Raw genomic sequence first — 57,671 nt, 5'->3', positions numbered from 1 at the left:
GTGTATTTCAAATGTGTTGAAGGTGAGTTAATTAAAAATGCAATAAGAAAAGCTATTGAAACAGGAGAAGGACAGACTATAACAGTAAAATCAGAAGGGGTAAATGAGAAAGGTGATTTGGTTTCTAGCTTTGAATATGAATGGAGCTTGAAATTGAAATCTTAAAATTCAATTACAGTGAAATAAATAAAACTATTTTATTACAATGCACCTTAGATTAATTATTGAATTTACGCATAAGAAATGTAGTTTATAGAGATTGAGCTATATCCAGATACAAGAGTTGTTTCAGCAAGTAGGAGTTTTATGATGATGGGTTTAGATATTAAAATGAATATTAATTTTAAGTATGGTTCTTAATAAAGAAAAAGAATTTTAACAGAAGACAGTTCATTTATGGTTTTATTTTAAATAAAGATTTCGTTAAAAGGTGAGTATCTTTTTATTTCCTTATTCAGGTAAAAGAATTCGGTAATATTATTGATGGAGATAATAGTTTTTAAAAAAGAAAGGTATTGGAGAGAATATTTTGTATTCAATCAAATACCTTCCTTAGTCTATAAGTGTTATAATTAAATATCTAGGCTGTTGATTAAGTTTTCTAGCTTATCGCCTTCAGAAGGTCTCGGGGCATTGGGAGTTACAATTTTTCCCTCTGGGTCTAATATTATAAATCTAGGGAGTCCTTCTATTGCATATTTTTGGAAAAATTCTGATTCCATTGCATTATCGGAAAACAACTGATGTCCTGACTGTTCATTCTTTATGATGGTTCTTTTCCATTTTTCAAAATCATTTTGATTATCGGCACTGATACCAATGAATTCAATGTTTTTGTCATGATATAAAACTTCATATCTTTTGAGTAGCGGGATTTCTCTTGCACAATATCCACACCATGTTGCCCATATATCAATAAATAAATATTTTCCATTGTTTAAAAAGTCGTCTAAAGAGCTTGTGCCTCCATCAAAATTTTGATAATCGTAAAATTTAGGAGAAGTTTTTCCTTTAGCTGTAAGCTTTAATATATTGTATTTGTCTGTGATTTTAGAATTGTAATGTTCGTTAGATGAATTTTGTATATAGAAGTTGAAGTATTCTTCAAGCTTATCAGTGTATGTTATAGCTGTTTCTCCTTTTTTAAAAAATAGATCATTTATTATTAGGCTGTCTTTAACGTTTTTCGTGATTGTTTCTAAATAGCCTAGGTACAGAGATTCTTTTCTGTTTGATTTTCTTGTTAAAGATTCTTCTATAATTTTTCTATATGAGAAAAAATCCTTGTAGTCTTCCGTATTATTAAAACCAATAGGAGGGTAGTTGTCATAAAAGGTATTAGAAACGGTAAATTCATCAGAGTCAATCAAAGTTCTGTGGTTGTCTTGGTAATTATTAATATTTCTAATGATTTCATAATCAATACCTCTTAATTCTTTTTTCTGAAAATTTTCAGGAAAATTATTTGAAATACATAATTCAGTAAGACTATTTTTATAACGCTCCATGGTCTGAGTAAATAATTCTTCATCATATTTGAATAATGTATATGCAGATATAATAACTGATGAATGAAGTTTGCTTTTATCAATAAAGTATTTGTTAATTGGAGCATTAGTTCCTTCAAAAGTTGTATTTTTTACATTTTTAAAATTTGTTTGAATTTTAATGTCATCTGTTTTTGTTAGATAAAGTTTAATAGTTTTTGAACTGTTAAATACTATATTGTAATATCCTGTTCTTGGTATTCTTAATGTGTCAATGAAGTTACCGTTTTTTGAGTCAATTTCAATTTCTTTTTCAAAATTGAAACCTGTTAATCTCATTCTTTTTCTTTTAGTGTTTTTAACATTTCCACTAATGATTAGATAGTCTTTTTCTATCGGTTTAGAGCAAGAAATAATAAGAGTTAATAATAATAGTTTTGAAAAAAAATTCATTTTTAAATTAGGTTTAGGGGAGTTTTAAATTAAATATTACTTAAAGTATTTTAACGCTACTAAGAGCGTAAAATTTTCAATATATGATTTTTTTGCCAAAAAAAAAACCGCTAGGTAGCGGTTTTAATATTTTAGATAGATGTTTTTTATATACTTATTCCAATTTCTTCAAACATTTTAGTTAGTTTTGGACCGTCTGAAGGCCTTGGAGCATTGGGGCTAATTATATTTCCTTCAGGATCAACTAAAATAAACCTTGGAAGCCCTTTAATAGCAAACTTTTTAATGAAGTCAGAACCGAAAGATTTATCTGCAAATAATTGAACTCCGCCCATCTCTTTTTGTTCAATTGTCTCCTTCCACTTGCTTTTTGCATTAATATTATCTACACTAATACTTACAAATTCAATATTTTCATCATGGTATTGTAATTCTAATCTTTTTAAGAGAGGGGTTTCTCTTTTGCAGAAACTACACCAAGTAGCCCATACATCAATATATAAATATTTTCCAGAACTTAGAAGATCATCCATAGAAGTTGTTCCTCCTTCTATATTTTCATAATTTTCAAATTTAGGACAAGGCATACCTTTTGCTGTCAATTTTAATGAATTATATATTTCAGTCATCCTATCTTTTTGTGCTTTATTGCTAGAGAAAGCCATATACTTTCTGTAGTATCCTTCTAAGTTATCTGTATAGGTAATTCCTTTTTGTGCCTGATCAAATAAAAGATTGTTTTTTACAATACTATCGGAAACTTCTGTATGTACTGTTTCTAAATAGTTGAGTGCTATGTCTGTATCTTCTGTTGACTTTTCGTCAGCTAACCTTTGGATTTCATCCTTAACAATATTTTGATAAAAGGTAAAATCTTGATAATCTTCTCCTTCGTTAAAATTTATTTTATCTGATACAGAGGGGAAATTACCTGAAGGACTGTATTCTTCATCTCCACTTAAAGCAGGGTAATAGCTAGGGTAATAATATAAGTTTCTTAGGTATTCATACTCTATATTTTTAGTTTCTTTTTTAATAAACGCTTCTGGTAGTTGACTATTTGTTAAAAGTTTTGAGAGAGATTCTTTATAGCCATTGAGTATCGTTAAAAAATCAGTTTCTTCTTTGGTGAGTAATTCTCGTAAGGTTATTACTTCTTCGGCAAATATTTCCTTTTTATCTAAAAAATATTTACCCGTAACGCCATTAACTCCTTCAAAAGTTATTGCATCTGGATTCTTATAATCTAATGTAATTTTTAGATCTTCTGTTTTAGTCAAGAAAATATCGAATCTTCTTTTATTTACTACTATTTTATAGTAACCATCTCTGTTCAGACGTATTGTATCGAGAAATGTTTTCGCTTTTTTATCAAAAAGTATCTTTTTTTCAAAGTCAAAACCCTCTAATTTTATATCTCTTCTTTTAAAATTATCAATCGTGCCAGATAAAACCAGATAATCCTTTATAGGTTCTTCTTTCGTATATGAAAGCATAATACCGCCTACGAGGGCTGAAATTATAATACCTCCTGTGAGGGCTAAAAGTACTATTTTTTTCATTCTTAATTATTTAGGAAATTTAGTGTTTAAAAAATCGAAATTACTTTATTTAGTTTTTTTTTCAAAGAAATTACCAAAAAATTTCAATTTATAGAGTATTAGACATTATGTAAAAAACATCTAAAAATCATTTAAAAGATATTATTGTGTTTTTTGCATAATATACTAAAAATCAATCATAAAAATAAAAAAAAACTAATAATTTTTTATTAGTTTTTTTTACGATCTTCTTAAAAGCAATTATTCCCACAAATTTGGCTTAAATAGTAAAATATTTCCATCTAATTAATATTTTAATTAATATATTGTTATGATTCAAATATTGTGCCATAAAAATATAGGATTAAATAAAATGAATGGTAAGTTGTGGTGGTTATTAAATATTATGTTTTGTCGTAAAGTTAAGAGGGAGCATCAAAAAGAAGCTCCCTTCACTAATCACTTAAAAAACCCTTCTTACAAATTTATAAGTCTAATAGTAACACAAAAAAATAAAAAAGGAGGTAAATAAGCAATACGTATTTCTACTGAAAAAAAATAGGGTTTTTACTTAGTTTTGGGTTTTTTAGACAGGTTTTAATAGTTTTTATAGTTAGAAGATTTGTTTTTGTAATTCTATGATATGGTATCAGTTTCTTCAAAAACTATGAATATGCTAAATTGTAATGAGAGTTAAAATAAATATGATTTGGTAATGATGATCTTTTTTAAAAGTTAATCTCTTACTGTATAAAAGTTTTTATAAAAAACCAATTTTAGATTAAAACAAATTTAAAAAATATAGTAATGAAATTAAAGAGTCAATCTCAGTATTAATCACGAGATTTCGAGAAATTAAATTTGTAAATAATGGAAAGTAAAAAGAAAGAATTTGAAGGAATCGCCACAGTAAATAAAGATTTATTGGGTTTAAAAGTAGTTGAAGGAATAAAAAAAATACCTTGGACTATTGTTGGTTGTAGGGAAGGAGAGTTAGGAGTAGAATATCAGATTGAGTTTGCAGGGCTTACGAAAAAATGGATAAAGGGAAATGACCCTAATTGGTCAATTCATGAGGAAGATTCAGAATCAATAACTCAACAGGAACGGGATATAGCGAAATTAATAGATGACCGTATTATTGATAACATACCTGGATCTCTAGACGACTTTGAAAGTAATTTAATAGAAATGGCAGATATTCATGTTTCAAAATCAGGAGCTTGGACAGGTGGAGCATCAGACTGTGTAGCGGTTGGCGGATTTTCAGAAGAAAAAGTAATGCTCGTTCATGCTGATAGAACTAGCACGTTACTTGCAAAAAGGATAATTAATAAGGCGCCTATTATTTATTTGGCTTCTGAAGTTTTTTTTAAAGGTGGTGAAAAAGCAGTTAAGAATGGAAATGTTATAGAAATAATTAAAATGATTATCGAAGCTAAAAAAGAATTCAATGTTTTTAAGTCTAAGCAACTTGCAATATCTCCTGAAGGAAAAGTTTTTACAAGTTTTGTACCTAAGAGAAAAAAGAGATTCATAAATGGTTAGTTTATGGCCTATTTCTAGAGCTTTTATTTTAAATAATTTTGCTTGTTTTCTTTGTTTAATTAACAAAAAAAGAAAATTATACTTAATACTTAAAAAAGTAAAGCCTGTGACTTTAGTCACAGGCTTTACTTTTTTAATTTCATTTCTTTGTAAGGATAATAGATGTATTTTTCTACTAAAAATAAAATTAAAAAAATGAAATTATCAAGGTTGCTATTAGGGATAAAGTCACCAGAGAAGACTTTAGATTATTATATAAGACAGCTTGGAATGAGGTTGTTAGAGACTAAAACGTTTGAAGGGAAATCAAGATATGTTCTTAGTTTTCCTGATAATGTTAATACCGTTTCCTTAGAACTTCATCACGATATACTAAATAATGAAGAAGATGAGGTTTATGAAGAAACAGGATATGATAATTATTGGAAATATAGCTTGTTTGTAGATAATATTGAAGAGGTTTATAGATCTTTAAATCCTAAATTTGTAAAGGGAGTGCCTTTTCAGTTTAAAGATATTGGTTACTTGATGCATACAAGAGATACAGAGAATTATAGTATTGAGTACATTCAAAAATTTTTTAAAAATAACAGTACACCAACTACGACTATAGAATCTCTGCCACTTAAAGAAATACCAGTATTTGGGCTTATAACATTGAGAACAAAAGATCCTTTAAAATCAATTAAATTTTATGAACATCTTTTTGAGTTAAAACTTTTAGTAAGGATGTACGTAGATCATGGAAACGGAAGAGGGTTTACACTCTATTTTTTAGGGTCTAAGCATCTTCAGCCTCCTAATGAACTAGATCTAGATGCAATTGAAAATAGAGAGTGGATGTACCAGCAAAAAGAATCTTTTATTGAGTTACAGTATTATTGGGGGTCAGAACAAGATTTTAACTTGGAATATACGGATAGATCTGATAAAGCAGTAGGTTTAAAAGGGATTGTTTTTGAAACAAGTGATTTGAATGACGTCATTTTAAAATTAAGACGTTCAAATATTTCGACAACTAAACAAGAAGAGGAAATTTCACAAGAAAAAATTCTTTTTTTACGAAGTCCCGACAATCAAAAGATTATTATAAGAGAGGCTAGAGATTAAAATAGAAAACTAAAAAAAATACTACACTTAATAAATAATTCAAAACAAAAAAGAAAGGAGTTTTACTCCTTTCTTTATTAAAATACGAATAAAAACCCTTCTAAAATTTAATCGCCTTTTTAATTAATTCAAAACTTTTAATTAGTTTCTTAAACAAATACATTAGAGGAAAACAACACATTAACATTTAGAGTGAAAAGTATGAAGTTATGATGTTTTGTTAATATGAATAAACCTCAAAACGCATGCTCAAAGATGCGGTAATAAAATGAGGCTAAAAATAGATAGAGTTACTAAATAAAAATAGGATCAACCATTAAAAAAAAGAGGAAAGTACTATTTTTTTTTAAGTGTTTTCCTGTTAATTATTGGCTTTGTATATATTTAAATGATTATGCTAAAGAGGACAAACAAAGTTTAAGGAATGTAATTTTAATCAAAGCTATTACTAAGGCATTATGTGTATGCGGTTAAAAAATGTGGTGACAAAAATTAAAAGTTGTTTTCATTTTTATATGAGATTCATAGTACATTATAAAATTATTAATTGTATAGCTTTTCTATAAACCAAGTTGTTGGTAATCATTTATTTTAAGGGTTTTAGACCAAAAAAATTAATAGGTAGAAGAAATTTCAGAAGACTAAAACACACTAAAACGTTTTTAGATTCATGTGGTTTGCTATCGTAAGATTTTGTTAATGTTGGATCAATAAAGAAATAATTTATAAAGGGGAATTTCACTCGTAAAATTTAAAAAATGTAAATTCTTAAAATAAGATCTATATTTTCAATGTAACATTTTATTCAATAACTTTAATAAATTTAGTAAGTAGGTTTAATTAGTAAAATTATAATACTTAAAACATAATTAGTAGTTAATTTTTGATTTTGTAGATAGTTTTATTAATCGATTTTAATTATCGTTTTCTTTAATAAACGTGAAATATATTGCTGGAATTTATATTAAAATAATATTTTATTATAAATTGTAGATAACCAAATGAGTAAAATATGAAAATTAAGCTTAACGTAGAAAAATGTATAGAAATTGAAAAAGATGGAATTTTCAAAGAAAAAAAAGTGGAAGCATATTTATTAATAGTAACTTTAATACCGTCAGAAGAAGAAACTCAAGTCTACTTAGAAAATTCTCTTTTCAAGAATGCCATTTTTTTAGAGTACAACAAAGCGCATAAAAATAAGGATGGAGCTCTTGTTATTGATCAAAAAATAGAAGAAAAAAACAAAAAAATTTCAATTAGTGATGTATTTGAAAACAAAAAAATTTCTTTTAAAGCTTACAGTATTTCAAGATTGTTAGAGCTAAGGCAATTAATTTTAGATGCAGGAGGTTGTTTTATGAATACAGTAAGCGCTTTCAAAAGTCTTGAAATGGGCGAAGAGTATAATTTTAATAAGAAGTTAGATGCAGAGAACAAAACAGAAGCTTTTTTTGTTAAGGGAGTTTCATAGCTGTTTTTAGAGTTCTTATATTCTTGGAAACAAATGTAAAAAGCTCCCTAAGGAAGGAGCTTTTTGCGATTTGAAAAAGTATAATATTTAGTGGGATATATTATACAAGAATAGAACAGTTATATTACTTTAAACCCTAAAAAAAAGTGTTTTTATAATTTGAATCTAGCAGTTTACTTTTTTTAGTATTTTGAATATGAATATTCTTTTTTTATTATTTTATATATTGTTTTGGACTTAATAAAAAAATGACAAGAGAGTCATTACCTCCTTTGAATGTTGAATTGTTGTTTGTGTTTAATATTTTAGAATAGGAAAATAAAAATTATTTAAAAATACTTTAAGAGATTTTTTTTATCAGGTAGTAATTTATTTTGTTTTACTCTTTTTAGGGTTATTGATAATAAATGAAATTTTAGTTATTATTTTTCAAATGACTTTCAAAAAAATAAAAAATGGCAGGCTAAATTTTTCAGAATGGGAATTTTCTTTAACCTACCATTAATAACAAAAAGGATATCTTATATTGATACAACCCAACCTAATCTTATTAGGAAAGATATCATATTACAATTTTTCATTCGATGAATGATAGCTATAATACAATTTCAAATTTCTAATTATTATTCTGTTTTAATAGTTTTATTTTTTGAAATATCGTAAAATTGATTTGTATTATGCAATTTATTAATTGTATTGTTTTTGACCTTATAGATAACTTTTTAATGGTTACTCCTGTTTTGTTTTCAGTGTTCTTGCTGATTTCATTTTCTTTATTATTTAATTAAATTCAACAAATATGATTAATAGTTAACTACTCTGCGTATTAATCAAAAAAATAGGATGAATTTGATTAGTACGCAGTCTTTAATTTGAAAATAATTATTACTTCTTTGTGTTTTTTTTACTCAATTTTTTAGTGTTTAAAGAGTAAATCGTTTATAGCTAGAACAGCACATCCATTATAGGCAATAAAGTAAAATTCTTACTGATTAGATTTATTTTATGTTATTTTTCCTTGTAAAAAAATGATAACAATTATTGATCCTTAAAATTAGGTGTATGTGTTAAAAATCAAAATAAATATTAAATAGAGGAGTATTCATTGCACATTTAGTTCTTCTGATCAATAATTAAAATGCTGAAAGAAATAATATTATGAATCTAAAATAAAATATATAGAAAATAAAACGTTTACATTAATTACATAAAAAAAATAAATAACAAATAATGGATAATACAAGTAATAGTCAAATAATAGATGATATAAATAATAAAAAGGCAACTATAAAAGATTTGGTCAATCAATATGAACAAGGCTATATTACTCTGGATGATTATGTAGATATTATAAAGAGCGATAAGCTAATAAATGTTGTACAAACCTATAAAGACATAGTTTTTGGAGCAAGCACATTGGATCAAGCTTTATATGTTAGTGGTATTTTTAGTACGTCAGATAATTTAAAATCTTATGCAGAAATAAAAAAAGATATTCAGACATTAGCTTTTAAGGCCGCAGATAAATTTATTAAAGAAACCATAAAAAATGGAAAAATAAAAATAACGGATCCAGGTTTAATAAAAAAGTATATTGCTCCGTTAGTAGGAATTATGTTGGCAAAATTAGCAAGTGCTTTTACAATTGGAGCTTCACAATCTGTTGCTGATGGAATTAAGGATTTAGTAATGACCCTTACAAATACACATGGTAATTCTCTCCATGAAATTTCACAGCAAATGATTGGAGTACCTGATTTCAACGATGAAATGTTTACAAATGTAGCAGATGGAGTTAATCCTTTAGGCGATTTAGAGAGCAGTGATCTTTCAGATGTTCAAACTAGAGCAGGAATTGAGAATCCTGAGGAGATTTTTAAGAAACTTGGAGAAAATTTGCAAAATTCAACTGCCTGGGCAAATCAAGGTATAAGTGATTTTTTAATAGGAATTGTAGATGATGAGATGGTTAATGAAAATTTAATGGCTACCATGGGGGAGGCTGCCTTTAAAGGTTTAAAAGGAAATGATGCCATTAGTAGGAGAGCTGAAGCGAAGAGTAAAATTATTGGAGCTCTAGTAAGTGTTGTAAGATTTTACAACCAGCCAGCCATGGGACAGGCTAAAAATAAAAAGCATATTTTAGACAGTATTTTGAGTCCATATGATGCTGCAGTAAAAAAAATAGAGGAGTTTGAGGTTCAAATAAGATCTATTGTACAAGAGGAAATATCAAAATCTCCAGATGGTAAGCCACTTCCTGTAATTGAATTAAAGGTTTTAGAAAATGAAAATCCGCGCGCGGCTTTATTAAAGCATTATAAAAAAATACAAGAGCGTGTTAATTTAGTTCATGACCCTGGATATAAAGTAAAAATACAAACAAGAATAACCAATTCAGGTGTAATAAATAAATTAGCGGAGGTAAAACAAAAAATAAAGCAAATACCCGAAATCGATACCGCTATTAGTACATATCAAAAAATGCTGTTAGTTGATATGATAGCGAGTTCTAAAGAAGTTGTTTTTAGTAAATCAAATAGATGGAATGAAGGAAAAAGAATGTCACATAAGGTGTCTTTATTATTACGAGATAATGAATTGATTCCATCATCTGACCGTAAGGAGATCATTAAAGGATTAGGTCAGGGTGATCAAAAAAGGTTTGACGAATTGAAAAAGAATTATAATGATTACTCAGTGTTGGTCAATAAACTCAAATTACATCCACAAAAATATGTCATAGGTAAAGTAGTAAAACATGATATGGATAGAAGTGGGTATTTATGGAAATTAGAACATAAAGGAGGACAACCTAATAAAGAGGTTATAGAAGATTGGGCTGAAAATATAGCAATATCAGAAGTTAAAAAAGAGTTTTTAGCTGTTCCTAAAACATCAGGGAAAGCAGGAGTAGGTAGTACTGTTATTGGCTTAGATAGAGCAGATGAGTTTAGAGAGAATTATGTGCAAAAAAATAAGAAAATAGCTGCTGATATTCTGAATATTCAATATGATACAAGAGGAAAATTAGAGCAAGAAATAGAAGAAGAATTAAATAATGGAACAATTAGCTTGAGCGATCTTGAAGAACAAGTAACTTTATTAACCTACGATCAAATTATGAAAAAATTGCAAAATGAAGTGAAAAAATCTCAAGCGACAGCTAGCCATGCAGTTGATACGGTTAATAGAGTTGTTTTAGACTTGACAATAAAAAGTAATAATTTGGAAGATCAAGTTGAATTATTGAAATCAAAAGTAGGTGCAAATTCAGATAGAAGAAAATCTCTATAAGGAAAAAATAACTTTTAGTCTTTAAACTGAAATAGTTTAATTATAGCCCCTTTATAATCTAAATAAAGGGGCTTTTTATAATCAATAACTACTAATTTAAGTGTGTGAAATTATTGTACTATCGATTGCTTTTGTATGTAATAAATATTTTTTCTGTTTTGAAAATAATTCTAAAAAACAATGATATCTGAATATGTTAGATTAGTGTTTATAAAAAAATAAAAATACTAGCGTCTTATATAACGCATTAAACGGTTATAATAAAAAAGAAAGTGGTACTGAAATCTATTATTAAGAGTGCAGTCCAGAAACAAATTTAATATGAATTTATATTGTTGGTAATTAGTTGTCTAAAATAAAAGCTACGCATTGATCTAAATGAAAATATCAATTTCACGTATTGGTTAAAGCATTGTTTATTAATTGTTTGTATTTTGTCTGCCGATTTATAACTAATGTTGTTGTATTACCTAGATGTTAATCTAAATAGGAGTTGATAACTTGGTACAATGGTCAATAGTCTTCAATAGTTTTTATACATTCAAGTTTGACTTGGTATTTTTCATTTATTATAAACTCGTTTATATAATGGATATTTCTGTTCAATTTTTTTCATAATTTTTTCGATTTTTTGCATAAAGAATTAGTTTGTTAATACTTTTAAACATGTACTGTTTATTTATATTTTGAAGATAATATAAAACGCATTAGTAGTGATAATTTCTATAAGACTATAGTTATAAAAATGATATTTATACTCAGCTTTTTTGAAGCCTTTAGTATGTTCGTCTTTTCTTCACAAAAAATAATCTTTTTATTTTATATTTAGCAAATAAGGCTTAGTTTTTATTATTGGGTAATTCTTTTTCAAAGCTTGGCATACTTTCACTTTTAAATGATTTCATAAGTTTTTATATTAAAAAAATATCATGTGGAATTTATATAACTAATTTTTTAATATCATCTTATTGGCGGAATTTATTTAAAACAAAAGCTGCGTATTAATCTGAATACCGTACTTGTTTTTAAGTATTGGTTAATACGCAGGCCCCTTCTCTTATATCGCTAAAGTATTTAAATTATTCATTCTACGAAATAGGTTCATTACTGAAAAGATATAGGTATTATTCATGAGGTAGGTATATAAATTCTAGGTAGCGTTATTAATATAAATTTATAACCAACAATACGATACTTACTATTTATCAACCTCTTAATTTAAGTGTTTTTTGAATTTAAACTTTATTTAAACAATTGATATATCAAGTGATTTATGAGTATTTTTTGTTGAGGTGTTGTATCATAATATTTTGAAGTATAAATAGAGCTATTTTCATAAATACTTGGACTGTAAAGGTAAGTCAGTTGTAGGTGCAGTGAGGTATTTTTGTGATCAGAAAAATAAACAATATAAAAATGACAAAACAAACATCCCCTATTAAAAGTGAAGACAAACCAACAATCAAGGTAAGTGTTGAACAAATCGTAAAGGATATTAATAACAAAAGTGCTACAATATGGCATTTATCTTACCAACACAATAAAACAGGTCATGTGTCTAAACAACAATTTGAAGATGTACTTACACATCCGAACTTAAATCCACAAATTGTACCTTTCGACCTAAGAGTTAATCTGTATAAATCATTGGTTTTAGATAGCTATGTTAAAGGTATTCAGGAAGATTTAAAAATTGAAGCCAAAGAAGGTTATATAAAGCTTAGTAAAAATATCCAAGAGTTGACTTTTAAAACAGCTCATAAGTTTATAAATGAAATTATTTATCATGAGAAAATTACTTTGACAGATAAAGGAATACTAAAAAAATATTTAGCCCCATTGCTGGGTAAGATGTTGGCTAAATTACTTAATTCTTTTACAATTGGAGCTTCCAATGCTATTGGAGATGGGTTGAAGGATCTTATCATGACAACAACAGAAACACATGGTAGTTCTTTACATGAAATTTCACAACAAATGATTAAAATACCTGATTTATCAGATTTAGTAGTTGATGAAGAAGAAGAAGGAACGGCTAATTTAGTTATTGATGAAGAACTTGAATTACATGACGTTCAAACACGAAAAGAGGTTAAGGATTTTGGAGATATTTTTGTGAAACTCGGAAATAACTTGCAGAATACACCGAAATGGGCTGACCAAGGTATAAGTGATTTTCTTATTGAAATTGTAGATGATAACATGGTTGAAGAGAATATATTGGCTTCTGTAGGAAAGGTTAAATATGATAAAATGACTTCAATAGAATTAGATAAAGAAAAGACCAATGTAAAAAGCGCTCTAATGGGGATGATGGCTTCTGTTATGAGATTTTGGAGTCAACCAGCAATTAAAAAAAACACGAAAGAAAAGACTGTTTTTGATGCAGTTTTGAGTCCTTATGAGGCAGCTTTTGATAAGTTAAACGAGAGTAGGGCGATAATGATGGAAATTATCAGAGAAGAACTGTTAAAGGACGTTAAAGGGAATCCTATTTCAAGTCCAACGCCTAAAATAATAGAGCCTGAGAGTATAATTCAAACAGAAGATCTTTTTAAAAGTTTTATTGAAGAACAATCGGACTCAATAAAAGCGTATGCTAAAAGAGCAAATGAAGCGCATTACATAAAACAGATAAAAGACAGAATTGCGGAATCTAAAATATTGGACGCGGTAGATCAAGTTGCTAAACTACTCGAAGGAGTAAGTCCTGTTAATGAAAAGCCACTTACAAAAATACTTTTAGCAGATATGATAGCCACTTCTAAAGAGCCTATCTTTGAGAGATCAAACCGTTGGAATGAAGGAAAAAAATTTTCAAAACCACTAGCGGCATTATTGAAAAGAGAAGGATTATATCCAGAAAAAGGGCGTGATGAAATTATAAAAGGATTGAGTACGACTCAAGCAAAAAAGTTCAAAGAATTACAGAAGCAATACAATAATAAAAATGTTATAATAAATAAGCTTAAGCTACATCAACAAGATCGTGTTATAGGTAAAGTTATAAAACATGACGAAGATAGAAGTGGATATAAATGGGCCTTATTAAAGGATAAGGATGTAAGCAGATGGGCTGATAATTTAGCTATTTCAGAAGTTTTTGGAACTGATTATTTAGCAGTTCCGAAAGGTACGCTTGCAGGAAGAGGTAGTACTATAATCAGTTTGGATAGAGCAGAACAGATTCGTCATAAATTTATAAAACCTTATATAGATATTGCTGAAAGAATTGAGGGAATAGAGCTCAATAGCTCAAAACTGTTAAACAGGAAACTTGATAGGCTTAATAGTTATGATAATTCGCAAAAGAAACCCATGGCTGCAATTGTAGATGATTTATCAGAAGATATGGACAATGTTAAGGATCATATTTATCATACAGATAAGTTAATCCGAATGATATACAACTTTGAAATGGATAGAGCACAAAAAGAAGCAGAAACACAGAAAAAAGAGAATAGAAAATCTATTTAACAAAAAATCAATAAAAAATGTTTAAATGTCCTTTATTTTATATAGAGGACATTTTTCTTTTATGATAATAAAGAAATAGTTGTTTATTACCACTTTTACACAAGTACTTAATTGTATACTCAAAAGAAAAAGTTGAAAAAAATACAGTTATTAAAATATGATTTCGTTACATATTTAAAACTCTAAATACCATACATAAAACCAAATTGATGAAAAAGTATCCTATTCCAGGTATAAATTTACCTTTTTAACAACTAAAACTTTATATGTATTAAATTATTTCTTTAGTATCTTTTTTTTGATTTTATAATACCCATAAAGAGAATAGCGCACAAATTAAGTTGTAAGCCTATTTTATATGAATTATTGGTATATCTGAAGAAATCTACTACGTTTGGATAGTGTTGAATGTATTAATTTTTTTCAATTCCTAATTGGGGTAAAACTGCGCACTAACGTTTTTAAAAGAAAACAGTATTATGAAAAGTTTGGTTAATACGCAGTAAAACAAAATAGAGTATCAAATATAAAAAATATAAACGAAATAATTAAGCAATGTAAATGAAAAAAAGAGTAAACATTTATTAGGTAGGATGTTGCTATAAGAAGTAATGAACGATTGTTCTCTTATATTAAAAAAAGCTTAATAAATTGTTCAAACAATAATAATGTTAAAGGCTTATCTTCACATCTATCATTACTATAATATTTCTTAAATAACTTCTAGTGCGGACATAATTTAGTGGGATTGAAATTAATAGTAAAAAGCATAACAATTAATAAAGAAGGATAAAAAATAGGTAAGATTAAACAGTTAAAGAAATAAACAATACATTTGGTGTTAAATTATTCGTACGTTAATCTTTAATAACTTAAACGGAACAAATTAAATCAATTATAAATTAAAATCATGGGTACAAAAGTCGCCATTATCTTTGTGATGCGTGTTAATAATAATATCAAAAAGTTTCGACCTATAAATTTAACAAGATTATTTAATTATGGGGTTTAATTTTTTTAAGTTACTTCAATACTTAGTAAAAGAAGTTGTAATGGTAGTCATAGGGATTTTAATTGCTCTTCAAATTAATAATTGGAATGAAGATAGAAAAGTTGATATAGAAGAAATTAATATTTTAAAAAATCTTTTTGAGGATTTGAAAAGTGCCAAAAAGCAGTCGGAAAATTTTGCATTGCAAGAAGAAAAGCTAAAAAGGTCATTGTTTTTAGCTTTGGGAAAAACAGAATATGGATTTCAAACAGATTTTAATAAGTTTATTAACGATTCAATATTTTATGAACTATTATGGAATTTTGAAGCACGTGTACCTGTAATTAATTCTTATTCAGATGTTAAAAATACAGGGAAATTAGGAATTATTAAGAATGGGGGAATTCGTAGAAGTTTTACAGCTCTTGAGTTAAATATAAATAGTTTAAAATTTTTTATTGAAGACCGTTTAACGGTACAACAGCTTCGTGTAGATAAGATAGCTATAAACAATGTTAATTTTGTTAGGTTATTACATTCACAAGATCCTCAATTTAATATAAGCAATGAAATTAAAAATAACTATCAGACAATACTTTCAGATCAAAAAATAAGAAATGTTTTAGCTGCTAAATTAGAGTTAACAAATAAAATTATTAATTACAGATATGACTTGTGTGACGAAATACAAAAACTAATGAATTTATTAAATCTTGAAATAAGATCCAGAAACATATAATAATTACAATGAAACTCAATATAATCAAAGAATATTTTTTTTAAAAAAATATAAAAAATATAAATAAAAGATAAATTGGGTAAAAACTGCGCATCAACACTTTGGGGGGGTATAGTTATAAGTTTGGTTAATACGCAGTAGAACACTAAAAGTTATTTAAATATACAAAAAGTTTTGAAAATCAGTGCTTTATTTTTTAAAAAATATATTTTTTTAGAATTCATGTATTTATTTAATGATATATATGTTTGAAGTGGCACATCAAAGTAAAGAAATAAGTATATTTCTTTTTCTAATAATAAACAGATAATGTTTAAAATTCAAGAGGAGAAATAATTAACGATTATTTCTCCTCTCTAAAACTAATTAAATTAATTTAACAATGAAAACTTTTTAAATATACACCAAGATTTAATTAAAATATTATTTTTTTGATGGATGTATTATTTTTAAAGATGAGTATAATGTATTGATTGTTAATGCGTTGTTTTTTTTTGGGTGATGTTTGTATATTAATAAATAATTATTTTTGATTACTTTTTTTATGAATTCAATTAGTATTCTTCAAGAAAACCTAATTTTTATGATATTATAAAATGATGGTATTAATTATAAATTTTGAGAAAGATATTCGAAAAAAATAATCAAAGAATTTCAGAGGTTGATTTTATTAAAAACTGCGCATTAATTTAATTCTTGATGTAGTTAGAAGTTCGGTTAATACGCAGAGAATTTAAAACAATATAAAACACTAATTATCCTTAAAAATAGGATCGTAGCTTCTAAACAAATATAGTTAAATAGTCTGATAATTAGATTAAAACTTTCTTTTTTTTAATCTTAATTGAAAATTTTATGAGTTGTATTATTGTAGTCTTCTTTTAGCATATAGGATATAAAAGAAGGTTGTAAAAAGGTGAAGTTAATTTAGCGTTGTCTTGTTAAGAAGATCTGAAAAAACTAAATAATATAAAAATATCACAATAGAACAAGCTTATTTAGTATAAATAATACTTGTAAAAGTATTATATTAGAAAGCATGAATGAACTTCTTCAGAAAAAAAATCTTTTATTTTTTTAAAGATTAAGCTTAGCTCATGTATTATGACTCCTACTAAACCAAACAATATTCTAAAAAATGGAAAACTACATTGAAGAAAAAGACAAAAAACTTAACAAATTAAAAATAGAATTACCTTATAATTTAGTAACGAAGAGAGTAAATATAGAAATACAAAAACGTAATTTATTTTTATTATTCTCTTTAACCATAATTATTTTGTTTACTAGTCAAGTTTATAACTTATCATTGCACGGAGCAAAAAAAGATACCTCAAGAATTATATTATCAGAAGCATATGATAAGAGTCATATGATGAATTTGGAATATATACTTAATTCATCAATTTTAGTAAAACTTTATAAAGGCTTATCAGAGCAGTTAAATTTCAATCTAAGAATAGAATCGACTCCTATGATCTCTAAAGAAGATAATAAAAAGCAAGACCTATCTGGATTAGAATCAAATCATAAATTAACTTATATGACAATTTGCTATGTTATATTTTTTTTTATTTATGGAGTTTATAATTTAATAATAGCAAGAAAAAAAAAAACGAATAAGAACAAAGAGCAGTTTATTCATAGTTTAATTATTTTAATGTCATTATTTTATATTTCAATTTTTATTAGTCTTTTAACAAAAGTAACCACAATCAGTGTAATTTTCATAATTATAGGATTTCCTCTATTACTTGTAGCTCTTCACTATACTTACTGCTGGACATTTAAAAAGATGATAGCCAAAAAGGAATTAGAGAAGCCTTCAAAAGAAGAAAAAAATACAATAAAAAAATTAGAGAAAGAACTATTGATTAAACAAAAAGAAGAGGGAGCTAAAGAACGTAAACGAATTTCAAATGAGCTACAGAATGGTATTTTAAGCGAACTATTTTGTAATTGTATGACGCCTAATTTAAGAGGTTTTACTGTAAATCAGAGAAGAGAGCGATATCAAGATTTTCTTAATAAGTTACATCAAGTAGAAAAAGAGATTAGAGAATTGCCAGATAAATTAAGCTTAAACTTAGAAGAAGACGAAATTGATTTTGAAAGAATAATTGATCGTTTATTTATAGAGGAAAATTTCTCAATAACATTCGATTACAAACTTGATATCGATAAAAGTATTAGTTGGAAAAATTATAGAGAAGTTGATTTAGTTAATGTGTATAGAATTATACAAGAAGCTATACAAAATATTATAAAACACGCTTTGGCTAAAAAGGTTCTTATTACGATAAAGAAAAATAATAAAAGTGTAAGGATTGAAATAAAAGATGATGGCGTTGGTTTTGATATATCTAAATTAGAAATTTCAAAAGGAATTGATAGTATTAAATCTAGGGCTAAGCGTTTAAATGGTTTTATTGAAATTATTTCAAAAGTGAAGGAAGGAACAAGTTTGAGTATTGATATTCCATATGTATTTAGTGAAGTACAAGCTATGGTTTAATATTTTTATTTTGAATACAATTAGTTTAGTTCGTAGAAGATAAATGTTTCTTTGTATATTTTAGGTTATTTAAAATAAAAATATACAAGTGTTAAGGCTATGGTTTTAATGATTATTGAGAACAAAGTTATTCAATCGTACATAACAAAAAATAACTGAAAATTTTTTAGGGTTAATATAAATGATTAACTTTACAGAGAATATGATCAAAAAACTTAAAGACAAAAAAAATAAACGAATATTTAGTTTTAACTTCCTCGTTTTCCGAAATCAGTCGGACAAATTTATTCCCCCTGCGTCATAGTTAAGAAATCCAGATAGAGGCATAATTTTTGAACTTTAATTAACAAAAATATAGGCATTTGCTTGTAATTTTTGATTATGCTTTCGCTCTTTGTTCTAAAGAGGGTATTAGATCTACTATAAAATAAATAAACATGAAATTTTATCAAAAAGCACTTTACTTATTGGCAATTGGGGTCACGTCTAATATGCATTCACAAAGCAAAAAACCAGAAAAACCAAAAATTTCCATAGGGGGGGCACTTCGGTTCAATTATAATTTTTCCTCTTGGAAAGCAGGGCAAAAAAAAAGAGGAGGTGATTTTGGTTTCGATATGTTTAGAATTAATACTAAAGCAGATTATAAAGATTTAAAATTAAATGTTGAGTATCGTTTTTATTCTGAAGATTTTGGAGGAGGGATGCTTAAACAAGGTTGGATAGGTTATGATTTTAGTAAAAACACTAATTTACAAATAGGTTTAACACAGGTTCCATTTGGTATAACACAATATAATTCACATAACTGGTTTTTCGGAATCAATTATTATGTAGGATTGGAAGATGATCATGATATGGGAATCAAATACACTCATAAAAATGGTAATTGGGAATATGCTTTGGCTTTTTTTAAAAATTCGGAGGAGTTAAGGTTTGGTAACAATTCTGATATTTCGAATAGTAGGTACTCTTATGATGTAGCTTCCATTGATTTAGACGGGAATGGTTCTTTAGATATTAGAAATAAAGAAATTAATCAATTTAACGTTAAAATAAATTATTTAATAGAAGCATCTAAAGCAAAACATAAACTAGGAGTCTCAGCACAATATGGAGGGCTTTATAATTTAGATACAGAGAAAAATGGGAATCATTTAGCCATGGCTGCACATTACGAATTGAATATAGCTCAATTTGATGCTAAAGCGCAGGTTTCATTCTATGAATATAATACAGAAAATCTTAAAAAAGAGCCAGATAATATTATTGCTATGACTGCTTACGGAGCCCCTTATTTAGTAGCCTCGAAGGCTACTACATATACTTTTGGAGTAGGTTATGTAATACCAATTAAGAGAAAAATGATTTCTAGTATTCAAATTTATAATGATTTTGGATATATTGATAAAGCTGTGAAAAATTTTAATGATTCTATGATGAATGTTTTAGGGGTACTAATTAATTCAGGAAATGTATATACATATATAGATGTTGCCTCTGGAAAAAATCAACCATGGCTAGGACCAGTATGGACAAATGCACTAGCTGACGGGTCAATAAATGCTAAATGGGAAACACGTTTTAATATTAATATTGGATACTATTTTTAAAAAATATAAATTATGAATCAACAAATAAGAAGTGATGAAAAAACATTCTTTGGAATTAAAGCAAATGGACCTGTTTTTATAGTTTCATTACTTATTGTTTTAACTCTGGTGATAACTACGCTAATTGTTGGTAAACCTATGGAAAAATGGTTTTCTGATACTCAAAATTTTGTAGCAAATAACGTAGGGTGGTTCTTTATCTTATTAGTAAATGGGTTGTTAATCTTTTCTCTTTTTTTAGGTTTTGGGAGGTTTGGAAACATTCGAATTGGAGGAGATCAAGCCAAACCAGAATTTAGTAAAATGGGATGGTTTTCCATGTTGTTTAGTGCAGGAATGGGAATAGGCTTATTATTCTGGAGTGTAGCTGAACCAATTTTTCACTTTAAAAGTAATCCTTTTCTTGATGATTCAGGGAATAAGGTAGCAGCAGCCAAACAAGCAATGGGGGTTACTTTTTTGCATTGGGGAGTTCATGCTTGGGCGCTTTATGCAGTTGTAGGTGTTGCATTAGCTTTTTTTACGTTTAACAAAAAATTACCATTAACTATAAGGTCTATTTTTTACCCTTTATTTGGCGAAAAAATTCATGGACCAATAGGAGATATAATCGATATCATATCAGTCATAGCTACTTTATTTGGTTTAGCGACATCACTTGGATTAGGTGTACAACAGATTAATGCAGGTTTGGAATATCTATTTAGTATTGAAAATAGTGTCACAGTACAGGTAATTTTAATCGTAGTAATAACTCTTTTTGCAACATTGTCTCTAATTTTGGGAATCGATAAAGGAATTCGGTTATTAAGTGAATGGAATATGCGTCTTGCAATATTTTTACTACTACTCGTTCTATTTGTTGGGCCAACATTATTTCTATTAAAAACATTTGTTCAGAACATAGGTCATTATATTTATGAGTTTTTTGAGTTAAGTTTTTGGACAAATTCCTACAATGGCGTTGGTAAAGAAAAAAATTGGCAAAATTCATGGACAGTATTTTATTGGGCTTGGTGGATTTCATGGTCTCCATTTGTAGGCATATTTATAGCAAGAATTTCTAAAGGAAGAACTATTAAAGAATTTATTTTAGGAGTTCTTTTAGTACCAACATTATTGACTTTTTTATGGCTTTCTGTATTTGGAGGAAGTGCTATATATCAAGAATTAATTGGAAACTCAACCATAACAGAAGCGGTCAATAACAACGTAGCAACTGCAATATATTATTTGTTAGAGCAATATCCTTATACCAAATTTGCTTCTGTAGTAACGGTTATTCTTGTAGCGAGTTTTTTTGTAACTTCATCGGATTCTGGATCATTTGTAGTTGATATGTTAACTTCAGGAGGAAGACACGATGCTCCAAAGGGGCAAAAAATATTTTGGGCTACGATTGAAGGACTGATAGCTTCGATTTTGTTAATAGGGGGAGGATTAACAGCTTTACAGACAGCTTCAATACTTACAGGTGTTCCTTTTGCCATAATAATTATTGTCATGTGTTTTAGTTTTTATAGGTCTCTTACTGAATATAAAGAAGAACAAGAAAAAAAAAATAAAAATTGAATTTCGTGTTTCTAAAATAGAAATTACTTTTTTTTGTTTTTGATACTTTAAATAAAAATAAAGTTAGTTACATAACTAAGTTATCTTTATTTTAAACGATAGAGATATTGTTAATATCTACTTGTAGTAAATGATTAAAAGCAAAATGAAATATGGAGCAAACAGGAGTAACAGTTTATTTTTATATTCCCCAAAAAGTAACAATTCTTGATGTTAGTGGTGTTTTACAAGTATTTGAAGAAGCGAAAAGACTGGGCTTTGGTTATCATTTTAATTTTGTCGGTAGCCAGTTAGTTGTGGAAAGTTCTTCTGGGTTAACAATCTCTTCATTAAAAGATTTTAGAGAAACTAATCCATCAGAAAATGATATTATTTTTATATCAGGTTCAAACACATTTCAAATGTTTGATAGTTTTGAAGATCAAGCTTTTTTTGAATGGATAAATAAAGCCAATTGTAAAAAAACAACTATTTGTAGTATTTGTAATGGAGCTTATCTTTTAGCAAAGGCGGGACTACTAAATGAAAAGGAGTGCACTACTCATTGGAATTTTATCGAAAAGCTACAAACTTACTTTCCGCTTTTAAAATTGCAAAACGGTATATTATTTAACAAATCAGATAATATTTACACCAGTGCAGGAGTAATTACAGGTATTGATTTAGCATTATTTTTAATTGAAGAAAGGCATGGTAAAATGATTGCAAATAAGATAGCAAAAGATTTGGTAGTTTATAAAAGACGGCATTCTAAAGATGAACAGGATAGTGTATATTTACAGAATAGAAGCCATCAAGATGAAAAAATCCATATTGTTCAAGATTGGATTATCCATAATTTAGAGAAATCATCAACAATTCAATCTTTATCAGAATTAGTGCATATTAGTCCCCGTAACTTAACTCGCACCTTTAAGAAACAAACAGGTGTAACGATAGCTGAATATAGGACAAAGTTGAGAGTTGAAAAAGCGAAAAGTTTGTTAAGTAACTCCGACTATAAAATTGACTATATAGCTAATTTATGTGGTTATAAAACATCCAAGCAGCTTAGAGTTATTGTTGAAAAGTATTACGATTCTTTGCCTTCTAAAATTAAAAAAAGAATGTCCTAAAACGATTATTGATTGTCCTTTTTACTTATGTATAACCAAAATATCTTTGGTGTCAATAATTAAATAACATGACATGAAAAATAAAAAAGTGTTACTATTGCTTGCCCAAGGCTTTGAAGAGTATGAAGCAGCAGTTTTTACAGATGTAATTGGTTGGAGTAGAGTATTAGGAAATGAGCCTGTTGAAATGGTTACAACAGCATTAAAATCTGAAATTAAGTGTACTTGGAACTTAAAGGTTAGGCCAGAATTAGATTTTGATAATGTTGATGTTAAAGATTTTGATGCGATAGCTATACCTGGTGGTTTTGAAGATGCAGGGTTCTATGATGATGCTTATGATGAAAGATTTCTTAATTTGATTAGAGAATTTGATAGAGAAAAAAAAGTTATCGCAAGTATTTGTGTTGGAGCCTTGCCGATTGGTAAATCGGGGGTGTTAAAAGGAAGAAAAGCAACTACATATGATTTAAGTAATGGAGTAAGAAGAAAGCAGCTTGTCAGTTTTGGAGTAATCATTCAGGACAAACAAATTGTAGTTGATAGAAATATTATTACATCTACTGGTCCAGCTACAGGATTGGATGTTGCATTTAAATTATTGGAAATATTGACGTCTAATAAAAACGTTGATAAGATTAAAAAGCTTATGAGATTTACAATTTAATAGTGGTAATTTCGTCATGAAAAATAATGAAAGTTTGCCTAATATAGTTATATAGGTTAAAAAATAACTGAAGAAGCTTATCTAAGCTTCTTTTTTTGAAATAGGTTTGTGTAAAATAGAAAAAGGCTCTTAAGTACAAGTATCTCTGATATAAATTTCATTTCTAAGTAAGAAATAGATTATTCTTTAGAGCTCTCATATGATTTTTTATCAACTACTTTAAGATTTTATTCTATTCTAAATATACTTCTTTTTAAATTTTAGCTAAATCTAAGTTACATTTATGATAAAATAACGACAAATAAGAGAAATGTATAGCAACTTAAATTGCATGCTTTATTTTTTTTAATAAACTGTAGTATTGAATTTTAAAATATTATATGTTTTAAATATATTGAAAATGAAAGATTATTTTGTTTTGCAATACAAAATGCTTAATAGAAAAATAACTGAATTTGGTATGTCAGTTATAATGGCATACTCAATTTTATTGATAGGCTTTTATTATTTATCACAATATATTATTGCTTTAGATAGGGGGGGGAGCTATTTGTATCTTTTTTTAGCAACTATTTATGTATTCGCGCAGGGAGAAGGTAAGCGAAATGATTTTTTAAAACTGATTTTCAATTCATATAATTACTATAGAATCAGAGTTTTAGAAAATTTTATTTTAAGCTTTCCTTTTTTAGTTTTTTTAATTTACAAAGGTTTTTTTATTCATGGCTTAGTTTTAATTGCTATAGCTGTATTTTTAGCTTTTTATAGTTTTGCTATCAATACTAATTTTATAATGCCAACACCTTTTGGAAATAAGCCTTTTGAATTTACAATAGGTTTTAGGAAAACATTCCTCATTTTATTGGGTACTTATTTTTTAACTTATATGTCGGTTTCAGTGGAAAATTTCAATCTTGGAATATTTTCAATTATTTCAGTAGCATGTGTTTGTTTAACCTATTATTTTAATCCCGAAAAAGATTATTTCGTCTGGAGTTTTAATCTAGACCCGAAAGAATTTCTAGTCTACAAAATTAAAACAAGTATTTTATTTTTTGCCTTACTAAGCATGCCTGTTGTTTTGATTATAGTTTTGTTTTTTTTTGAAAATATTTTAATTATAATAGGTTTTTGGTGTCTCTCTTTCGTCTATTTGATAACAGTAGTTTTAGCAAAATACTCGGTTTACCCCAATAAAATGCATTTACCACAATTATTTTTGATATTACTTAGTCTTAAGTTTCCTCCAACGTTACTAGTCATAATACCTTACTTTTACTTTCAATCAATTAAAAAATTAAATTTAATTTTAAATGATACAAATACATAAATTATCTAAAAAATATGGTAATAAAGTAGTTATCGATTCCGTTAATATGAAATTTAAAAAAGGAAAAGTCTATGGAGTTGTTGGAGAAAATGGTGCAGGTAAAACTACGCTTTTTAATTGTATTGCTGGTTTAGAAAGTTATAAAGGAAGTATTTCATCGGATATAAAAAAATTAAAGGATCATGTAGGGTTTTTATTAACAGATCCGTTCTTTTTTTCTAAAATAACAGGGGAAGAATATATTCGATTACTTACCAACGCTAGAAATATTAAAATTGAAAAAATTGAAGATAAGAATATTTTTGACTTACCATTAAATGAATATGCTTCAAATTATTCGACAGGGATGAAAAAGAAATTAGCATTAACTGCAATTCTTTTACAGAAAAATAAAGTATTTATTCTTGACGAACCATTTAATGGTGTTGATATTCAAAGTAATATTATAATAATTGAGTTGATTAATGAGCTAAAGAATTTAAATAAGATAGTAATAATTTCATCTCATATATTTTCAACATTATCAGAAACTTGTGATGAAATTTTTTTACTAAAAAAAGGACAGGTAGTAAAGAAGGTAAACCGAAAAGATTTTGAAGGGTTACAAAAAGAAATGAAAGAATTTACTATTGGATCAAGAATACAAAAAATAGGTTTGGAATGATAATATTGAGTGATAATAATAGCGGTTGTTTTAGGTTTTTGCTATAGAATACATTAGGATGATATTTTTGAGTTTTTAATTTAAGTTTTTGATAAAAAGTAGTTTAATAATAAAACTGCGTATTATTTTCTCACCAGATCTTATTAGAGATAAATAGTTAAGAAAGTTTGGTTAATACGCAGTATCCCTAAATTATTTAATCAAAATTATATAAAAAAAACACAATAAAAAATAGAGGATACTACTTAAAAAACTGTGAGGTTTAACCATTATAAGATCTAGTATTTGACATTACTTATTCTTTGCTATAAGAAGGAAGTGGTACAACTTAAAAAAGTAAAAACCTTAAAAAAATAAAAATATTTTCAAGTAAGGAATAGAAAATACCCACAAGATACTTAATGAATAAAACAGAATCTTAAGTATTATGAAAGCTTGATTATTAAATTAATAACAGATAATTTTTTAGTATTAATTACATTATATTTTTGTTGTCAACATAAAGTAAAAACAGAAACTTATAAAAAATAAGTCAGCTTCTGATAAGTTATTACATATAAAAGCTGATGAAGAAAAAAATGGAATATTTTAGGATGAAAATTGTTGAAAAATTTTTAAGTAATTATTTCTGAAAAACCTCCAAATCAAGTACCTCCTTTATATGTCCATAAAAACGAAGATGAACTTTTTATATATTAAAAGGTAACTATACTTTTAATTTTGGGAGTAAAAAAATAGATGTGAAGCAAGGGGACTTTATCAAATTACCTAAAGGAATTACATATAATTTTACTAACACTGATACGCTGCCTGATATTACCATTAGTACTATTACTCCAGGAGGATTTGAAAATTTTTTTAATGAAATTTCAATAGCATCAAAAAAAATAATTTAAAGAAACAAAAAAGCTACTTTAGTAGCTAAATATGGAGTTTCGTTTGTTAAATAAATACTAAGAAATTTGTGCGATTGCCTTAAAATTTTAAAATTAAATTTTAGATTTTTTACAAATCATAAATTTAAGTAGGATCAGAGCGTGCTAGGTCAATCAAATTGTTTATAAAATTAACTAACTCATTAGGCCTGCGTGGTTAAATAAATACTACCTTTGAAGGTAGAAGGGTTAATTGTTATTTAGTTACCAAAAAATGAAAAACGCATTATTGATTTTATCATGTCTAATCAATCTAGGATGTAAACAGGAAACCAGAAAAAATACTTTTAAAATTGAAATTGATTCTTCCTCAAAACAAGAAGTAGTCCATAAAAAAAGTAGGCAGGTTGAAAAAGTAAAAGAAGAAGAAATAGTTAAAAATGAAAAATTATTTGATCCAAAAAGTTTAGATACACTTTTGTATTTTAAAGATTCTCTATTAGTTAGTTTGAAAAATACAGATTCACTTTATATACCCGATCACTATTTTGAATCAAAGTTCTTGGACTCATTAATTGCTATTAATGATAATGATTATGAAAAAGAATTAGAGATAGAAAAATATCTTTTAAAACTGAATGAAGATTATGCCAAAAGGGATTCTTTAGGGTTGCATTTAAAAATAAAAAATGGAGGATGGAAGTTAATTTCTTCAAACGTTGACGTCTATCAATTAAATATATTCGAATATTACTTTGAGAAATATGGATTTTATGCTATTCGTACACAATGGGGAGAAGGTAATGGTTATAAATTAATAAATGAAAATGACGGGAAAGAGCTGAATTTATTTGGTAGACCTTATTTTTCTAATAAGGGAAATTATCTAATATCTGTAAGCGTGGACATTGAAGCTGGCTATAGTAGAAATGGTTTCCAACTTTTTAAAAATAATAATGGAAATTTAAAGGAAATAGGTTTTTATGAACCCGTAGGTTGGGGACCTAGCGTTGCCAAGTGGGTTAACGATTCAACAGTGATTTTTAAAAATGAGACAGTTGAATTTAAGGACGGTCTCATGAATAATATCTACTTTTATTCGAAACTGAATATTAATAATATCGATTAAACTTATTTTTTAATTTACATATTTATATTTAACTAGTAGTAAGTAAGCTTAAGCTGTTACCTCATTATAAGAGTTTAAACTTAAGTAATATGATTTGAATAACGATTAATAAAAAAGAAAGGAGTTAAAAAACTCCTTTCAGTTTAAAATACGAATAAAAACCCTTCTAAAATTTAATCGCCTTTTTAATTAATTTAGAATAATTGTTAGCTATGTAACTAAAGTCGCTAGGAGACAGCTTCGTAATAACTTTCGAAGATTGAAAAGTATGAAGTTGTGATGTTTAGTTAATACATTAGTACCTCAAAACGACATGGTAAAGATTAATAAATAAAATGAATAGTAAAATAGGGGATTATACTGAAAAGAATATAGATCAACCATTAGTAAGATAATAGAAAAGCCCTTGTTATACTGTGTATGTCAAATAGTATAATTACTTAGTTATACCTTGTATTAGATTCTTATTTTAGTAAAAATTATAATAGCGTATTTTCTGTAGAGCACTAGCATTTGTTTTAAGTTCAGAAAGAATGACTTATTTAAAGAATTTATTATTGCTAGGTTCCAATTTTTATTAGACAAAATTAAAAGTAGTTTTTAAGGGTGCTGAAATTAGTATACTATTTTTATTAAATAGTTGAAAATCAATTTTTCAAAAACTGAATTTATTTAGTTTTTTTAAGTGTCCATTATTGAGTGTTTTGATGTTGAGTTTGTGTAATATGTAATAAGTATACTTTTATTAAATATTACTATTATAAATTTGTTATTAGGTAACTTATTTAAAATACTATGAACTAAAAACTATGTTTGTTATTGGTTATAACTTAATTTGAGTAGGTAGTTGAAAAACAATTTAAAAATCTAATTGAAATATTAGACTAGTTTTATAGAAAATCTAATTAAATCGTAGCATGAAATGTGGAGTTTGCAAAGACTAAAAAACTAGATAGGTATCTGCTAAAAACTATAACTAAAAAAGAAATAATTTAAGAAGGTAAGTTTATATTAGGCAATTAAATAACAGGTTACATAAATTCATTTTGCAAACTTACTGATTCTGCTCGGAAAGAAATTTCTGGGCAGTTTTGATATATGAAATGTTTATAATTTAACTTTAGTAGAACTTTTAATAATACAAAAAAATACTGAGTTTCTGATAATTTTTAAAGCGTATTAAATAAGAAAATAAAGCCTCCAATTTTACTTTAAAACTGGAGGCTTCTTCAAAATTATTTCAAACATACTACTTATTTATTGCATAACTGGCTGCCTTACCAAATTCTGCTAACGTAAGTAAGAAATGTCTAAAAAGTCTTTGAATCCCTTCGATTGTTTTTTTCCCCATAATATTTATTAATTAAATCCCACTACAAATTTATATAAGATTTTATGATGTATTGTGTGTTTTCGATAGTTATTTGTTATTGTTGTATAGATTATAATGTTTGAAAATAAAGAAGAAACTAACTTTTATTATCGAGGTTTACTGAAGTATAGTATGCTTTTGAAGTGTTAAAAAAGTTTTGAAAGTGTTAAATACATACTAAGAAAGTAAGCTAGAAACAAAATATAGACAAAGATAATTAGAATAACAAAAATAAAAATATGTAATGAATAGTATCCTTAAATTTATAGAGAGTATCAAAAGTAATTATAAAGTTACTGATATGCCATTTCTAAATCGACAGCTAAAAAGAGTAAAAGTAGCAAAGCCTTATAAAGGGTTGAAAATCTTACATAATATTCCCTTCACAAAAGAAACAATTGTAAAATTAGGTATATTATACGAGGGAGGGGCAGACCTAACAATAACTTCTCCCAGTTTCATGGAGGTAGATAAAAATTTAATCAATCAGTTTGTTGATGCAGGAGGAACATGGAAACAATTACATGATATTAATAGTGAAGAGATTTTTGATGTCCATTTAGATTGCGCGGCAGAGTTAATCTTTCGCTGTCCTCCTAGAATAGGAGCTGTTGAAATTACAGGTACAGGTTCAAACAAATATGGTTCAAGTAAAAATGAATATCCAATTATATCGGTAGACAAAAGCAAAATTAAGAGCTTAGAAGGTGTTTTAGGAACAGGAGAAGCCTTTGTAAGAGCTTTCGAAAAATTAACCCATGAAGATATATCTGATAAAAGTTTCATGGTTTTTGGATATGGAAAAGTAGGAAAAGGGATAGTTCACTATTTAGAAAAAAAGACAAAAAAAATAGTTGTTATTGATAAGAGCTTAATAAATGTACAAAAGGCTAAATTAGCTGGTTTTGAAGCTTATCTATTTAATGATAAAGTTAAAATTGAGGCATTAGCAAAAACTATGTTTGCCGTGGTGACAGCTACAGGAGTTAAAAATTCAATAAGTGATAATTACGATAAAAAAGCTTTTCAATCAAAATACCTTGCGAATATGGGAGGTGAAGATGAGTTTGGATATAAGTTTGATTCAAAAGAGGTTATGTGTGAAAAAAGACCAATTAATTTCTTTGTTGAAAAACCTACGCTAATGAGGTATTTAGACCCTGTTTTTTATGCTCACAATCAGGGGGTTGATTTACTTATGTATTCAAATCTGAAAGCAGGACTCCACCCTTTTCCTAGTTTTATTTCTGAAGAAGTTGTTATCGATTGGGAATTCTTGTTTAATGAAAGTTTAGATATTTAAGAATGGAAAAATTACAAAAGTTAATTAAAAAATGTACACTAAAAGTTTTGTACGGAGGTAGTTGTCCAATCTTAACTAAGATAGCTTCAAATTATAAAAATAATTTTGGTGTTGGCTCTTATCCTTTCAGGTATAGAGATAAAATGACAGGTACATTAGGTATTATGATTGCTGATGTTTACGATGTTTTAGAGCATAAACCAAATAGTCATTTAGTAAAAGCTGCATATAAACAATTAGCAAAAGAAGTTATGAATCAGTTTAATTATCTTATAAAAAATGAAAAAATAGAATTTGAGCCATATGAGGGAGAGGGAGAGCCTTATGCAAGTAGTTTTGATATGTTACTTGATATTCATAATCATCATATATATTTTTTTAAAACAAAAGCAGGTTTTGGAGGAGAGGTTGAAATAAAAGATAATGTAATGTTAAATAAGACCGGTTTAACAATAAATGGTTATGAGTTGGTTATTAATGATGTTTTTAGGATAGTACATGATATTTTTGGACACGCCATGGACGGATATGGTTTTGGTCCTGTTGGAGAAGATAAGGCTTGGTTTAGCCATTTGAAGATGTTTTCGCCTCTTGCCGCAGCAGCTTTATCAATGGAAACTCGCGGACAAAATTGTTGGGTGAATTTTGGAAAACATTTAAGAGACAAAAATAATCAGTTGTTTACAAAAAGAGATTCAAATTATATTCCTCCGCCTGAGCGACCCTTTGCAGAGCAAAAAATGAATCTTCTTCCAAGTTATATTTCGGGAATTGAGGTTTTCAAAAAAGAAGATAAAGTTTTAGCTAATTATATAAAGGTTTGGGACCCAGTAGAAAGTGTTTTAATTCATAAAGTATGAATGAGTTTTTACAAAAAGCCTATATGGAAACTACCTATCAGATAGTAGGAAAAAAGGATACATATAAATTACGATTGGATACCCTAAATCACGAATTTAATATTTGGTGTAAGAAGTGTAACATTAAATCTTGGGCTTTTATAACTGCTTTTAATCCTTTTTCGAATGAGCTTTCTAAATTTGAAAACGAATTATTAAACTCCCAACTTCAAAAAATAATTCTTAAAGAAGGCTATAATTTTAATTTAGGAAAAGGGGTTCCGGCTAATGATAATTGGAGTGCTGAGGAAAGTTTTTTTATTCATAATATTACGTTAAGTAATGCTAAAAAAATAGGAATTCAATTTAATCAGAACGCAATTGTCTTTGGTGATTCCGACAATCTACAAAAATTGATTTGGCTTGTTTGAAAATAATTAAAGGTTTTATTGTTTTAGATAACGATTTAAAATAGCAAACGTTTTATCTAATATCAAATGAAATAATAATAGCAATTTCATTAAAATATGAAATTGACACATTTTTTTGTTTGTAAATTATTGTAAGGAATTAAAAAAGACTGTCTAATTAGACAGTCTTTACCCCCTTAATATGGTTAGAATTAATATGAAGTTGTTCTAACACGTGTTTATTAGTCGGAAAAAAAGTTGATCATTACATGATAATAATTCATTTGTGTTTTGTTATCATTTTTAAAGTAGTGTTTGAATAAAAAAAACTTAAAAAAATGTATTGAAAAATATTTTGAGAGTTCTTCGGGAGATATTTCAAAATATTTTTTTATGCAAGGATAAATAAAAGATAGTCCATTGAATCTTTCAAATCGATAACGAACAAAATAAGAGAGAGTAGTGAAAAGATTTGATAAATAGCGTTCAGGTAAGAATATTTTTTAAATCAATAAAACTATAACAATATAGCATATTTATTAAAGTTCTTAGAGCTTAAAATCATCATAAGTCAATTACAATCAATTCACAATAGAAAAAAGCCATCAGAGCATCGCAAGGGGTGTATTAGTATTTCGATGATAAATCTGATAGCTTTTAACAACTTTATGTAGCAAATGTATAATCTTATAGTTAAAAAATATATTGTGTAGTATTAGTGACGTATTAATTAAAGTGTTGTTTTTTAGTTTTTTAAAATTGATAAAAGCTACCAGAACATGTTTAGGGAAAGGAATTGTTTTGGGGATTGTTTAGCTCTGATAGCCTTAGACAAAAAGTATTAATTATTTAAAATCAATCATTAATATTCTAAATTGGATTAATCATATAGCAAATGTATATCTTATATTAGTCGAAAAGAGTACATGTCGTATTTTTGATTAGATTATGTGTTTAAAAACAAAAGAATATGTCTAAAAAGAGTAAACTAAACGAAAAGAATAAAATAGTTTTCAATTTGAAAACAACTTTTTAGTTAGTAACCAATGAAAGGTTAAAAGCTTTTAAATCGGATGTGTCTCTGTTAAAAAATTAGATGGCTTGAAAAAAATATTCTAACCCGTTTTTCAAAAGCGGAAAAACACTAAAATCTTGTCGGTTATCCCTTTAAATTAATTGTTTTTAAGAAGTACTTTTATATTGTTGTTTTTTTAAGCACAAAAAATAAAAGAAATTTTAATTTTATTATTATGGGGAAATTATTAATAAAAAAAACGAAGTTATTTTTGGGGCGCTTACTATTAATTCTAGGCGAATTTGGTAAAGGAGCGAGTTATGCTTTAAGACACTAAAAAAGTAAACTAACCAAACTATTATTTTATAAAAAAGTTCTCGAAGTCCAACATTTTGAGAACTTTTTTAATTAATCATTATTTTAACCAACACTTTGAAATTTAATTTTAAAAAAATGTGAAAATTTAAAGTAATTTGATTTTATAAAATACTTTAGTTTTATCGTTTTATGTAAAGTAAGAAGGGCTTTTGAATGTTATAATAGAGGTTTACACGGTCTCTAATTTATCTAGATATTTTTTTAATGTAGAGAATAGTTCATTTCTATAATGGAAAATATCATCAAGAGTCTCTATGCTGTATTTCTTACTGTTATTTTTTCCATTATTGAAAAGTTCTAAATATTTTTTACTATTGTTTAAGTAAAGTCTACATATTGGTTTCCTATTATTGTTATCTAAAAGAATTCCAAAATATGATTGGGTATCTCTATAGGATATTCTTTGGCCATCTATTTTTTCCCTTAATATCGCCTTTATTATTTGAAAACCTTCAATTTCTTCCTCTGTCGTAATTATTTTAGGAAGATCATTATCTATAATTTCTTCTTCTTTGGCTTTCTCTTCATTAATATTTAAAGCTGATTTTAGTTTAGCATTTACCACATCGTTTATTGACGATGATATTGCTTTTTTACCATAATCTTTAAACATTTCAAGTCTACTAGCTGTAATGGGCTTATTATAGAACCTATTTACTAAGAGTTTTATAAGTTCATCTGATTTCATTTTCAAATTCTGTTCTTATTGCCCTTATGTATTTTAATGCTTCTGCGGAATCAACAATACTAGAAATATCAAATGCTGATTTTGAAAACTTCTCTAATTCTTTTGCAGTGGACTCTTTTATGTTTTCTAAGTTTAAAGTTAAAAAAGGTTTTTCATCCATTATATTTTGCGATTCCAAATCAGTAAAGAAGTTATAGGTAATACCATTTGTAAGGATACCAAAACGGGCTTTGGAAACATTAAAATACCTATGAAGTTGTGAGTTGTGCGAGTTTAGATTTTCTTTCCAGTGTTTACATTCAATAATGATTACAGGTGTTTCATTTTTTAAAATAGCATAATCAACTTTTTCTCCTTTTTTAGTTCCAATATCTGTTGTATACTAAGGAAGTACTTCTGTGGGATTAAAAACATCATAGCCTAATATTTGAAGAAAGGGCATGATAAAAGCATTTTTGGTAGCTTCTTCAGTGGTTATACTCACTTTTAATTTTTCAACTCTTTCATAGAGTTATTCTAACTTGTTTTTTAGTTCCATTTTTATTAAAATTTGGTTATAAAAATCATCTTTAAAATAAGAAAAATAGCTCAGAGTTTAAGTCGTGGCAAATAATATATTGTCATTTGTGTTGAGGAGCGTATGTTTTATTAAAACGCGGAAAAACACTACATAGTTGTCGGTTATCCCTTAAAGAAAATGATTTTTATAGAGTAGTTTTATAATGTTGTTTAATCAAGCAAAAAAAGTAAAAAAAATTAAATTTTATTATTATGGGGAAATTATTAATAAAAAAAGTGAAGTTATTTTTGGGACGCTTACTACTAATTTTAGGTGAATTTGGAAAAGGAGCAAGTTATGCTTTAAGAAATTAAACAATGTAACTAACCAAACTAATTATTTTATAAAAAAAGCTCTCAAAAGTCAAGTTTATGAGAGCTTTTTTATATTCAGATATAATTTGCCTATAAAAAAATATCTTCAACTATCTATTTGTGATAGAATTCAATAAATAAATTAAAGAAAAACTAAGCAACACGAAACAAAAAAAGCTTATATATTTTAAATATAATTTCATAAACTTCGTTTCATTTTAAATTTTTAATAAATATTTTATGAATGAATTAGAAGAGAATTTGATGTTGCCAAATGGAGTAGTTTTACATAACAGAATAGCGAAATCTGCTATGAGTGAAAATTTATCCAATAGATATCATGAGCCGACTCCTGTCTTAATAAACTTATATAAAAAATGGGCACAAGGAGGAGCCGGATTACTTATTACAGGAAATATTATGATTACTTCAGATGCTATTGGAGAGCCTAGGAATGTAGTTGTACAGGATAGAAAAAATATGAAAATCCTTACCCAATGGGCGAATTCGGTAAAAGGCACTGAAACACATTTATGGGCTCAGATAAACCATCCAGGTCGCCAAGCTATGAAAGAAATTAATAAAAAATTGAAAGCGCCATCTGCAGTACCGCTAAAAATGAGCGGAAGAAAAAATGTGTCCTCAAAAATACCTGAAGCATTAACAGAAAGTGAAATTTTAACTGTAATTGATGCCTTTGCAAATACATCGTTAATATTAAAAGAAGCAGGATTTTCAGGTGTTCAGATTCATGGAGCACACGGATATTTAATTAGTCAATTTTTATCACCCAAAACAAATATAAGAAAAGATAAATGGGGGGGGAGTTTAGCAAATAGAACACGATTTGTTGTTGAAGTTTATCGCAAAATAAGAGCTTATGTAGGAGATAAATTTCCAATTGGAATAAAATTAAATTCTTCAGATTTTCAAAAAGGTGGTTTTTCAGAAGAAGAGTCAATGGAAGTTGTGAAAATCCTTTCAAATGAGGGAATTGATTTAATAGAAGTATCAGGAGGAACCTATGAGTCACCAATGATGATGGGAAAACAGAAAACGAGCACAAAAGAGCGAGAAGCGTATTTTATGAAATATATAGAGAAAGTAAGGAAAATAACAGATACCCCTTTAATGCTAACGGGAGGGTTCCGTACTGCTTTAGTAATGCAAGATGCCGTTGGGTCAAATAAGTTAGATGTTATAGGGGTTGCTAGGCCCTTTGCTGTTTTTCCTAATATGGCAAATGATATATTAAAAGGAAAGCGTAACGAGTTTCAAACAAGAATAAAAAGAACAGGGGTAAAAGCAATTGATGGAATGATGAATATAATATGGTATGAGGAGCAACTAAAACGAATAGGGAACGGAAATAAAACGAATCCGGAATTAAATGGATGGTTGGTGTTTTTTAAATATTTATGGTTGATAGTAGATAAAAAGATAATAGAAGTTTTCAAAAAATAATTCTTCATTTATACTGAAATTTTGATGTTGAAACATAAATTTCTAATCACTAAAGAGGTGGTCTAAATCTATTATTGAAATAATAGTAAAATAAATATTTTATATTTGTGTTAAGTAATTATCTTTCAGCTGTTTGTTTTTTTTAAAATTAGATTGTAATTTTTGTTATTCTTTAAAAGAAGATCTAGATAGTGATAATACTATCTATAATTGAAAATCAAAATTATGATAAAATCAGCCTTAAGAACTTTAATACTAGCAACAGCATTACTCACTTTAAATACGTGTAGTAGCGATGACGAAATAGTGCCCAAGTTAGAAAATAATTCAAATTATAAAATTCTTAATTTAGGAGCCTCAAGAGTTGAGGGAGCAAGGCCTCAATATGAAAGTTATCGTTATGAACTTTGGAAAGATTTGAAAGAAAATGGTTGGTTTTTCGATTTTATTGGAACACAATCTGATGAAGCGTCATACCCATTATTTAATTCAGATAGTTTTGATAAAGACCATGAAGGAAGAGGAGGATGGACTTCAGGTCAAATATTGGAGGGATTAAATGATTGGTTAAATCAAACAGGATCTCCAGATATTGTTCTTTTTAGCTCGCCAGGAGGGAATGATGGACTGAATGGATTATCTTTTGAAAAAGCAGTTTTAAATATTAACGCTATTATTGACATTCTTCAAGAAAATAATACAAATGTTATAATTATTATTGAGCAAATGTCACCGGGTAGTTCAGATATAATGACACCAGAACTAACAAGTTTTATTAATAATATGCGGCAAGAGGTTTTAAATATGGCTATTAATCAAACTACACTTACATCAAAAGTAATAGCAGTTGATATGTTTACAGGTTTTGACGATAGCCTCTTGGCTGATGATGTTCATTACAATTTATTAGGAGCAGAATTTATTGCTTCGAGGTACTATAATGTGTTAAAGAATGTTTTAGATTGATAGGTGATGAAAATAATAGCTGAGGTTTTTATTTGAAAATTTTAAAAGATTGTGTTTAATGTAACCTACACAAAGAAAATTAATTATAAATAGGAGGAATAAAAAAGAAGAAGTAACCTTTTTAGAGTACTTCTTCTCTTTTTATTAAATAACTAACTAAACATGAAACTATTTAAAATTACTTTAATTATTATATGAGATTCATAATATTTGATAAGTTGTTGATATCAATCGATGAATAGACGATAAAGTAACGCTAGAATTATCAAAATTAAGGTTATGAGTAGAAAAGTTTATTTGATATTTTAAAAACAGTTAACTTTTTTATTTTTTTATGACTGTTTGTTAGACACTGTTGTCTACTTAAGTTTTATTTAAAAGTATATTTTCCCGACAAGAATAATTTATTTAAGAATTTTCTAAAAGGATTGAAAATTACAGAGGAAAGAAATAACTTTGATTCTAAATAAGACTAAAAGACAAAATTAAATAATTACACTAATAATTTAGTATAGTTATCGCCTATAAGTTAACGTGAAATTTGCAAAAAATATTTTTAAAATACTGATTTTAAATATTCTGTCTTTTTAAAGACGATGATATCTTTTTTTGTTTTAAATTTATTTTTTATCAAAAAAATATTATAATTTAGTAATACTCAAGAGACGTCTTGAGTTCTTTTTCATAGCAATTTTCCCGCTCTATTTTAGAGCGGGTTTCTTTTTACATAATATTGTTTTTTGTAGTTAAAGAAAAGTTTTTGTGAAATGTACTAGCATAAAAATTATAATTTGAAAGAGTTTTATAAGTTTATAATATCAAATTGTTCGCTACATTAATTTTTATCAGAATATTAGTATGAAGCAAAAATGTATTTTCAACTAAGATAAATTAATTTAAAAAATGCTTTATATTATAAAATCTTGTAAATAGAATCCATTGATAAAATTTTCTAGGTAATTTTTTAATAAAATTTCAATTAACATTGTTACATTTAATTTAACGAATCGTCTATATAGAAACTAAAAAAATAAAAACAATAATAAAATGAATAAAAAAATAAGTTTTACGATTGGACTACTAGCTGGTTTTATGTGCTTCTTTATGTTTACGGTTTTGATATTCGTAATTTTTGGTAACTTTTCAATAAAATAAATTATGAATAAAAAATCATTTTGGATAGGATTTATATTGGGTGGATTGCTCTTTGCGCTTACAGTTGTAGTTATTTATTTAAAGTTTGGTGTTCAACCAGATATTGCTTTAAACAAAGTTAAAGTTACAGATTTAAGTGGAACTAAGGTTGAATTATATGAGTATCTTGGAAAACCTCTAGTAGTAAATTATTGGGCTACTTGGTGCATTCCATGTGTTAAAGAATTTCAACACTTTGAAGAGGTAAAGAAAGAGTTAGATGATGATGTAAATTTTGTAATGATTTCAGATGAGTCTTCTACAAAAATCAATAATTTTTCAAAATCGACTTCTTATAGTTTTAACTATTTGAGAAGCACTGAAAATTTATCTGAATATGGTATTAATGCAAGGCCAATAACTTATTTTTATAATGCTAAAGGAGAATTGATTACTAAATATACGAGTAGTTTAAATCGTGAAACTTTAAAAAAAATAATTGAAGAAATTAAATAAAAAGAGTTTGTTATTATTAACTTAAAATATTTTTTGAGTTAATTTTTTATGTTTAAAACTACAAAGTTTTGACTTCTTCATATTATATTTTTCATTTATTCTGATTACCTATATAAAAAAGAATTTTATAATTGAATAATTTGTTTTTTATCTCATTAATTGAAACCCACTAGAGAAATTAGCTTTAATTTTAAATCGATAAGAGGATTAAAATAAAATTGTTCTAATAACAATATATAATATTAAATAGAGACAAAATAAAAGACTGCCTAGTGCGGCAGTCTTTATCCCCTAAAAAAATTAAAACGAATTATAATTTTCGTTTGATTCAAAAATATATAGATTTTTAGTAAATTAAGAATTTAAATAGAACACATAAGTTATTTAAGAATAAAAAAAACAATTCTAAGTTCAAGAAAAATAAATTAATGAAAAAATAATTAAACTTATTACGAATTTATTTTGTTTGGGCAGAATAGAAAATTTATAGGTTAAAATAGCGCATTCTTAAAAAAAGTCTAATTTAAATTACATATTCAGTATTAGTTTAAATAGTATGAATTTATTGAAATAATGAACTATCTCATAGTAAAGTTAAGTTTGTTATGGAAACAGATTACTTAGTTAAAATAATTATATTATTAAATCCAATATAGTGAATTTGTGAGATTAGATGTTTAATGTGTTGTAATTCATTTTTTGGTGGTGTTGGTGGTCTTGTGGGAAGGTTAAAATGTCTATTTGAAAATGGAATTAAGTGAAAGGTAAGGTGCAAATAAGAGAATTAAAAATATACACTAAGAATCTAGAAGGTCAATTTAAATTTTATTCAAAAATAATTGGACTAAAGGTTATTGATTACTCTGAAAATTATACTACTTTTCAGATTGGAAATTCAAGAATTCAAATGGTTAAGAGTGATATTTCTCATCCTTATCACCTAGCAATAAATATACCTTGTAATAGAGAGCACGAAGCTCTGAAGTGGCTAAAAGAGCGAGTAGAAATTCTTAAAGTAGGACTTAATGAAATTCAAGATTTTAGATCTTGGAATGCTAAGGCTATTTATTTTTATGATTTAGATAATAATATTATTGAATTTATAGCTAGAAAAAATATAAAAAATAAAAGCAAAACAAAATTTAGTGCTGATTCATTGCTAGAAATTTCAGAAATAGGAATACCTGTTAACAGTATTGAAAAAATTTTCAGAAAAATTCATAGAACTACAGGGATGAAAAAATTTGATGGCGACTTTGAAAAGTTTTGTGCTATAGGCGATGAAAACGGATTGTTTATTAGCATTAATAAAAAAGTTAAAAGTTGGTTTCCAACTGGAGATAAAGCTTATTCTGCTACTTTTGAAATAAGATTTATAGAGAAAGGATATAATTATGAGTTAAAATTCATAAATGAGGATGTAACTGTCACAGCATGTGGTGGATATTAAAACCTTATCAGATTATTTTTTTTATTAATAGCTAACGAAAAATAGGTTTTAAAAGAAATAAATTTAATCTTTTTTAAAATGTGTCAGTTTGGAGTTTAGAAATGCCTTAGTAATAATAATACAGTTTATTCTTGTTATGGATTTTATAGCTTCAAAAAAAGCGATACGAAAGGAATCAAATAAGTTTTCTTTAAAAGTAACATGATTGTTATTTTCAAAATAAATTTAAAATTTTTCAGATAAGTGTAATCATAAAATATAAAGTTAATTTTGAATTATAGAATAAAGGAAAAAAGTGCCTATTTATCACTGAGTCTTTATTTAGAATAGTTTTTTTCTTTTACATAAAGATCGTTGACATTATTCTTTCTAATGTAAAATTTATAAATTCTTACAATAGATATGTAAGGCAAATTTTCAAATTATATTTTGTTTGTTTAAGTATGTTTATTTATGATCAGTAGTAAGAAAAGAAATAATTATTAAATAATCTCATATGGGTTAGTTGAAAAAAAATCTAGCTAAGCAAATTTTAATGTTAATTTTTGGTAACATTCCTATTTATAAAGGAATAATTAGATGGGTTATTATTTTTATTGAATATAAGGGACTCAAAAAATTATAGTGGAAATAAACTAGTATTTTAATATCTGTTTTGTCTTTTATAGGGTTTTTGAGGTTTTACAATAGGGGGATTCCTTATTTTAAATGTACTTATAGTTTGCTAACTTTAAGTAAACAAAGACCACAACTTTTAAGTTTAGTTTCGTAAGCTTAAAATAGTGTTTCATAAAAAATAATTAACTAAACTCAAAAATTAATGAAAACCTTTCCTAAAATTTTATTGATTACAATACTAAGCTGTCTACTGTGTTTAATCGCTTGCGAAAATGACAACTCTTTTGAACAGAGTGATAATTCAGGTAGTTCGGTAGTTATTGAAAAACTATCAAGAGTAGCAACAAGTGATGACATAAATTTATGGTTGAATACCATAACGAGCAATGAAACTATAGTTTTTGAAGAAGAAAAAAAAACAACTCCGTTAGCTCCTGTCCACACCGTAGATTACGTAGATATTTCGAGATACACAGGTCGCTGGTATGGTATAGCTAACTTTCCACGACCTTTTAATAAGGGGTGTTCTTGTACTGTAGCGAATTACGGTATTATTGATGTAGGGTTAAGTGTTGTAAATAAATGCATTCGAAATGATGGGAATGATACAGGGGGTGCTGCCGGTAAAGCTATTGTGGTTGACACACTTTCTAACGCTAAATTAAAAGTTAATTTCCCACCTAGTCCAATATACGGAGATTATTGGATAATTGATTTAGTGAATAATGGTTTTCATAAACCATATAGTTTTTCAGTGGTTAGTGATCCTACTCGTAATTCCTTATTTATATTAAGTAGAACGCCAAGAATAACCACAGTTAGGCAAAAAAATGAACTTCTTAAAATTTTTAGAAACTTAATTCTGCAAGGGTATGATTTAAAGAAACTCAAAATTATTCCCCAAGAAAACTGTAACTATTCTTTTTTTAAAGGATAAAAATAATTTCAATTTTTTATTAGAAGAATTAAAAAGGAGAATGAGAAACTCTTTTAAGAGATTCTATTCTCCTAAGTTAAATAACAAATATCAAATAAAAATATTATGATATTTGAAATATAAATTAATAAAACTTTTAGTGTTAAATTATTCGATGATAAGATGTTATGTGGTGATTAATACAGTTTGAATTATAATGTTAAAGCTATAGAAAAATAATAATTATAGATTAAATGTATTATAGAATCTAAAAAAAACAAAAATTGAAATATTTTTATTGAAATAAAATACAATTACTATTTACTTATTTGTTAAGAGATTTTATAAAGGTCAAAGATGGTTAAATTTTAGATGATGTTTAGAAGTCTCAATAACAATCCGTTTTTATTTTGTTTTTCTTTTTAAGAGTTTCAATAGATATTCTAAAGTGTTTTAGAGATATAAATTCAATAACCTTTAAAACCTCATTCATCATTGTAATAGATCCACAAATATATATTAAGCCTTCATTTTTTATTACTGAACAAACTAGTTTTTCTTGATTTTTCAAAGTACTTTGAATATATCTACGATCTTTGCCTTCTCTTGAATAGGCATGATGAAATGTAGATAGTTGTCCGCTTTGAATATGTTTATCTACAAATTTTTTGTATAGCTCAAATGAGTTTTTCGTTCTTCCCCCCCAAAATAAATGAGTATTTATCTTTGAAGTATTTTCATTTATCATACCAATGAAAGGGGCAATACCAGTACCATTGGATATAAGTAAAATTTCATTAGTTTTTTTGGGAAAATGAAAGTTTGAGTTTTTTTTGATTATTGCTTTTATCGATTCATTATTTCGAAGACTGTTTAGGTAGTTGGAACATACACCGAAATAGTGTTTTTTAACAGCTAAAAGAATAATATTATCTATCCGTGCAATCGAATAGAGTCTTTCAACAATATCGTTTTCAGGGTAGATACAAAGTAAATCTCCTGATTTAAACTTTATATTTTTATGAGGTTTGAATTTTATTAAAAAAGTCTGATCTTCATTAGTATATGTTTTGGAAATAACTTTAAAATAGTTCTGACTTTTAGGATTTTTTTTGTTTATCTCAACCTTTAGTTTTTGATCAGTTACCTCACTCAGTTTAAAAACCCAATTTTTAAAAGAATGTATTGACTGATTATGAATTTTAGTTATTGGTAAAAGAGGTCTAAAAGTAGCCTTAGTCCTCATTAAATTATCAATTTTTACTGCAAATTCACAATATTTTGGATAAGCCATCGATCCAAATCCAACTACAGCGTACTTTAGACGTTTATTAGTTGGAATCTTCTCAAAAAGAGATTCAAATTTTTTAGCATTCGAAGGTGCTTCACCATCTCCGTAAGTAGCTGTAAGTATTAATAAATTTTGACAACTCTTAAAGGCGTCGTAATTATTTAAATTTGTAGTATAAACTTTTTTGTTATTTTTTTCAAGCGCTACTTTTAAAATATTAGCATAGTAATTTGTACTATTTGTCTCAGATCCTACCAAAATTACATATTCAGCTTCGTCTTTCCCATATTTATTTTTTAATAGTTTGGTAAAGGTATTTCTATTTTTAAAAAAAATGAAGAATCCTGAGTATATTAAAAAAATGATACCGCCAGTTGAGATTAATAAAATTATAGACCAAAAAAAGCTTCCATTTCCAGTGTGTAAAATATAACTCCAGTTTACCATGCTTTCAGTTCTGCTGATAAAATAAGTACTTAGAATTTCACCAGAATATTGATGGATATAAAGCTCTTCATTCTTTTTCGTTAGTTTGAAGTAATCTTCTGCGTCCTTTGAGAAGGGAAACTCTAAACTTTTTACTGATGAAAGTAAGGTCTCATTAAATATATTGAAGTTGATGATATTTATTTTACTATAATCTTTTTCCACAAAAGAAGTAGCGTGTTTTGTTTTTTTTTTAGATAAAATATTGAACTTGTCTAGCGATAAGTAAATTCCTGTAGCACATATTATCAAGATTGGGATGAGTACCATTCTACCTATAACTATGTGGTAATATTGTTCAAATTGTTCTTTAACTATCTTGGAGAAGAATTGTTTAATTCCCCCTTGTCTTTTAATAATTAAGATAGTTCCTGTAATGGTAATAAGCAGTAAAAAAGCAGAGAATAATGTTACAATCAATCTTCCAGTTGATTTTAAAAAAAGCGACCTGTGTAGCGTTGTTGCAAATTTATAAATAGATTTTCGTCTGATGAAACTATCTATTTTTTTTCCAGTTTTTGGATCTATATAGAAAGTCTCTTTAGTTCCTTCATTCGTAACTAAAGAAGTTTTTATTCTGTTGTTTTCATCAATTTCAATAGCAATTATTTCTGAATAATTTTCTTGAAGCTTCTCAATAGTTTTAGCTAGTGTGTAATCATTTAAATTTGAGATGCTTGAAGGGGAATTTTGTATTTCAATTGGCTCATATGCCAAAATACCTCCTGTTACAGAAGCGATAATTATAAAAATACAAGAAAATATAGCCAATATTAAATGACTATATCTCCAAATAGACGTTGTCATATTGTGGATAGTATTATTGAGGCATCATGCGTATGTATCTTATAAAACCCTTTCCTTCTAACTTATTTTTTAAGTTTTCAGAGGTTAATTCAATTAGAACATCATCTGTGTAATATTCTTGATCTTCAACAGCAGATTCAAAACGTAATTTGTATCCATTGTCTATTTTATTATTATCTATTTGTATTACACTAATAGCCCGTTGTCCTCCGCTTATAGTTGCTCCAGTTATCGCATCAATATTAGTTCTAGTTTTACCATGAAAATTCCACCACTCAGTTATATCAGAATACCATTCATCATCATCTCCTTGGACATATAAGGTTTCCAAGTATTTATTTTGATTATCTAATAGAGAGATAACAACATAAGCACCTTCTCCAGTATAATTTTTCATTTGAATCATACACTTGTAGGATGTTTTATCAATAATCTTATTAAAACTGGAAAGAAATAAGGTGCTAAATAAAGCAATAATTAAAGTTTTTTTTACAACCATTATTATATTATTTTAAAAAGTTAATATCAATATTCTTTGAGCTTAATAGCTCATTTTCTTTTGCTAAGTCAAAAACACTTTCGCCAAAGTTAGTAAAGATTGATTTTTTTGCACCAATTTTGATTAAATATTCAATAATTTTAGTGTCTTTAGCAGACATTGCTGCTACATGAAGAGCAGTTAACCCTTCTTTATTTATAGTATTAGGATCTAATCCTAATTCATTTAGTTCTTTTAGTAATTCAATATTATTCTTTTTAACTGCTAAATGGAAAAGACTATTATTTCCATTTTGTAAAGTAGTTAATTTTAGTCCTTTCTTTAATAATAGATCTTTTTTTGATTTAAAGTTGTTTATACGATTTTGATCAAAACCTTCAATCAAATAATAAGCAAGTGTATTGTTTTTTTTATCAATAACATTTATATCTGCACCTTTGTCAAGTAATAACTTAACAACTTCAGGAGAATTATTCTTTACAGCAGCCGATAATGCTGAATTTCCATTATTATTCTTGTGATTTATTAAATTTCCACAATCAGTTAAAAAAGAGATTATCGTTGCAGAATTTTTATTTGCAGCTATAATAAGAGCAGAATTTCCTTCTTTATTAATGTGATTAGGATTAACCTCTTTTCTTATAAAATATTTAAAAGTATTTAGGTCTTTATTTTTAAAAGCTAAATTATGTAAAGGAGTGTTTCCATCCTTATTAACAATATTAATTTTTAAACCAATATTTTCTAAATATTTAAAATATTCAAGAGAGTTGTATCCTTTTCGTGAACCTTTAGTAGCCAAAAAAAGAGCATTTTCCTTTTTCTTATTTAGTCCTTTTACTTTAAACTTTTTAGCTACTAATTTTTTTAAAAGATTGATGTTACCTTTCTTTGCTACATAATTAAAAATGCCATTATTGTATTTATCCTCACTTTGTAATTTTAACCCTTTGGATACGAAATAATTAATGACTTCAAAGTCATTAAGGTAGCCTGAAACTAACAATAGCGCATTGGCACCATTTTTATCAATATCATTTGCAATGTCAATGCCATTTTCTATGCATAAATCATAAATTTCTGTATTCGTTATGCCTGTTGCAGCAGCAAAGTTAGCTACAGTAAAACCATGTGAATCCTTTAAATCCATTCTTGCATTATTGATTATTAAATGTTTCATTAACTCTATATTATTAGCATATGCAGCCCAAAATACATACGTTCTCTTATCATGTGTAATTTTATTAACATCATTTCCTTTAAAAGAGAGTAAATGTTTAATTATTTTATTGTCTACTTTTTCAAGTATGGCATAGACAACAGGATCAAAGCCATATTTATTTAATTCAGAGGGGCTATTTCCTTCGGCAACTTTTTGATCAATTGTTTCCAATGTAGGGCTGGCTTTCCAAAATTTACGATCTAAAAATTCATTCTGGTCTTGTTTTTGACCAAAAATAGTTCCTAATGTAAAAACTAAAATTAGAGTAAGTTTTTTTATCATCATTTTATTAGTTGTTAATAATAGAATTTTAAAAATACGGTTTCTAAAGTCATTATAATTTAGGGGAATCATAAATTGACTTAAAGAAAATATAAATTATTGAGAGAGGGGATTAGCCTAAAATTAGGGAATTAGGGGGAAGTGTTTTATTTCATAAATTTTGTTTTGGTTATCATTTGACAAAAGGATTCAAAGGAAAAAATGATTGTTTCCTAAAATTATTAATTACATAGTTAAAGAAATTAGCTAGATATTACACTACAAGGTACTTTAAACTTATAAAGTACCTTATTAAACAGATTTCAAATCTTTAATTTTTTATAAATGATTCAATTATTTCTCCTATTTCTTCTTCTTGAGATACTTTATCAGAAAAAAGATGCTTATAAAGAGGTTTATTTTTAACTTTTTTCTTTAATGATAATGTTTTTCTTCTAGCATAAACTTTTGCCCATTTAGATCTTACAGTTTTCCATTTTGAAGTATTTGAAAGCCACCACTCTTTTGCCGCCTTACATTTGCTATCGGGTACACGAACGTATGTATTATACCCTTTTTCATGAGCTAAAATATAATCTTGCTTATCAGCTTCTCTAATTACTTTTTTATTGTCTTGATCATGAACCCATCCGTAGTCAGTAATTTCATGTCGATTTCCTCTAACAGTAACATTGTAATCACTTCTTTTAGTATATTCTCGTCTAGGCAATGGAGCATCTGTAGTACTTTCCCAATAACTTTTACCGTTTAAATGAATCCACCTTCCAGTACCTTCGTATCTCGGACTATCATCAACTTGATATACCTTTTGACTCCACTCTTTTTTAACATCATTTTTAGACTTATTTTCATAAATCCAGGTATTATCTCCATTGTATGTGTAAAAGTTTTGATTCTGATAAACCCAATCTTGACGCCAGTGTTTTATAATATGAGGAGAGGAAGGATTGCCGACTTGCAGTAAATGCTGAATAGAGATTAAATTTTTATTTTCTTTAACCAGTTGGGCCCATTCTAGTGCTTTTTCAGTTTTTGTTTTTGAAGGTTTGTAAAGAGAATCTTTACTATAGTTAAATGTTTCAGCAAAATTGAAAGTAACCTCAAAACATCCACACATTTTTTTGATGGCTTCCTGATCTTCGCTTTTTTGCGATTGAACTCCTGTGGAATAGAATATAAAAGCAAAAATAATCAATACACTTTTATTCATTGTAACTTATTAATTTAAAAAATTTTTACAAAAATATAAAATTAATTTAGATTGATTTAAAATAACTGATATATTTGCATCAAAATTATTAAGAATGTTTCTAAATAAACTTTACTTATTCTTTTTGTTATTTTGTGGAGCTATTTTTTCTCAAGTTGATTTAGAAAAAAAACAGGACACTACAAATATTAATAGTAATAATCAACTTGATGAGGTTATTGTAACAGCGACAAGAACGAAAAGACAGTTGTCTTCTTTACCAATGCCTGTTACTCTGATTACCAAAAAACAAATCAAGGAAATAGGATCAGTAAGATTACGTGATATATTATTGGAACAAACAGGAGTAACCCTTGTTCGTGAAAATGCAGGCAATTCAGAAGGCATTCAATTACAAGGCATAGCAGCAGACTATACACTTATTATGATTGACGGTGTTCCTGTAGTAGGAAGAACAGCTGGGAATATTGATTTAAATAGGATAACGGTCAATAATATCAAACAAATAGAGATTGTAAAAGGTCCTTCTTCTTCTTTATATGGTTCGGAGGCTATGGGTGGTGTAATTAATATTATCACAGAAAGACCCAAAAATGATACTTTTAAAGGACAATACCATGTATTAACAAGAGGAGGTTCAAGGAATGAATTGGATATCAATTCAAACATTTCGTATCGAAAATCGAAATTAGGTATTATTGGAGGAGTGAATTTAAACTCGAGCGGTGGATTCGATTTAACACCACAAACGAGCCCAAAAACAGTTTATCCACATCAAAATTATACCTTGAACGCACAGGTCCTCTACGATATTTCCAACAGTTTAAATTTTGATACCAGTTTTCGTTATTATAACCAAGATCAGTTCATAAGTAGTGGCATTACCAATTCTCAGACTGATTTTAATAGTAATACTAAGTTAATCCATAAGCTATCGGATCGATGGAACATCGATTATACGTTTTACGCCACTCGATTTAAAACAATTAGTGATTTTTATGGAAATACATCCCTATTTGATCGAAGTCTATTTAGGCCGGAAATAAGATCAGATTATAGCTTTTTGAATACAGCAACTTTGATTTTTGGAGGAGGAGTTAATATTGATGCTTTAGACAGGACCTTTATTGATAAGGGTAAAAAATTTAAAGCTTGGTATGGTTTTGTGCAGTTAGATTTTAATCCTACAGAAAAGATAAATATCGTCTATGGTGCCAGGTACGAGGGAAGTGATAGTTATCAGTCTGCATTTACACCAAAAATTTCGGCAAACTATGAATTAAATGATATTATTTCGGTAAGAGGATCTGTTGGGTATGGATTTAAGATTCCAGATTTCAGACAGTTGTTTTTCAACTTCCGAAATGTCAATAACGGTTATATTGTTTTAGGAACACATACTATAAATGACGAAATTACGAATGGATTAGATACTGTGGTACAAGTAGAGAGGAATTTAAAGCCTGAAAGTTCTATTGGTTATAATTTTGGTTTTCAAATTAAGCCTGTAGAAGGATTAAGAATAAATATTAATGCTTTTAGAAACGATATTAATGATCTTATAGATTCTTATGATACTAAACTTTTATCTAGGTCTTTAGAAGACTTAAGCCCTGAGGTGGTTGAAGTTCAAAAAGAGCTTAGGAGAAGGATAGGTATTTCAGAAGATCGCCACATAAGAGTTTTTACTTATAGAAATTTCAAAGAAACGTTCACTCAGGGAATAGAAGTTGATATCAATTATAAAATTAACAAGAATTTACGCTTTTTAGCAGGTTACCAATTTTTAGACACTGGTAATAAAGTAGAGATAGACGAAATAAAAAAGGGAGTTTACTATAAAGATGAGAATGGAATATCTCAAAAACTCGATCCCTCAGCATATTTTGGTTTGGCAAATCGTTCCAGACATATGCTGAATGCAAAAATATTTTATGAAAATTTTCAGCACAAATTTGCTGTCAATCTTCGTGGTATCTACCGTAGTGAATTTGTACCTATGGATTCTAATAATAATGATTTAATAGATACTTATGACAATTTTGTAAAGCCAAATACACAAATCAATTTTGCTGTAAACAAAGAATTATTTGGTTTGGTCAATCTACAATTTGGTATAGATAACCTCTTTAATTATGATGGATTAAATAATAAAGAACTTTTTAATTTTTCTAATCCAAATGGTGGAGGGGTGGTACCTAACGAAAGTTTTTTGCAATTGGGAAGGAGTTATTATGTTAGAACTCAAATAAATATTTAAATAGAAACAAGCACTGAATCATGAAAAAATTTAAAACAATTATTAGTAGTGTAATTATAGCTTTGGTATTAACATCTTGCGGGAGTAGTGATCAAGAAGAAGCATTGAATCAATTGCTCCCACTTGAGACCAAAAAGATAGAAAGTTTACATGCCCCTGGTGAAGGAAGAGGGGAATATACAGGTCCTTTTACTAAGTTTAGTTTTTCTGAAGGAAAGCAGGTAGAAGACGATAATTGGGATATTGCTTTTAGAGCAACTCAGATTATTGTAAATGGAGGTGCAAAAATAGGAATAGCAGATGAGCCAAATAGAACAGGAAATGCTAGTTTAAGTATAGTTTCTAATACATTTTCAGAGGTACTGGAAGCTCCTGTAGATGAGCACTTTAAACAAGATGCCGACGGTGTGTATGCATTACCAACAGGAAATGGTAACGGGTGGTATAATTACAGCTTTACTACTCATATAATTAGCCCAATTGCTGGAAAAATATTAGTTGTAAAGACCCATAATGGGCATTATGCTAAAATTGAAATACTTAGTTATTATAAAATTCCACAGGATATGTCATCTGATTCACAATATTTCACCTTTAATTATATATATAATCCTAATAAAGGAGATAAAGCACTTCAGTAAATACATTTATTGAATTTTGTTAGTTTTTGTTACGTAAAATAGCCTAATTATTTAATTAGGCTATTTTTTTTAGGTAAGAGTATAAAATTTCATTTTGAACTTTAAGCTAAAATAGTATTCGTTAAAGACTATGATGTTTCTTTATTCAATCTTAACAGGAATAGAAATGTATCATAACGAAAGACCAATATAGTTCAATTGTTTTCAAAGTTAGCTCATAGGAGAAAGATGATTAATACAATCATTATTTAATTTCTAACAAGTATACCTTGATTTAAGGTATCAGTTATTTATTTTTTTAGATCAAGATTTATGATTTTTTATTTGGTATCTTTATTCCTCTACTTATTTACAATCAGAACAGTTCAATATCTTTAAATAAAACAGATATTTTTCATATTTTCGCTATGTAAGTGAATCTAATTGAAAACTATTTGTAAAATAGGCAAAAGCTATTTGTTTTTGCTAGAAAAGAATGAATTTAAATATATTTTTAAATAAACTATTCATCACTGAAGAAAACCTTATTGATGAAATTAAAGAACATTCAACTTTAACAACCCATAAAGTTGGTGATTTTATTATAAAAAAGAACCAGTACATAAAGGTTTTAAAGATTGTATTGCATGGACGAGTGAGAGTATATCAGACAAATGAAGATAGAGAAATATTGATCTATTATTTGGGGAATATGGAAACTTGTACCCTTTCACTATCAGCATGTTTTGAGGATTGTAAAAGTACAGTAAATGCTGTTACTGAAGAGGATTGTACTATATTGAACATCCCTGTTCGATTTGTCAGAGATTGGACTTACAAATATAAGTCATGGAATAAATTTACAATAAATATCTTTAGAAAGAGTTATGGTCATTTGATAAATCAATATGCAAGATTGGCATTTCAACCACTAAAGGAAAGACTATTTGACTACCTTGTTTTTAAAGCAGAAAACTCAACAGTAAATAAATCACATCAAGAATTAGCCAGAGAACTAGGAACTAAAAGAGAAGTAATTTCTAGGCTGTTAAAAACGCTTGAAAAGGATGGTCGATTACTACTAGGCCAAAAAGAAATAAAAATTTTAAAATAAATTTGTCGGTGTAACAAAAGTCACAGGTATATACTTTTGAAGTATCGTTTCTTTGTATCAAATTATAAAAATCAGTCGGAAATGAAACATATTAACAAAGTATTATTAGCTGGACTCATTTTAGTGTCCTCAATAGCATGTACACAAGAGAAAAAAACAACAGAAAAAAAAATTGTTAAACAATCTTACCAGGAGCATTCTCCAATTAAGCATCATGAAGTAGCTCTGGAAGTTTTACAAGCAAGTAAGGATTGGATAAAAGAATTTAATAGAGGAAATGATGAAGCAGCTGTTAGAGGCTATGAAAAGAATGCTGTGATGAGTGTTATTCCTATTGGTATAAAGAGAGGAACAAAAGAAATTTCAGAGTTTTGGACTCCATTTATAAAGTCAGGGGCAACAAATTTAATTTATACGAATGTAAGTGTTGAAGTATCCAATGAGACTACCGCTTTTTTATCAGCAAATTGGAGTATGAACGTAGGACGAGGAGTTATATTCCAAGAAAAATGGGAAAAGAAGGAAGGAAAATGGTTACTTACCTATGATAATTTTCAAATATTAGAGCAATTTAAGGAGCCCAAAGAGAATAAAACAAACCCAATAGGGAGCCATATTGTGCTTGAAGAGGTTATTACGACTTCGATGAATTGGATTAAAGGATTTAATTTAGGGAAAGTAGAAATTTGTGCAAATGGTTATTCTGAAGATGCTACAATGAATGCAACCCCTTTTGCATTTCTTCATAATAAAAAAGATATTAAAGGATTTTGGTCAAAACTCATATCAGATGGAGCAAAGAATTTAACCTATCATAAGCCTGCATTTAAAGATATTACAGGTAACTCTGCTATATTAACTTCTCAATGGAGTATGAATATAGGTGAAGGTAAAATTTATCAAGAAAAGTGGGAAAAGAAAGATGGTAAATGGGTTCTTACATATGATGAGTTTGAGGCGCTTAAAAAGTATTAAGCTGAAGTATATAAAATTAAAAAAATAAAAAGTAAAAAATAAAAAATATTGTCATACTAAACGATTCTAGTTTTGTTTTAAAAATAATGTAAACAACGACTTATAATAAATTCTTTACAAATAAATAGATCACTTTAGTTTTAAATAAATTATAAGTCTTGTTTTATCAAAATAATAATAGAATCGTTTATGATATATTTTTCATAACCCTCAATAGGAAAAGTTTTTATTTATAAGAACTCTTCCTATTGGGATTTTAAAAGAACAAGAATTAATTCTTGTTTTTTTTGTTGTCTGAAGATTAAAAACTATTTCATTTTTTGAAATAGTTTAAGGGAGGTAACATCATTATTTTTATTGATAAGATTACTTTACGAAAATAAAGCTATGAACTATTTTAAGTACTTGTAACAAAAGACACAACTTTTATATTAAACTTCAATTTATCTTTGTTGTATAGCTATATTTATTAACATTTATATTGGTAAAAACAAAAAATATAGCTTTTCATTTTACAGTTTTTCAGGTTATAAATGATTAAAAAAATGTAGTTAAATTTTAAATAATAATTAATATTAAAAAAACAAAATGGATAATAAAGAAGTTTATGTATTAGTTCACTCAGCTTGGTTAGGGGGGTGGCAATGGGATAATATAGCCGAATCTCTTCGTTTAAAAGGCCATGAGGTAATAGCTCCTGATTTGCCAGGACATGGAATTGATGATACTCTACCAAAAGATATAACAATGGATGATTATGTAGATAAATTGATAGGTATCTTAGATAAGCAAAAATGCTCAGTAATTTTAGTAGGACACAGTTTTAATGGTATTACAATAAGTAGGGTAGCAGAATTAAGACCTTCTAAAATTAAGAGTCTTGTTTATTTAACGGCTTTCCTTCTTCCTAATGGAGGTTCGTTTTATGAGGCTGTTAAAGAAGTAGGGAATTCAATAGCTGTAGATAATTTTGAGGTATCAAACGATAGGACGTATGCTGTAGTTAAAGAGGAAGAGTTACAAAATGCATTTGCTCATGATATTTCTGCAGAAATTTTTGAAGGTGCTAAACCTCATATTGTTAGAGAACCATTGGCTCCTCTTATGTATGAACTAGAAATTACAGATAAAAATTTCGAAAAAATACCAAAGTATTACATTGAGACAACAGAAGATAAAGCGATTCCAATAGATATTCAAAGAAGTATGTATAAAGGAAAAGTTCTAAAAGTCTACTCTATTAAAAGTAGTCATACACCAAATTTTTCTAGTCCACAAAAGGTAGTAGAGGCTTTATTGGATGTAGCAGAAGAGCAGAAAAAAATAAACTTAATTCAAAGCCATCTGAAAGTTTACAATAACATTAAATTTCATAGACTGTTTTCAAATGAAGATCAGCTATTGGCTCATTTTGAATCAATGGAAGGAAATGAGTCTTATGCACATATGCTTCTTTTTGAAAACAGTATGGAAAATAAAATACATACGGTAGTTCAAAAGGTTCCTGATAATCAGTTGGGAGGCCATACGATGTTTGATGGGGCTAGCACATCGACTCCTGATAATACAGAAGAGAATAAGAATATTATAGAAAGATTTTTAAAAGATGTATGGATCGAAGGTAAGGTAAGTATTATCCAAGATTTTTTTGAGGAAGGTAAGGTAATTCAACATAATCCAATGGTTGAAGACAATGTGGAAGGATTATTCGAATTTATGAAGAGTCTTTCTAGTCAAGGAATAAGTTTACATTATGATGAGGTATTAGCTATTTTTGCTAAAGGTGATATGGTTATGACCTATTCAAAAGGATTTATAGGGGAAGAAAAACATTTTTTCGCAGACTTGTTTAGGTTAAAAAATGGAAAGATCGCTGAACATTGGGATGTCATTCAAAAAAAATAAGTTTTTTAGATCTAAGGATGAATTTAATCAAAAAGTGAAATATTGTTTTTTGTTTAGAAGAACTGTTTTTTTAAGATTTATTCTGCTGATTTTAGTTAATTATAAGAGAGCTATATAGTACTACTTACACACGGTTTTGATGATTTTAGTTTTTATAAAACTTTTAGAGTTTTATTTATTAAGTAAAGATAGATTAGAGTTTATCATATAAGTTTGAATTAATAAAGTTACTTCAAAGAGATATAAAAACTAACATATAAATCTTTTAGTTCGTCACTTTTTAGTATTTCAACACTATATTTACAATGACTCACCGAAGGATATAAATACTTTGTCTAAAACTTACTTTTTAAGCTAACAAGTTGAAGTATCTTTAATAAAAGATTTAATATTTCGTTTTTAGTTAGTTTGTTAGTTTGAAGAAAAGAAGCATTTCTAGTATTTGCTTCTTTTCTTTTAGTTTGTTATATAAGTTTTATTAAAACAATTTTATAAATTTCAAAAGCTATTATAATAAAAGAATCTGCTTGAGATCATTAATAGTAACAGTAGACTTTTTTATAATAAAAAACGCTATTTTAATTCTGTTATAGATAAAAATAGAGTGTAAGTTTTAAAATAGTTTTTAATCTTTATCTTGTTAATTCAAAATAAAACTTTGTGTCTATGTCAATGATTAAGGTGCTATTATCAATAACAGTCTGTGGTATATTTAGATCAGTTAAATTGTCTAATATTTCAGAAAAAGAAGATAGAGGTTCTTCAATTTTTTGTTTAATATTTGTCTCAAGGAATATACTATCATCGGTTAAACTAATTACATCCATTATAATTTCGCCTAGCTCAATTTGATTTTTAATTGAATCAGGGATTTCGTCAGGGAGTAAAGAAATCACAATATTTTCAAGAAAAATACCATTACTAACTACAAGTTTATCGCCAGATGTATTAAAATAATAATCTGATTCATTTGAAATATTTGTAATAGGGACTACTTCATTAATGTTATCAGTACCATCATTAATTTTTATTTCTGTATCAAAAGAGCCATTAAAATTTAATTTATTCGGAGATTTTTGAAAAATAGCAGAAGCATTGAAGTTTTTACCGGTTCCTTCTAAGGTATATTTTTTATATTCATTTTCAATATTTAGTATTTTTGTTTTGATAGGTATATTACCATCAACCGTTAGTTTAGTTAGGTTTAACTCTCCCATAATGTCGGGAGTTTTAGCCGTATTTTCGTCATTAGAACAACTTGAAATAATACAAAATACAAGAAAACTAAAAAATTTAAATTTATTCATTTTTTTATGTTAAGGGTTATCTCATTAAAAATGAGTGGATAAAGGTCAAATATAAAAATATTTTACGTTAAAAAATGCTTAAAATTCATGTTTTCATAATAATAGGTAGATAGGGGCCTAATGATTATTTTTTAGGTTGTAATGATTATGTTGACTTAAAAAGTTGGTGTATTTAATAATGTGGTGTGTTTATAGTTTTTCTTTAAGGTATTTTGAGGTGTGAGAAATTTTATTTTTAACAAGTTCTTCAGGGGTACCACAAAAAATTAAATTCCCTCCTTTTTTACCTCCTTCGACTCCTAAATCAATAATATAATCAGCACATTTTATAAGCTCAATATTATGTTCAATGACAATTATTGAATGTCCTTTTTCAATTAGAGCGTTAAAAGAGTTTAAAAGCTTTTTAATATCGTGAAAATGTAGTCCAGTAGTGGGTTCATCAAAAATGAATAAAGCTTTATCTTTTGTGTTACCTTTGACTAAGAATGAGGCTAGTTTGATTCTTTGAGCTTCTCCTCCTGAAAGGGTAGATGAGGACTGACCTAATTTTATATACCCAAGACCTACATCTTGTAGAGGTTTAAGTTTTTTGGCAACTTTAAATTCTTCATGAAGCGTAAAGAAAACAACAGCGTCATCAATGGTTAAATTGAGAATATCATCAATATTTTTACCTTCGAAATTAACTTCTAAAATTTCTTTTTTAAAGCGTTTACCTCTGCAAACTTCGCATTCTAAATGAACATCAGCCATAAATTGCATTTCGATAGTAACTTCACCTTCTCCTTTACAAATTTCACATCGTCCTCCTTCAACATTGAATGAAAAATGTTTTGGCAGATAATTTCTGATTTTTGATAGCTTTTGAGAGGATAACAGTTTCCTAATATCATCATAAGCCTTAATATAAGTTACTGGATTTGATCTTGAGGATCTTCCAATAGGATTCTGATCAATAAATTCAACGTGCTTTAAAAAATCAAAACTACCATTAATCTCTGAATGCTGTCCTAATTTATCACCATAACCGATTAATTTTTTTTGCATAGCAGGGAAAAGAATTTTTTTGACCAAAGTACTTTTTCCACTTCCTGAAACACCCGTAATAACAGTTAGGTTATTTAAAGGAAATGAAACATCAATATTTTTTAAATTATTTTCTCTAGCCCCAATAATGTTTATTGCATTTTTTGATACTCGTCTTTTTTTGGGTGCCTCAATATTTAATTTTTCTGAAAGGTACTGTGATGTTAAAGAGTTGGATTTCATGATTTCTTTAAACGATCCTTCAGCAACAATTTTTCCACCGTAAGTACCTGCTTCAGGGCCTATATCAATTATATAGTCAGCTTCTTTCATAATTTCTTCATCATGTTCAACTACAATTACCGTATTACCTAAATCTCTTAATTTTTTTAAAACTATGATCAAGCGTTCTGTATCTTTTGGGTGTAATCCAATACTTGGCTCATCTAAAATATACATTGAACCTACGAGACTACTTCCTAGTGAAGTTGCTAAATTTATTCGCTGACTTTCTCCGCCAGACAAAGTGTTCGAAGTCCTATTAAGTGTTAAATAGTTTAAACCTACATCTTGCAGGAACTGTAACCGACTATTGATTTCAGTAAGTAATCTTTTTCCAACTTTTTCTTCGTAAGAAGAGAGATTAAGTTTAGTAAAGAAGTTAACTAATTCATCTAGAGGTAGTTCTACTAGTTCTGTTATTGTTTTTCCGTTAATCTTAACGTATTTAGTTTCACTTCTTAGGCGTGTTCCATGGCATTCAGTGCAAGTAGTTTTTCCCCTGTAGCGTGAGAGCATTACTCTATTTTGAATTTTATAACTTTTTTCTTCGAGAGTTTTAAATAATTTATTGATTCCCTTAAATTTTTTAGTTCCATTCCAAACTAATTGTTGTTGTTCCTCTGAAAGCTCAAACCAAGGCTTATGAATTGGAATTTGAAATTCTTCGGCATGAAGTATAAGATCGTTTTTGTATTTCTTATAGCTATCTGTTTTGAAGGGAAATATGGCGTCTTCATAAATAGATAAACCTGTATTAGGTATTACAAGTTCTTGATCAATACCAACCACATTACCATACCCTTCGCATGAAGGACATGCGCCATAGGGGTTATTAAAACTGAA

39 protein-coding genes (2 of these 39 only partly in view) are annotated in these 57,671 nt (G+C 27.4%); 29 read left to right on the top strand and 10 right to left on the bottom strand.

Annotation, left to right across the window (positions count from 1 at the left end; genetic code table 11):
• Positions 1 to 165, top strand: partial view of a DUF4442 domain-containing protein gene (locus tag AC2GW8_RS04615; protein ID WP_440881618.1) — the 3' end only. Its footprint begins 291 nt before the window's first position; 165 of the gene's 456 nt are visible here — the last part of the coding sequence; its start codon lies beyond the left edge, outside the window; the stop codon is at positions 163 to 165.
• Positions 166 to 572: 407 nt separating this feature from the next.
• Here AC2GW8_RS04615 and AC2GW8_RS04610 read toward each other — a convergent pair whose 3' ends face one another.
• Positions 573 to 1,940, bottom strand: a complete 1,368-nt coding sequence (locus AC2GW8_RS04610; RefSeq protein ID WP_440881617.1) for a TlpA family protein disulfide reductase — start codon at positions 1,938 to 1,940, stop codon at positions 573 to 575.
• 146 nt (positions 1,941 to 2,086) lie between these two features.
• Entirely contained in the window at positions 2,087 to 3,502 is a 1,416-nt protein-coding gene (locus AC2GW8_RS04605; protein WP_440881616.1) for a TlpA family protein disulfide reductase, read from the bottom strand.
• Between the two features lie 849 nt (positions 3,503 to 4,351).
• Between AC2GW8_RS04605 and AC2GW8_RS04600 the strand changes: the two genes are divergently transcribed.
• The 18 genes from AC2GW8_RS04600 (at position 4,352) to AC2GW8_RS04515 (ending at position 31,542) form a co-directional block, all read left to right on the top strand.
• Positions 4,352 to 5,029, top strand: coding sequence for a hypothetical protein (locus AC2GW8_RS04600; protein ID WP_440881615.1), 678 nt, complete (start codon positions 4,352 to 4,354; stop codon positions 5,027 to 5,029).
• Between the two features lie 195 nt (positions 5,030 to 5,224).
• The gene (locus AC2GW8_RS04595; protein ID WP_440881614.1) at positions 5,225 to 6,139 is read left to right on the top strand and encodes a VOC family protein; all 915 of its coding nucleotides are present in this window, start codon (positions 5,225 to 5,227) and stop codon (positions 6,137 to 6,139) included.
• 1,012 nt (positions 6,140 to 7,151) lie between these two features.
• Positions 7,152 to 7,613, top strand: a complete 462-nt coding sequence (locus AC2GW8_RS04590) for a hypothetical protein (protein WP_440881613.1) — start codon at positions 7,152 to 7,154, stop codon at positions 7,611 to 7,613.
• A gap of 1,230 nt (positions 7,614 to 8,843) precedes the next feature.
• Positions 8,844 to 10,910 (top strand): hypothetical protein, encoded by a 2,067-nt coding sequence (locus AC2GW8_RS04585; RefSeq protein WP_440881612.1) that lies wholly within the window; start codon positions 8,844 to 8,846, stop codon positions 10,908 to 10,910.
• A gap of 1,416 nt (positions 10,911 to 12,326) precedes the next feature.
• Positions 12,327 to 14,387, top strand: coding sequence for a hypothetical protein (locus AC2GW8_RS04580; RefSeq protein ID WP_440881611.1), 2,061 nt, complete (start codon positions 12,327 to 12,329; stop codon positions 14,385 to 14,387).
• A gap of 1,001 nt (positions 14,388 to 15,388) precedes the next feature.
• Positions 15,389 to 16,117: a DUF6090 family protein gene (locus AC2GW8_RS04575; RefSeq protein ID WP_440881610.1), complete on the top strand. Its 729-nt coding sequence runs from the start codon at positions 15,389 to 15,391 to the stop codon at positions 16,115 to 16,117.
• A 1,138-nt stretch (positions 16,118 to 17,255) separates the two neighbouring features.
• Positions 17,256 to 18,632 carry a sensor histidine kinase gene (locus AC2GW8_RS04570; protein ID WP_440881609.1) on the top strand — a complete coding sequence of 459 codons (1,377 nt, stop codon included), beginning with the start codon at positions 17,256 to 17,258 and terminating at the stop codon, positions 18,630 to 18,632.
• Between the two features lie 437 nt (positions 18,633 to 19,069).
• Complete coding sequence (locus AC2GW8_RS04565; RefSeq protein WP_440881608.1) at positions 19,070 to 20,245, top strand: putative porin; 1,176 nt, start codon at positions 19,070 to 19,072, stop codon at positions 20,243 to 20,245.
• 12 nt (positions 20,246 to 20,257) lie between these two features.
• The gene (locus tag AC2GW8_RS04560; protein WP_440881607.1) at positions 20,258 to 21,817 is read left to right on the top strand and encodes a BCCT family transporter; all 1,560 of its coding nucleotides are present in this window, start codon (positions 20,258 to 20,260) and stop codon (positions 21,815 to 21,817) included.
• A gap of 152 nt (positions 21,818 to 21,969) precedes the next feature.
• Complete coding sequence (locus tag AC2GW8_RS04555; RefSeq protein WP_440881606.1) at positions 21,970 to 22,932, top strand: GlxA family transcriptional regulator; 963 nt, start codon at positions 21,970 to 21,972, stop codon at positions 22,930 to 22,932.
• Between the two features lie 88 nt (positions 22,933 to 23,020).
• Positions 23,021 to 23,599, top strand: coding sequence for a DJ-1/PfpI family protein (locus tag AC2GW8_RS04550; RefSeq protein WP_440881605.1), 579 nt, complete (start codon positions 23,021 to 23,023; stop codon positions 23,597 to 23,599).
• Between the two features lie 400 nt (positions 23,600 to 23,999).
• Complete coding sequence (locus AC2GW8_RS04545; protein WP_440881604.1) at positions 24,000 to 24,929, top strand: ABC transporter permease; 930 nt, start codon at positions 24,000 to 24,002, stop codon at positions 24,927 to 24,929.
• The gene (locus AC2GW8_RS04540; RefSeq protein WP_440881603.1) at positions 24,913 to 25,593 is read left to right on the top strand and encodes an ABC transporter ATP-binding protein; all 681 of its coding nucleotides are present in this window, start codon (positions 24,913 to 24,915) and stop codon (positions 25,591 to 25,593) included. The genes AC2GW8_RS04545 and AC2GW8_RS04540 overlap by 17 nt, the downstream gene beginning before the upstream one ends.
• A 692-nt stretch (positions 25,594 to 26,285) precedes the next feature.
• Positions 26,286 to 26,489, top strand: coding sequence for a cupin domain-containing protein (locus tag AC2GW8_RS04535; protein WP_440882183.1), 204 nt, complete (start codon positions 26,286 to 26,288; stop codon positions 26,487 to 26,489).
• 253 nt (positions 26,490 to 26,742) lie between these two features.
• The gene (locus AC2GW8_RS04530; protein ID WP_440881602.1) at positions 26,743 to 27,597 is read left to right on the top strand and encodes a hypothetical protein; all 855 of its coding nucleotides are present in this window, start codon (positions 26,743 to 26,745) and stop codon (positions 27,595 to 27,597) included.
• Positions 27,598 to 29,213: 1,616 nt separating this feature from the next.
• On the top strand, positions 29,214 to 30,272 hold the full coding sequence (locus AC2GW8_RS04525; protein ID WP_440881601.1) for an NAD-binding protein: 1,059 nt from the start codon (positions 29,214 to 29,216) through the stop codon (positions 30,270 to 30,272).
• A 2-nt stretch (positions 30,273 to 30,274) separates the two neighbouring features.
• Positions 30,275 to 31,132 (top strand): hypothetical protein, encoded by an 858-nt coding sequence (locus AC2GW8_RS04520; protein WP_440881600.1) that lies wholly within the window; start codon positions 30,275 to 30,277, stop codon positions 31,130 to 31,132.
• Positions 31,129 to 31,542 carry a DUF3293 domain-containing protein gene (locus AC2GW8_RS04515; RefSeq protein ID WP_440881599.1) on the top strand — a complete coding sequence of 138 codons (414 nt, stop codon included), beginning with the start codon at positions 31,129 to 31,131 and terminating at the stop codon, positions 31,540 to 31,542. Before AC2GW8_RS04520 ends, AC2GW8_RS04515 begins: the two co-directional genes overlap by 4 nt.
• Positions 31,543 to 33,083: 1,541 nt before the next feature.
• Here the strand turns inward: AC2GW8_RS04515 and AC2GW8_RS04510 are convergent.
• Together AC2GW8_RS04510 and AC2GW8_RS15305 are read right to left on the bottom strand one after the other, a co-directional pair.
• Positions 33,084 to 33,602, bottom strand: coding sequence for a hypothetical protein (locus tag AC2GW8_RS04510; RefSeq protein WP_440881598.1), 519 nt, complete (start codon positions 33,600 to 33,602; stop codon positions 33,084 to 33,086).
• Positions 33,589 to 33,906, bottom strand: coding sequence for a hypothetical protein (locus AC2GW8_RS15305; protein WP_527252138.1), 318 nt, complete (start codon positions 33,904 to 33,906; stop codon positions 33,589 to 33,591). Before AC2GW8_RS15305 ends, AC2GW8_RS04510 begins: the two co-directional genes overlap by 14 nt.
• Positions 33,907 to 34,715: 809 nt before the next feature.
• Between AC2GW8_RS15305 and AC2GW8_RS04495 the strand changes: the two genes are divergently transcribed.
• From AC2GW8_RS04495 to AC2GW8_RS04475, 5 genes are all read left to right on the top strand, one after another.
• Positions 34,716 to 35,939, top strand: coding sequence for an NADH:flavin oxidoreductase/NADH oxidase family protein (locus AC2GW8_RS04495; protein WP_440881596.1), 1,224 nt, complete (start codon positions 34,716 to 34,718; stop codon positions 35,937 to 35,939).
• Positions 35,940 to 36,164: 225 nt separating this feature from the next.
• The gene (locus AC2GW8_RS04490; protein ID WP_440881595.1) at positions 36,165 to 36,905 is read left to right on the top strand and encodes a GDSL-type esterase/lipase family protein; all 741 of its coding nucleotides are present in this window, start codon (positions 36,165 to 36,167) and stop codon (positions 36,903 to 36,905) included.
• Positions 36,906 to 38,063: 1,158 nt separating this feature from the next.
• Positions 38,064 to 38,555: a TlpA family protein disulfide reductase gene (locus AC2GW8_RS04485; protein WP_440881594.1), complete on the top strand. Its 492-nt coding sequence runs from the start codon at positions 38,064 to 38,066 to the stop codon at positions 38,553 to 38,555.
• A gap of 757 nt (positions 38,556 to 39,312) precedes the next feature.
• Positions 39,313 to 40,005 carry a VOC family protein gene (locus AC2GW8_RS04480; RefSeq protein WP_440881593.1) on the top strand — a complete coding sequence of 231 codons (693 nt, stop codon included), beginning with the start codon at positions 39,313 to 39,315 and terminating at the stop codon, positions 40,003 to 40,005.
• An 820-nt stretch (positions 40,006 to 40,825) separates the two neighbouring features.
• Positions 40,826 to 41,560 carry a lipocalin family protein gene (locus AC2GW8_RS04475; protein WP_440881592.1) on the top strand — a complete coding sequence of 245 codons (735 nt, stop codon included), beginning with the start codon at positions 40,826 to 40,828 and terminating at the stop codon, positions 41,558 to 41,560.
• Positions 41,561 to 41,927: 367 nt separating this feature from the next.
• Here the strand turns inward: AC2GW8_RS04475 and AC2GW8_RS04470 are convergent, their stop codons facing one another.
• The 4 genes from AC2GW8_RS04470 to AC2GW8_RS04455 all read right to left on the bottom strand — a co-directional run bounded on the left by AC2GW8_RS04470 (position 41,928) and on the right by AC2GW8_RS04455 (position 47,336).
• A complete protein-coding gene (locus tag AC2GW8_RS04470; protein WP_440881591.1) occupies positions 41,928 to 44,123 on the bottom strand; it encodes a PepSY domain-containing protein in 2,196 nt (731 codons plus the stop codon).
• A 13-nt stretch (positions 44,124 to 44,136) separates the two neighbouring features.
• Positions 44,137 to 44,622 carry a DUF2271 domain-containing protein gene (locus tag AC2GW8_RS04465; RefSeq protein WP_440881590.1) on the bottom strand — a complete coding sequence of 162 codons (486 nt, stop codon included), beginning with the start codon at positions 44,620 to 44,622 and terminating at the stop codon, positions 44,137 to 44,139.
• 7 nt (positions 44,623 to 44,629) lie between these two features.
• Positions 44,630 to 46,129 carry an ankyrin repeat domain-containing protein gene (locus tag AC2GW8_RS04460; protein WP_440881589.1) on the bottom strand — a complete coding sequence of 500 codons (1,500 nt, stop codon included), beginning with the start codon at positions 46,127 to 46,129 and terminating at the stop codon, positions 44,630 to 44,632.
• A gap of 307 nt (positions 46,130 to 46,436) precedes the next feature.
• Positions 46,437 to 47,336: a DUF6607 family protein gene (locus AC2GW8_RS04455; RefSeq protein WP_440881588.1), complete on the bottom strand. Its 900-nt coding sequence runs from the start codon at positions 47,334 to 47,336 to the stop codon at positions 46,437 to 46,439.
• A 94-nt stretch (positions 47,337 to 47,430) separates the two neighbouring features.
• Here AC2GW8_RS04455 and AC2GW8_RS04450 point away from each other — a divergent pair, with 94 nt between their 5' ends.
• From AC2GW8_RS04450 to AC2GW8_RS04430, 5 genes are all read left to right on the top strand, one after another.
• Positions 47,431 to 49,596, top strand: a complete 2,166-nt coding sequence (locus AC2GW8_RS04450) for a TonB-dependent receptor plug domain-containing protein (RefSeq protein WP_440881587.1) — start codon at positions 47,431 to 47,433, stop codon at positions 49,594 to 49,596.
• A 20-nt stretch (positions 49,597 to 49,616) separates the two neighbouring features.
• Entirely contained in the window at positions 49,617 to 50,237 is a 621-nt protein-coding gene (locus AC2GW8_RS04445) for an HmuY family protein (RefSeq protein WP_440881586.1), read from the top strand.
• 475 nt (positions 50,238 to 50,712) lie between these two features.
• On the top strand, positions 50,713 to 51,330 hold the full coding sequence (locus tag AC2GW8_RS04440; RefSeq protein ID WP_440881585.1) for a Crp/Fnr family transcriptional regulator: 618 nt from the start codon (positions 50,713 to 50,715) through the stop codon (positions 51,328 to 51,330).
• Between the two features lie 81 nt (positions 51,331 to 51,411).
• A complete protein-coding gene (locus AC2GW8_RS04435) occupies positions 51,412 to 52,305 on the top strand; it encodes a Cif family virulence factor (protein ID WP_440881584.1) in 894 nt (297 codons plus the stop codon).
• 588 nt (positions 52,306 to 52,893) lie between these two features.
• Positions 52,894 to 54,210, top strand: coding sequence for an alpha/beta fold hydrolase (locus tag AC2GW8_RS04430; protein ID WP_440881583.1), 1,317 nt, complete (start codon positions 52,894 to 52,896; stop codon positions 54,208 to 54,210).
• A 632-nt stretch (positions 54,211 to 54,842) separates the two neighbouring features.
• Here the strand turns inward: AC2GW8_RS04430 and AC2GW8_RS04425 are convergent.
• Positions 54,843 to 55,517, bottom strand: a complete 675-nt coding sequence (locus tag AC2GW8_RS04425; protein ID WP_440881582.1) for a hypothetical protein — start codon at positions 55,515 to 55,517, stop codon at positions 54,843 to 54,845.
• 189 nt (positions 55,518 to 55,706) lie between these two features.
• On the bottom strand, positions 55,707 to 57,671 hold the 3' portion of the coding sequence (gene uvrA / locus AC2GW8_RS04420) for an excinuclease ABC subunit UvrA (protein ID WP_440881581.1). 822 nt of this gene lie beyond the right edge of the window; 1,965 of the gene's 2,787 nt are visible here — the last part of the coding sequence; its start codon lies beyond the right edge, outside the window; the stop codon is at positions 55,707 to 55,709.

This window comes from Tenacibaculum profundi (genome assembly GCF_057162725.1).
Note: the sequence above shows the minus strand (reverse complement) of the source record. Positions and strands in the feature narration are given on the sequence as shown.

Bases quoted from the DNA above. Each gene is read 5' to 3' on its own strand.
- AC2GW8_RS04610 (WP_440881617.1), bottom strand. From the start codon at position 1,940: ATGAATTTTTTTTCAAAACTATTATTATTAACTCTTATTATTTCTTGC.
- AC2GW8_RS04605 (WP_440881616.1), bottom strand. From the start codon at position 3,502: ATGAAAAAAATAGTACTTTTAGCCCTCACAGGAGGTATTATAATTTCA.
- AC2GW8_RS04600 (WP_440881615.1), top strand. From the start codon at position 4,352: ATGGAAAGTAAAAAGAAAGAATTTGAAGGAATCGCCACAGTAAATAAA.
- AC2GW8_RS04595 (WP_440881614.1), top strand. From the start codon at position 5,225: ATGAAATTATCAAGGTTGCTATTAGGGATAAAGTCACCAGAGAAGACT.
- AC2GW8_RS04590 (WP_440881613.1), top strand. From the start codon at position 7,152: ATGAAAATTAAGCTTAACGTAGAAAAATGTATAGAAATTGAAAAAGAT.
- AC2GW8_RS04585 (WP_440881612.1), top strand. From the start codon at position 8,844: ATGGATAATACAAGTAATAGTCAAATAATAGATGATATAAATAATAAA.
- AC2GW8_RS04580 (WP_440881611.1), top strand. From the start codon at position 12,327: ATGACAAAACAAACATCCCCTATTAAAAGTGAAGACAAACCAACAATC.
- AC2GW8_RS04575 (WP_440881610.1), top strand. From the start codon at position 15,389: ATGGGGTTTAATTTTTTTAAGTTACTTCAATACTTAGTAAAAGAAGTT.
- AC2GW8_RS04570 (WP_440881609.1), top strand. From the start codon at position 17,256: ATGGAAAACTACATTGAAGAAAAAGACAAAAAACTTAACAAATTAAAA.
- AC2GW8_RS04565 (WP_440881608.1), top strand. From the start codon at position 19,070: ATGAAATTTTATCAAAAAGCACTTTACTTATTGGCAATTGGGGTCACG.
- AC2GW8_RS04560 (WP_440881607.1), top strand. From the start codon at position 20,258: ATGAATCAACAAATAAGAAGTGATGAAAAAACATTCTTTGGAATTAAA.
- AC2GW8_RS04555 (WP_440881606.1), top strand. From the start codon at position 21,970: ATGGAGCAAACAGGAGTAACAGTTTATTTTTATATTCCCCAAAAAGTA.
- AC2GW8_RS04545 (WP_440881604.1), top strand. From the start codon at position 24,000: ATGAAAGATTATTTTGTTTTGCAATACAAAATGCTTAATAGAAAAATA.
- AC2GW8_RS04540 (WP_440881603.1), top strand. From the start codon at position 24,913: ATGATACAAATACATAAATTATCTAAAAAATATGGTAATAAAGTAGTT.
- AC2GW8_RS04530 (WP_440881602.1), top strand. From the start codon at position 26,743: ATGAAAAACGCATTATTGATTTTATCATGTCTAATCAATCTAGGATGT.
- AC2GW8_RS04525 (WP_440881601.1), top strand. From the start codon at position 29,214: ATGAATAGTATCCTTAAATTTATAGAGAGTATCAAAAGTAATTATAAA.
- AC2GW8_RS04520 (WP_440881600.1), top strand. From the start codon at position 30,275: ATGGAAAAATTACAAAAGTTAATTAAAAAATGTACACTAAAAGTTTTG.
- AC2GW8_RS04515 (WP_440881599.1), top strand. From the start codon at position 31,129: ATGAATGAGTTTTTACAAAAAGCCTATATGGAAACTACCTATCAGATA.
- AC2GW8_RS04510 (WP_440881598.1), bottom strand. From the start codon at position 33,602: ATGAAATCAGATGAACTTATAAAACTCTTAGTAAATAGGTTCTATAAT.
- AC2GW8_RS04495 (WP_440881596.1), top strand. From the start codon at position 34,716: ATGAATGAATTAGAAGAGAATTTGATGTTGCCAAATGGAGTAGTTTTA.
- AC2GW8_RS04490 (WP_440881595.1), top strand. From the start codon at position 36,165: ATGATAAAATCAGCCTTAAGAACTTTAATACTAGCAACAGCATTACTC.
- AC2GW8_RS04485 (WP_440881594.1), top strand. From the start codon at position 38,064: ATGAATAAAAAATCATTTTGGATAGGATTTATATTGGGTGGATTGCTC.
- AC2GW8_RS04475 (WP_440881592.1), top strand. From the start codon at position 40,826: ATGAAAACCTTTCCTAAAATTTTATTGATTACAATACTAAGCTGTCTA.
- AC2GW8_RS04470 (WP_440881591.1), bottom strand. From the start codon at position 44,123: ATGACAACGTCTATTTGGAGATATAGTCATTTAATATTGGCTATATTT.
- AC2GW8_RS04465 (WP_440881590.1), bottom strand. From the start codon at position 44,622: ATGGTTGTAAAAAAAACTTTAATTATTGCTTTATTTAGCACCTTATTT.
- AC2GW8_RS04460 (WP_440881589.1), bottom strand. From the start codon at position 46,129: ATGATGATAAAAAAACTTACTCTAATTTTAGTTTTTACATTAGGAACT.
- AC2GW8_RS04455 (WP_440881588.1), bottom strand. From the start codon at position 47,336: ATGAATAAAAGTGTATTGATTATTTTTGCTTTTATATTCTATTCCACA.
- AC2GW8_RS04450 (WP_440881587.1), top strand. From the start codon at position 47,431: ATGTTTCTAAATAAACTTTACTTATTCTTTTTGTTATTTTGTGGAGCT.
- AC2GW8_RS04445 (WP_440881586.1), top strand. From the start codon at position 49,617: ATGAAAAAATTTAAAACAATTATTAGTAGTGTAATTATAGCTTTGGTA.
- AC2GW8_RS04440 (WP_440881585.1), top strand. From the start codon at position 50,713: ATGAATTTAAATATATTTTTAAATAAACTATTCATCACTGAAGAAAAC.
- AC2GW8_RS04435 (WP_440881584.1), top strand. From the start codon at position 51,412: ATGAAACATATTAACAAAGTATTATTAGCTGGACTCATTTTAGTGTCC.
- AC2GW8_RS04430 (WP_440881583.1), top strand. From the start codon at position 52,894: ATGGATAATAAAGAAGTTTATGTATTAGTTCACTCAGCTTGGTTAGGG.
- AC2GW8_RS04425 (WP_440881582.1), bottom strand. From the start codon at position 55,517: ATGAATAAATTTAAATTTTTTAGTTTTCTTGTATTTTGTATTATTTCA.